General features: G+C 71.6%; 53 protein-coding genes and 1 riboswitch (1 of these 54 only partly in view). Of the genes, 25 read left to right on the plus strand and 28 right to left on the minus strand.

Annotated features, from left to right (window positions below; genetic code table 11):
* Positions 1–63 precede the first annotated feature (63 nt).
* The 3 genes from ABZ470_RS21645 to ABZ470_RS21655 all read right to left on the minus strand — a co-directional run bounded on the left by ABZ470_RS21645 (position 64) and on the right by ABZ470_RS21655 (position 1,543).
* A complete protein-coding gene (locus ABZ470_RS21645) occupies positions 64–420 on the minus strand; it encodes an arsenate reductase family protein (RefSeq protein ID WP_352012449.1) in 357 nt (118 codons plus the stop codon).
* A 115-nt stretch (positions 421–535) separates the two neighbouring features.
* Positions 536–961: a hypothetical protein gene (locus ABZ470_RS21650; protein WP_362913268.1), complete on the minus strand. Its 426-nt coding sequence runs from the start codon at positions 959–961 to the stop codon at positions 536–538.
* Between the two features lie 57 nt (positions 962–1,018).
* On the minus strand, positions 1,019–1,543 hold the full coding sequence (locus tag ABZ470_RS21655) for a DUF2231 domain-containing protein (protein ID WP_362913270.1): 525 nt from the start codon (positions 1,541–1,543) through the stop codon (positions 1,019–1,021).
* Positions 1,544–1,672: 129 nt separating this feature from the next.
* On the opposite strand from ABZ470_RS21655, the gene ABZ470_RS21660 reads away from it, so the two are divergent.
* On the plus strand, positions 1,673–2,404 hold the full coding sequence (locus tag ABZ470_RS21660) for a helix-turn-helix domain-containing protein (protein ID WP_362913272.1): 732 nt from the start codon (positions 1,673–1,675) through the stop codon (positions 2,402–2,404).
* A 19-nt stretch (positions 2,405–2,423) separates the two neighbouring features.
* On the opposite strand, the gene ABZ470_RS21665 is transcribed toward ABZ470_RS21660, so the two are convergent.
* A complete protein-coding gene (locus ABZ470_RS21665; RefSeq protein ID WP_362781502.1) occupies positions 2,424–3,041 on the minus strand; it encodes a TetR/AcrR family transcriptional regulator in 618 nt (205 codons plus the stop codon).
* Positions 3,042–3,156: 115 nt separating this feature from the next.
* Between ABZ470_RS21665 and ABZ470_RS21670 the strand changes: the two genes are divergently transcribed.
* A complete protein-coding gene (locus ABZ470_RS21670) occupies positions 3,157–4,182 on the plus strand; it encodes a hypothetical protein (protein WP_362913274.1) in 1,026 nt (341 codons plus the stop codon).
* 9 nt (positions 4,183–4,191) lie between these two features.
* Here the strand turns inward: ABZ470_RS21670 and ABZ470_RS21675 are convergent, their stop codons facing one another.
* From ABZ470_RS21675 to ABZ470_RS21690, 4 genes are all read right to left on the minus strand, one after another.
* Positions 4,192–5,181, minus strand: coding sequence for an NADPH:quinone reductase (locus tag ABZ470_RS21675; protein WP_362913276.1), 990 nt, complete (start codon positions 5,179–5,181; stop codon positions 4,192–4,194).
* A gap of 109 nt (positions 5,182–5,290) precedes the next feature.
* Entirely contained in the window at positions 5,291–6,142 is an 852-nt protein-coding gene (locus ABZ470_RS21680) for an alpha/beta fold hydrolase (protein ID WP_362913278.1), read from the minus strand.
* The gene (locus ABZ470_RS21685; protein WP_362913280.1) at positions 6,139–6,261 is read right to left on the minus strand and encodes a hypothetical protein; all 123 of its coding nucleotides are present in this window, start codon (positions 6,259–6,261) and stop codon (positions 6,139–6,141) included. Before ABZ470_RS21685 ends, ABZ470_RS21680 begins: the two co-directional genes overlap by 4 nt.
* Positions 6,262–6,451: 190 nt before the next feature.
* Positions 6,452–9,337, minus strand: a complete 2,886-nt coding sequence (locus tag ABZ470_RS21690) for a BTAD domain-containing putative transcriptional regulator (RefSeq protein WP_362913282.1) — start codon at positions 9,335–9,337, stop codon at positions 6,452–6,454.
* A gap of 233 nt (positions 9,338–9,570) precedes the next feature.
* Here ABZ470_RS21690 and ABZ470_RS21695 point away from each other — a divergent pair, with 233 nt between their 5' ends.
* Entirely contained in the window at positions 9,571–9,831 is a 261-nt protein-coding gene (locus ABZ470_RS21695; RefSeq protein WP_352012458.1) for a hypothetical protein, read from the plus strand.
* 53 nt (positions 9,832–9,884) lie between these two features.
* Here the strand turns inward: ABZ470_RS21695 and ABZ470_RS21700 are convergent, their stop codons facing one another.
* The 3 genes from ABZ470_RS21700 to ABZ470_RS21710 all read right to left on the minus strand — a co-directional run bounded on the left by ABZ470_RS21700 (position 9,885) and on the right by ABZ470_RS21710 (position 13,662).
* A complete protein-coding gene (locus tag ABZ470_RS21700) occupies positions 9,885–10,712 on the minus strand; it encodes an alpha/beta hydrolase (protein WP_362913284.1) in 828 nt (275 codons plus the stop codon).
* A gap of 205 nt (positions 10,713–10,917) precedes the next feature.
* Entirely contained in the window at positions 10,918–11,460 is a 543-nt protein-coding gene (locus tag ABZ470_RS21705) for a hypothetical protein (RefSeq protein ID WP_362913286.1), read from the minus strand.
* A gap of 165 nt (positions 11,461–11,625) precedes the next feature.
* On the minus strand, positions 11,626–13,662 hold the full coding sequence (locus tag ABZ470_RS21710) for a catalase (protein ID WP_362913288.1): 2,037 nt from the start codon (positions 13,660–13,662) through the stop codon (positions 11,626–11,628).
* Between the two features lie 382 nt (positions 13,663–14,044).
* On the opposite strand from ABZ470_RS21710, the gene ABZ470_RS21715 reads away from it, so the two are divergent.
* Positions 14,045–16,303, plus strand: a complete 2,259-nt coding sequence (locus ABZ470_RS21715; RefSeq protein ID WP_362913290.1) for a PxKF domain-containing protein — start codon at positions 14,045–14,047, stop codon at positions 16,301–16,303.
* 270 nt (positions 16,304–16,573) lie between these two features.
* On the opposite strand, the gene ABZ470_RS21720 is transcribed toward ABZ470_RS21715, so the two are convergent.
* The gene (locus ABZ470_RS21720; protein WP_362913292.1) at positions 16,574–17,455 is read right to left on the minus strand and encodes a TetR/AcrR family transcriptional regulator; all 882 of its coding nucleotides are present in this window, start codon (positions 17,453–17,455) and stop codon (positions 16,574–16,576) included.
* Between the two features lie 54 nt (positions 17,456–17,509).
* On the opposite strand from ABZ470_RS21720, the gene ABZ470_RS21725 reads away from it, so the two are divergent.
* The 3 genes from ABZ470_RS21725 to ABZ470_RS21735 are packed head-to-tail and all read left to right on the plus strand — an operon-like array spanning position 17,510 to position 20,420.
* On the plus strand, positions 17,510–19,252 hold the full coding sequence (locus tag ABZ470_RS21725) for a right-handed parallel beta-helix repeat-containing protein (RefSeq protein ID WP_362913294.1): 1,743 nt from the start codon (positions 17,510–17,512) through the stop codon (positions 19,250–19,252).
* 43 nt (positions 19,253–19,295) lie between these two features.
* Complete coding sequence (locus tag ABZ470_RS21730) at positions 19,296–19,790, plus strand: nuclear transport factor 2 family protein (protein WP_362781457.1); 495 nt, start codon at positions 19,296–19,298, stop codon at positions 19,788–19,790.
* Between the two features lie 51 nt (positions 19,791–19,841).
* The gene (locus ABZ470_RS21735; protein ID WP_362913296.1) at positions 19,842–20,420 is read left to right on the plus strand and encodes a TetR/AcrR family transcriptional regulator; all 579 of its coding nucleotides are present in this window, start codon (positions 19,842–19,844) and stop codon (positions 20,418–20,420) included.
* Positions 20,421–20,430: 10 nt separating this feature from the next.
* On the opposite strand, the gene ABZ470_RS21740 is transcribed toward ABZ470_RS21735, so the two are convergent.
* A complete protein-coding gene (locus ABZ470_RS21740; protein WP_362913298.1) occupies positions 20,431–21,882 on the minus strand; it encodes an MFS transporter in 1,452 nt (483 codons plus the stop codon).
* Between the two features lie 24 nt (positions 21,883–21,906).
* Here ABZ470_RS21740 and ABZ470_RS21745 point away from each other — a divergent pair, with 24 nt between their 5' ends.
* Complete coding sequence (locus tag ABZ470_RS21745; protein ID WP_352012469.1) at positions 21,907–22,356, plus strand: MerR family transcriptional regulator; 450 nt, start codon at positions 21,907–21,909, stop codon at positions 22,354–22,356.
* 10 nt (positions 22,357–22,366) lie between these two features.
* On the opposite strand, the gene ABZ470_RS21750 is transcribed toward ABZ470_RS21745, so the two are convergent.
* Positions 22,367–22,510, minus strand: coding sequence for a hypothetical protein (locus tag ABZ470_RS21750; RefSeq protein WP_362913300.1), 144 nt, complete (start codon positions 22,508–22,510; stop codon positions 22,367–22,369).
* A 1-nt stretch (position 22,511) separates the two neighbouring features.
* Complete coding sequence (locus ABZ470_RS21755; RefSeq protein WP_362913302.1) at positions 22,512–22,850, minus strand: ATP-binding protein; 339 nt, start codon at positions 22,848–22,850, stop codon at positions 22,512–22,514.
* 378 nt (positions 22,851–23,228) lie between these two features.
* Between ABZ470_RS21755 and ABZ470_RS21760 the strand changes: the two genes are divergently transcribed.
* Complete coding sequence (locus tag ABZ470_RS21760; RefSeq protein WP_352012471.1) at positions 23,229–23,783, plus strand: RICIN domain-containing protein; 555 nt, start codon at positions 23,229–23,231, stop codon at positions 23,781–23,783.
* Positions 23,784–23,875: 92 nt separating this feature from the next.
* Positions 23,876–24,670 (plus strand): peptidylprolyl isomerase, encoded by a 795-nt coding sequence (locus tag ABZ470_RS21765; protein WP_352012472.1) that lies wholly within the window; start codon positions 23,876–23,878, stop codon positions 24,668–24,670.
* Between the two features lie 71 nt (positions 24,671–24,741).
* Here ABZ470_RS21765 and ABZ470_RS21770 read toward each other — a convergent pair whose 3' ends face one another.
* On the minus strand, positions 24,742–24,999 hold the full coding sequence (locus ABZ470_RS21770; protein ID WP_362913304.1) for a hypothetical protein: 258 nt from the start codon (positions 24,997–24,999) through the stop codon (positions 24,742–24,744).
* Between the two features lie 160 nt (positions 25,000–25,159).
* Between ABZ470_RS21770 and ABZ470_RS21775 the strand changes: the two genes are divergently transcribed.
* Positions 25,160–26,491, plus strand: a complete 1,332-nt coding sequence (locus ABZ470_RS21775; protein ID WP_362913306.1) for a serine hydrolase domain-containing protein — start codon at positions 25,160–25,162, stop codon at positions 26,489–26,491.
* A gap of 46 nt (positions 26,492–26,537) precedes the next feature.
* Here ABZ470_RS21775 and metH read toward each other — a convergent pair whose 3' ends face one another.
* The gene (gene metH / locus ABZ470_RS21780; protein ID WP_352012475.1) at positions 26,538–30,176 is read right to left on the minus strand and encodes a methionine synthase; all 3,639 of its coding nucleotides are present in this window, start codon (positions 30,174–30,176) and stop codon (positions 26,538–26,540) included.
* 16 nt (positions 30,177–30,192) lie between these two features.
* Positions 30,193–30,269: riboswitch (S-adenosyl-L-homocysteine riboswitch) on the minus strand.
* A 241-nt stretch (positions 30,270–30,510) separates the two neighbouring features.
* Here metH and ABZ470_RS21785 point away from each other — a divergent pair.
* Positions 30,511–30,783 carry a hypothetical protein gene (locus tag ABZ470_RS21785; protein ID WP_362913308.1) on the plus strand — a complete coding sequence of 91 codons (273 nt, stop codon included), beginning with the start codon at positions 30,511–30,513 and terminating at the stop codon, positions 30,781–30,783.
* A 91-nt stretch (positions 30,784–30,874) separates the two neighbouring features.
* Here ABZ470_RS21785 and ABZ470_RS21790 read toward each other — a convergent pair whose 3' ends face one another.
* Complete coding sequence (locus ABZ470_RS21790; protein WP_362913310.1) at positions 30,875–31,579, minus strand: hypothetical protein; 705 nt, start codon at positions 31,577–31,579, stop codon at positions 30,875–30,877.
* 463 nt (positions 31,580–32,042) lie between these two features.
* On the opposite strand from ABZ470_RS21790, the gene ABZ470_RS21795 reads away from it, so the two are divergent.
* The 3 genes from ABZ470_RS21795 to ABZ470_RS21805 all read left to right on the plus strand — a co-directional run bounded on the left by ABZ470_RS21795 (position 32,043) and on the right by ABZ470_RS21805 (position 34,000).
* Positions 32,043–32,462, plus strand: coding sequence for a metalloregulator ArsR/SmtB family transcription factor (locus tag ABZ470_RS21795; protein WP_362913312.1), 420 nt, complete (start codon positions 32,043–32,045; stop codon positions 32,460–32,462).
* A 105-nt stretch (positions 32,463–32,567) separates the two neighbouring features.
* Positions 32,568–33,215, plus strand: a complete 648-nt coding sequence (locus ABZ470_RS21800; protein ID WP_362913314.1) for an amino acid ABC transporter permease — start codon at positions 32,568–32,570, stop codon at positions 33,213–33,215.
* Positions 33,212–34,000 carry an amino acid ABC transporter ATP-binding protein gene (locus ABZ470_RS21805; protein WP_362913316.1) on the plus strand — a complete coding sequence of 263 codons (789 nt, stop codon included), beginning with the start codon at positions 33,212–33,214 and terminating at the stop codon, positions 33,998–34,000. The genes ABZ470_RS21800 and ABZ470_RS21805 overlap by 4 nt, the downstream gene beginning before the upstream one ends.
* 336 nt (positions 34,001–34,336) lie before the next feature.
* On the opposite strand, the gene ABZ470_RS21810 is transcribed toward ABZ470_RS21805, so the two are convergent.
* From ABZ470_RS21810 to abc-f, 3 genes are all read right to left on the minus strand, one after another.
* Positions 34,337–34,954, minus strand: coding sequence for a hypothetical protein (locus ABZ470_RS21810; RefSeq protein ID WP_362913318.1), 618 nt, complete (start codon positions 34,952–34,954; stop codon positions 34,337–34,339).
* 57 nt (positions 34,955–35,011) lie between these two features.
* Positions 35,012–35,965, minus strand: a complete 954-nt coding sequence (locus tag ABZ470_RS21815; RefSeq protein ID WP_362913320.1) for an aminoglycoside phosphotransferase family protein — start codon at positions 35,963–35,965, stop codon at positions 35,012–35,014.
* A 64-nt stretch (positions 35,966–36,029) separates the two neighbouring features.
* The gene (gene abc-f, locus ABZ470_RS21820) at positions 36,030–37,673 is read right to left on the minus strand and encodes a ribosomal protection-like ABC-F family protein (RefSeq protein WP_362913322.1); all 1,644 of its coding nucleotides are present in this window, start codon (positions 37,671–37,673) and stop codon (positions 36,030–36,032) included.
* A gap of 362 nt (positions 37,674–38,035) precedes the next feature.
* On the opposite strand from abc-f, the gene ABZ470_RS21825 reads away from it, so the two are divergent.
* Complete coding sequence (locus ABZ470_RS21825; RefSeq protein WP_362913324.1) at positions 38,036–39,994, plus strand: translation factor GTPase family protein; 1,959 nt, start codon at positions 38,036–38,038, stop codon at positions 39,992–39,994.
* 11 nt (positions 39,995–40,005) lie between these two features.
* On the opposite strand, the gene ABZ470_RS21830 is transcribed toward ABZ470_RS21825, so the two are convergent.
* Entirely contained in the window at positions 40,006–41,223 is a 1,218-nt protein-coding gene (locus ABZ470_RS21830) for an MFS transporter (RefSeq protein WP_352012485.1), read from the minus strand.
* Positions 41,224–41,288: 65 nt separating this feature from the next.
* On the opposite strand from ABZ470_RS21830, the gene ABZ470_RS21835 reads away from it, so the two are divergent.
* Positions 41,289–41,678: a MerR family transcriptional regulator gene (locus tag ABZ470_RS21835; protein ID WP_352012486.1), complete on the plus strand. Its 390-nt coding sequence runs from the start codon at positions 41,289–41,291 to the stop codon at positions 41,676–41,678.
* Between the two features lie 19 nt (positions 41,679–41,697).
* Here the strand turns inward: ABZ470_RS21835 and ABZ470_RS21840 are convergent, their stop codons facing one another.
* Positions 41,698–42,381 carry a MerR family transcriptional regulator gene (locus ABZ470_RS21840; protein ID WP_362913326.1) on the minus strand — a complete coding sequence of 228 codons (684 nt, stop codon included), beginning with the start codon at positions 42,379–42,381 and terminating at the stop codon, positions 41,698–41,700.
* Positions 42,382–42,471: 90 nt separating this feature from the next.
* Here ABZ470_RS21840 and ABZ470_RS21845 point away from each other — a divergent pair, with 90 nt between their 5' ends.
* Positions 42,472–43,647 carry an erythromycin esterase family protein gene (locus ABZ470_RS21845; protein WP_362913328.1) on the plus strand — a complete coding sequence of 392 codons (1,176 nt, stop codon included), beginning with the start codon at positions 42,472–42,474 and terminating at the stop codon, positions 43,645–43,647.
* 24 nt (positions 43,648–43,671) lie between these two features.
* Here the strand turns inward: ABZ470_RS21845 and ABZ470_RS21850 are convergent, their stop codons facing one another.
* From ABZ470_RS21850 to ABZ470_RS21860, 3 genes are all read right to left on the minus strand, one after another.
* On the minus strand, positions 43,672–44,436 hold the full coding sequence (locus tag ABZ470_RS21850) for an SRPBCC domain-containing protein (protein WP_362913330.1): 765 nt from the start codon (positions 44,434–44,436) through the stop codon (positions 43,672–43,674).
* The gene (locus ABZ470_RS21855) at positions 44,436–45,050 is read right to left on the minus strand and encodes a helix-turn-helix domain-containing protein (protein WP_352012490.1); all 615 of its coding nucleotides are present in this window, start codon (positions 45,048–45,050) and stop codon (positions 44,436–44,438) included. The genes ABZ470_RS21850 and ABZ470_RS21855 overlap by 1 nt, the downstream gene beginning before the upstream one ends.
* Before the next feature lie 63 nt (positions 45,051–45,113).
* Positions 45,114–46,469, minus strand: a complete 1,356-nt coding sequence (locus ABZ470_RS21860) for a serine hydrolase domain-containing protein (protein WP_362913332.1) — start codon at positions 46,467–46,469, stop codon at positions 45,114–45,116.
* Between the two features lie 256 nt (positions 46,470–46,725).
* On the opposite strand from ABZ470_RS21860, the gene ABZ470_RS21865 reads away from it, so the two are divergent.
* From ABZ470_RS21865 to ABZ470_RS21885, 5 genes are all read left to right on the plus strand, one after another.
* Positions 46,726–47,670 carry a DUF5996 family protein gene (locus ABZ470_RS21865; RefSeq protein WP_362781415.1) on the plus strand — a complete coding sequence of 315 codons (945 nt, stop codon included), beginning with the start codon at positions 46,726–46,728 and terminating at the stop codon, positions 47,668–47,670.
* Positions 47,667–48,377, plus strand: coding sequence for a hypothetical protein (locus ABZ470_RS21870; RefSeq protein ID WP_362913334.1), 711 nt, complete (start codon positions 47,667–47,669; stop codon positions 48,375–48,377). The genes ABZ470_RS21865 and ABZ470_RS21870 overlap by 4 nt, the downstream gene beginning before the upstream one ends.
* A gap of 79 nt (positions 48,378–48,456) precedes the next feature.
* Positions 48,457–50,676 (plus strand): ATP-dependent RecD-like DNA helicase, encoded by a 2,220-nt coding sequence (locus ABZ470_RS21875; RefSeq protein WP_362913336.1) that lies wholly within the window; start codon positions 48,457–48,459, stop codon positions 50,674–50,676.
* A gap of 155 nt (positions 50,677–50,831) precedes the next feature.
* Complete coding sequence (locus ABZ470_RS21880; RefSeq protein WP_362913338.1) at positions 50,832–51,809, plus strand: alpha/beta hydrolase; 978 nt, start codon at positions 50,832–50,834, stop codon at positions 51,807–51,809.
* Between the two features lie 196 nt (positions 51,810–52,005).
* Complete coding sequence (locus ABZ470_RS21885) at positions 52,006–53,196, plus strand: Ig-like domain-containing protein (RefSeq protein WP_352012708.1); 1,191 nt, start codon at positions 52,006–52,008, stop codon at positions 53,194–53,196.
* A gap of 45 nt (positions 53,197–53,241) precedes the next feature.
* Here ABZ470_RS21885 and ABZ470_RS21890 read toward each other — a convergent pair whose 3' ends face one another.
* A complete protein-coding gene (locus tag ABZ470_RS21890; RefSeq protein WP_352012496.1) occupies positions 53,242–54,225 on the minus strand; it encodes a radical SAM protein in 984 nt (327 codons plus the stop codon).
* Positions 54,226–54,342: 117 nt separating this feature from the next.
* Between ABZ470_RS21890 and ABZ470_RS21895 the strand changes: the two genes are divergently transcribed.
* Positions 54,343–54,669: a multidrug efflux SMR transporter gene (locus ABZ470_RS21895; protein WP_352012497.1), complete on the plus strand. Its 327-nt coding sequence runs from the start codon at positions 54,343–54,345 to the stop codon at positions 54,667–54,669.
* Positions 54,670–54,700: 31 nt separating this feature from the next.
* Positions 54,701–55,018, plus strand: coding sequence for a DUF952 domain-containing protein (locus ABZ470_RS21900; protein ID WP_352012498.1), 318 nt, complete (start codon positions 54,701–54,703; stop codon positions 55,016–55,018).
* Positions 55,019–55,039: 21 nt separating this feature from the next.
* Here ABZ470_RS21900 and ABZ470_RS21905 read toward each other — a convergent pair whose 3' ends face one another.
* Positions 55,040–55,649 carry the 3' portion of an ABC transporter permease gene (locus tag ABZ470_RS21905; protein ID WP_362913340.1) on the minus strand. Its footprint extends 182 nt past the window's final position, so the window shows 610 of its 792 coding nt (coding positions 183–792); its start codon lies beyond the right edge, outside the window; its stop codon occupies positions 55,040–55,042.

Below are 55,649 nucleotides of genomic sequence, written 5' to 3' on the forward strand. Positions count from 1 at the left end.
GTGGGGCCTTCGCCGACGTCGGCGAAGGCCCCACCCCTGAACGCCGTGGTGCGGGGCCGGCCGTCACGGCAGGAGGGACCGTACGGATTCGGGTGTGCGGCCGACCACCGCCGTTCCGTCGTCCGCGGTGATGATGGGCCGCTGGATCAGGATCGGGTGAGCGGCCAGCGCCGCGATCCACCGGGGGCGGTGGCTTTCGTCGCGTGGCCACGTGGTGAGGCCCAGTTCGGCCGCCGCGGGTTCGGCGAGACGGGCGATGTCCCAGGGCTGCATGCCGAGACGCCGCAGCACGTCTTCGATCTCCTGGGCGGTGGGCGGCTCCTCCAGGTAGCGCCGCACGGTGTAGGCGGCACCCGCCTCGTCGAGCAGTGAAAGAGCGGAGGCGCATTTGCTGCACGCGGGGTTGATCCAGATTTCCACGATGTGATCCTTCCAGCTGCGGGCGTGCCGGTCATCCGGGCAGGCGGTCAGGGCGGGGAACCGGCGACGCGAGCGGGCCTCGGCGCGCGGGGCGCCGAGGAGGGCGAGGTCTCCGTCAGCCGCCGCCGACGCCCAGGGCGGAGAGCAGGACGAGGAGCACGGTCACGACGGCGAACAACCCGTGCGCGGCGACCACGACGACCGGGAAGTGCCGCTCGGCGGGGGCGGTGCGCTCACCCGCCGACGGGACGGTGGTGGTACGTGCCCGGTACACCGGGATCCACCGGGCCAGCATGACGAACCCGAGCAGGGCGACGGGTACCAGCAGGACGAAGGCGATCCAGGCCAGCGCGTTCAGGTCGGCGACGAGGTAGACGACCCAGACGACCAGGCCGACGGCGGCCAGCGCGAAATGGCCGAAGATCACCGGGACCGGCAGGTGGCTACCGCCGCGGGCACCACCGCGTGAGAGCCAGGTGCCGAGCATGTGGAAGCCGCCGAGCGCGGTGACCACCCAGGTGACCAGTGCGGCGATGTTCATGAAAACTCCAGATTGCTCATGGTGGCCGCCCCGGGGACCGTGCGGCGACCGATGCTGTCAGTGGGTACGGCCCGCGGGTGCGAACCCCTCGGCCTGTGTCGCCTCGTCGGCCACCCGGACGCCGTAGCGGTAGGAGAGCCTGCCGCCCAGCCATCCCGCCACCGCCAAGGCCAGGAAGGAGGCGGCGTTGAGGGCCAGCGGCCCGGCGGGGACGCCGCCGGTGACGGCCTCGGAGTACCGCCACAGGAAATTGCCGAGGTAGGCGACGGTCGCCAGCAGGTTCAGCGTCATGTGGATCAGCGCCAGCCGGAACGCGCGGGTGGCCGTGGGGATGGCGAACAGGTCCAGGAATCCGGCCATGGCCGCGCCCAGGGCGCCGACCACCCCGATCGCGATCAGCCACATCGCTCCCTGGGACAGGAAGCGCGGATCCGCCACGAACTGTGAGGCGATGTCGAAGGCCAGGCCGGCCGCCCAGGCACCGATCGGGATCGTGACCAGCATGGGGTGGAACGGGTGTCCGTACGGGCCGGCGAGCGCGGCGCTGACCGGCTGCTTGGCCTGGTGTGGCCGGGTTGTCATGACCACCTCCTTTTCACCAATGGATTTTGGTCTTATTAGGGGTGGCGGTCAAGCGATGCCGATGAGAAAGGCCTCCACCCATCGTCCGACAGCGCATGCTGGCATTATCGTGAAGGAGTGACCTCTGACATGAGCCAGCCGGCCTCTCCGGCGGACGCCGCGCTCGACTCCCTCAGCGTGCTCGGCGAAGGCACCCGGCGGCAGATCTTCGCCTTCATCCGCCGTGCCCGCCGGCCCGTCACACGCGAGGAGACCGCCGCCGACGTCGGCATCTCCCGCAAGCTCGCCGCGTTCCACCTGGACAAGCTGGTCGACGCCGGACTGCTCCGCACCCGGCATGCGTCGCCGACCGGCCTGCGCAAGGTCGGACGGCAGCCCAAGCTCTACGAGCCGACCGACAGCCCCATCCAGGTCAGCATTCCCGACCGCCGCCACGAACTGCTGGCCGCTCTCCTCCTCCGGGCCGTCCTGGCCGAAGGCGAGAACGAGACCGCCGCGAACGCCGCCATACGCACCGCCAGGCAGCACGGCGACGAACTCGGCGGCCAGGACCGCGCGCGCCTGCGGCCTGGCAGGATCGGCGCCGAACGCGGCCTGACCCTGTGCGAGCAGATGCTCAACCAGCACGGCTTCGAGCCCGCCCGCGAGGCCCCCGACCGGCTACGGCTGCGCAACTGCCCCTTCCACCCTCTCGCCGCCCAGGCCCCCGACCTCGTCTGCGGCATGAACCACGCCTTCCTCACCGGATACCTGCAAGGACTGCAGGCCGGAGCCGTTCGGGCGGTTCTCGCTCCGCGCTCCGGCGAATGCTGTGTCCAGCTGCAGCACGCGCAGCCGCAGGACCCGCCCAAGGCCGGCTGACACCCGGGCGTGCGCGAGGTCAGTTCCGGGCCGGGGCGCGCCGCCGTACCAGGGGGAGGTAGACCTCGTCGACGATCTCGACGAGGACGTCGTCGGGAGCGGTGGGGACCCCGCGCACGACGAACTCGTTGCGCAGCAGGACCATGGCCACGGTGGCGACCCGTGGAGTGAGCGCCTCGGGGGCCACCTCGCCGCGCGCGAGCGCGCGTTCCAGGACGGTCAGCCACGGGGCCGCGGCGTCGTCACCGGACCGGTCCTGCAACTGTTCCAGGAGTTCCGAGGCCCCTCCGGCCGCGGCGAACAGCTCGCGCAGGATCGCGCCCTGCGGGGAGCTCCAGTAGCGGTTGGCCTGGCGGAGCAGTGCCAGGACGTCGCCCCGCAGGTCGCCGGTGTCGTCGGGGGAGATCGTCGTGGTCAGCCGCCGGTAGGCGGCGACGCCGAGCGCGAGGCGGTTCGGCCAGCGACGGTAGATGGCGTTCTTGTTGGTCCCGGCTCGCGCGGCGACCCTGTCCATGGTCAGCCCGGCGTATCCGGCCTCGGCCAGTTCGTCGGCCGCGGCGCTCAGGATCGCCTCCTCCAGGGCGGCCCCACGCCTCCTGGTACGTCCCGCCGGACTGCCTGCCGCGTCCTCTGTCATGGCTCTTCCCGTAGTCGATACCGGCCGTGCCCTCCCATCCTTGTTGCCGTCCCTCCCTCGCACAAATAGGGTACTTGGAGTACCTTAAAACTCCCTCCAGAGAAAGGCACAGCACGTGCGCGCCAAGGGCATCAGCTATGACACCGGCTTCGTCGTCAACGGAACGATCGGTCACCGGCGGTTCGCCGCGGAGAACGTCAGGCGTGACATGCGCGCCATCCGCGACGACCTGAACTGCACCGCGGTCCGCGTCATGGGCGGCGACCCCGAACGGATCGAACTCGCCGCGGAGTGCGCCGCCGACCTCGGCCTCGAAGTCTGGTTCTCCCCGTACCCGCTCGAACTGACCCCCGGCGAGATGTTGTCGCTGTTCGCCGACTGCGCCGAACGCGCGGAGCGGCTCCGGCTGAGGGGAGCCGAGGTCGTGTTCGTCACCGGCGCCGAACTCTGCCTGATGAACAAGGGATTCCTGCCCGGTGACAGCATCGACGAGCGAGTCGGGCTGCTGAGCAGGCCGGACCAGGTGCGCGAGCAGATCGGCACGGTCGGCGCACGGGTCAACGACTTCCTCGCCGAAGCGGTGGCGCTCGTCCGCGAACGCTTCGGCGGAAAGGTGACCTACGCCTCCGTGCCGCTCGAACGCGTCAACTGGGAGCCCTTCGACATCATGTCCGTGGACCTCTATCGGTCGGCTGAGATCGCCGACCGGTTCGCCGCCGGTGTCCACGGACTCGTCGCGCAGGGCAAGCCGGTCGCGATCACCGAGTTCGGCGCGGCGAGCTACCGGGGGGCGGGGGACAGGGGAGCCCTCGGCCTGGAGGTCGTCGAGTACGACCCGGCCACCCGCGCGCCCGTCCGGCTGAACGGCGAGTACGAACGTGACGAGGCCGGACAGGCCGCGTACGTGCGTGAACTGCTTGAGGTCTTCGACGCCGGAGGCGTCGACAGCGCCTTCGTGTTCACCTTCGCGCTCTACGACCACCCGTACCGCCCCGGTGGCGACCCCCGCGACGACCTGGACCTGGCCAGCTACGGCGTCGTCAAGGTCCACGAGGACCCGGAGAGGCCGTGGGAACCCAAGGCCGCCTTCCACTCCATCGCCGCCTACTACCGCTCCTCGCCGGAACCCGCGGCCCGGTGACCACCACCCCTACGGGGAGAGCACGAGCCTGCCGTTGACGTCTCCCGTCTCCAGCCTGCGGTGTGCCTGGGCGGCCTGCGACAGTGGGAGCCGCCCGGCGACACGGGGACGCCACCGGGTCTCGCGCAGCAGGAAGGCGACGCCGCCTGCCGCGTCGGCGAGATCGGCGACGGAGGCGTTGCTGATCGCGAACCCCACGACGGAGGCGTCCCGGGTGTAGAGGGAGCCGAGCGGCAGCGCCGGGGTGGCGTGCAGCCCGGCCATCACCACCAGCCGCCCGCCACGGGCGAGAAGACCGACCCCGGCGGCCAGGTCCCCGCGTCCCGAGGTGTCCGCCCACACGCGGTAGCCGCCGGGCGCGGCCGTACGCAGGCCGTCGGCCAGGTCCGGGTCGCGGTAGTCGAGGACCTCGGCGGCGCCCAGCGCGCGGACGGAGGCGAAGTCCTCCGGACGCGCGGTGGCGACCACGCGCGCCCCCGCCGCCACGGCCAGGGCGACCGCGGCGGATCCGACGTTGCCCGCCCCGCCGCCGACGTGGACGTTCTCCCCGGCCCGCAGCCGCCCGTGCCGGAACAGGGCCAGCCACGCGGTCGCCGCCGGGTGGGCGGCCGCGACCAGGTCGGCCTCGTCGACGCCCGGCGGAACCGGGTACAGCCGGTCGGCGGCGACCACGGCGTACTCGGCGAAGGATCCCTGCCTGCCGGCGTGCCCCAGGCTGTTGCACCACACCGGCAGCCCCGGGGAGAAGCCGGTCGCGCCGGGTCCCACGGCGGCCACCTCGCCGACCAGGTCCCGGCCGATCACGAACGGCGACGGCATGGGCGTGGGGTAGGCGCCCGAGCGCACGAAGACGTCCACCGGGTCGGCGGCGACCATGCGCACCCGCACCAGGACGTCGGTGGGGCCGATGTCCGGCACCGGTATCCGGCCGTAGCGGATGGCCTCGGCGGGACCGGGGCCCGTGACGTGGGCGGCGTACATGTGCGCGGGCAGGGACATCGGTGCGCTCCGTCGTGTTCGTGGTCCTCGGGTGCCGTAAACGCTCCCGAGCGGCACGGCCGTACAGAAGGACCGACACGCCCGTCGCCTCGATCTCACCGTGAGGAGCTCACTGCGTGGCGGACGTCCGCCGCAGATGGGCGAGGACGACCTCGCTCTGGCCGACGACGGAGTGCCCGACTCCCGGCAGCAGGCGAACCGTCGCGTGCGGGACGGTCTCGTTCAGGCGCCGGACGGTGTCCTGCGAGTCGAGCATGGCGTCACGGTCACCGACGACGGCCAGCACGGGCATGGTCAGCTTCCGCAGCGTGTCGTCGGAGAAGACCGGCAACCGCTTACGGGGGAGGAACTGCCGGAAGGTGAGGGCCATCCCCTCAAGGAACTCCTCGGAACCCGGCATGTCGAGCCCCGCGACCGTCTCAAGCGTTTTGCGCTGTCCCCACAGACCGAACCGGTTCAGCAGTACGGCCTTCGGCAGCCAGCCCCACTTCTGCCTGCCGATTCCGGCGGGGCACAGCAGCGCCAGGCACTCCACCCGGTCCGGGCGGCGGGTGGCGTAGTCCAGCGCCAGCCAGCCACCGAGCGAGGCGCCGACCACGGACGTCCTCGACACCCCGAGTTCCCGCAGGACGTCGTCCAGCCAGAGGGCGTACGCCTCGGAGTCAAGCGGAGGGCGGGAGGGGGCGCTCAGGCCGGGCTCACCGATCATGTCGACGGCGTGGACGCGGAAGTGTTCGGCCCAGGAGGCCACCTCCGCGACCCACATCGCCGCGTTGGTGCCCGAGCCGTGCAACAGCACCAGCGGCGGCGCGTCCTCGGGGCCGGAGACCACGACGAAGGTCTCTCCCTCGCGGGTCGGGACCCTCCGGTGCTCGTAAGGAACGGGCCAGGTACGCAGGGTCTGGACGTACCGCTCGCGGATGCGCCGGCCGCCGTCCTCGGTCCGGTAGATGGCGGTCATGGCCTGACCACCGCGCCGGTGCGCCTCGGAGTCCGCCCGCCGCCGCCCGCGACGATGACCTTCATGTGACCCTCTCCTTCGTCGATGTGCCGTCCCCGCCCCGCCGGGTGCTCGCGCATCCGGACGAAGAGGGGAATCGCGATTCCCCAAAATCACCTTAACACCCCTCTTTAAGGGAATAATAGGGAATATTAGGGAGTCGAGCAGGCCGGTCGCCGCCCAGGAAGCAGGAGGCAAGAGATGCCGGAAGTCTCGGCGGCCGCCGTCTCAAGACCCCGCGGGACCTCCGGGCCCGAAACGGGACGACCGTCACCGGGTCGCCCCGCTCTCCGAGGAGGTGTGAACCACCCCATGCCTCTCCAGGGCCTCGACCAGGCAGGACGGCCACGGGGAGGCGTCCTCGGTCCTGGCCCCCCGTTCGAGGGCCGCGGCGTAGGAGCGGGCGTCGAGGTTGTCGCGCACCAGCCGTACGGCCTCGATGTGCATCTCGTGGAAGGGGCGCAGGGTGATGAGGCCGACGCCCACGGCCTGGCGCAGATGACGGGCGGCGCCGAGGAGCTCGGCGGCCCGGTGGTACTGCCCGGCGGCGGCGACGGCCCAGGCCAGCGCCTCCGCTCCCCAGACGGGACCCCAGCGGTCGTCGATGTCGCGCTGGCGGACCAGGGAGTCGCGCAGCAGCTCGATGGCCGCGACGGTGTCGCCGAGCCGCAGCCTGGTCAGCCCGAGCGTCCACAGTGCCCATGATTGGGCCCAGGCCGCGCCGTTCGCCTCGGCCTCCTCCAGGTAGGCGTCTCCCGCGGCGCGCGCGACGTCCGGGACGCCGAGGAAGGCGCAGGCCATCGCCCAGAGCATGGTGGCCATGTGGGCGTCTCCCCGGGCACCAGCCCGCCGGAACATGTCCCTGGCCCGTGCCAGCACGGGGATCGCCCCGGCGTCGGAATGGGTGAGCATCGCATGGGCGCCCTCCAGATAGGTGGCGACGGGCGAGGCCGGGGCGCGGTGTTCGGCGAGATACCTCTCGGCGAGCCGGTGGTCGCCCTGCAGGAGGGCCACCCAGCTCAGCATCGCCAGCGCGTCGGTGCGCCGGGGGCCGGGCGCGGACAACGCGCAGGTGCGCTCCAGCCAGTGGCGGCCCTCACCGATGGTGCTGGTGAAGAACCAGGACCGGACACGGGTGAGGTTGACGGCGATCTCCAGGCCGTTGTCCGCCTGCCCCGGCTCGGTGACGCAGAAGTCCAGCGCCGTCCGCAGGTTGGGCAGCTCCCTTCGCAGCCGGGACAGCCACTCGACCTCGCGGACGCCGCACCACTCGGCCGCGGCGGTGGCGACCAGTCTCTGGTAGTGGTCGCGGTGGAGCCGCCGCAGCCGGGCTTCCGCGCCCATGTCGGCCAGTCTCCGCCCGCCGTACTGACGGATGGTCTCCAGAAGGCGGTAGCGCGTACGGAGACCCTGGGTCCGCGCCAGCAGGACCGACTTGTGGCACAGGCTCGCCAGCAGATCCACGACGTCCCGGCGAGCGATGCCCGAGCCGGAGCACACGGCTTCGGCCGCCTCCAGGTCGAAACCGCTGGAGAAGACCGAAAGGCGCGCCCAGAGCAGACGTTCCGGCTCGGTGCACAGCTCGTGGCTCCAGTCGATGACGTCCCACAACGTCCGGTGGTAGCGGGGCATGGCCCGGATGTCGCCGCCCAGCGGACGAAAGCAGTCATCGAGGCGCTCCAGGATCTCCGCGATGGACAGCGTGCCCAGCCGTACGGCGGCCAGTTCGATGGCCAGCGGGATGCCGTCCAGGCGCCTGCACAGCTGGACGACGAGGTCGTGGTTGTCGTGGGTGACACGGAAGTCCGGTGCCGCCGCCGCGGCCCGCGCCACCAGCAACGCCACCGCGTCGTAGCCGGTCAGCGGACGCTCCCGGGACGCGGCGGCCACGGGCGGCAGGGTGAGCGGGGGCACCACCAGCACGTGCTCGTGGCGCAGGCCGAGCCGGTGCCTGCTGGTCGTCAGCATCCGCAGGCCCGGGGCGGCCCTGAGCAGGGTGTCGGCCAGAGCGCCGACCGCGGCGGCCACGTGCTCACAGTTGTCCAGCACCAGCAGCAGCCGCCTGTCACGCAGGAAGTCGGCCAGGACGTCGGCGGGCGGACGCGCGGACTGGTCGCGGATTCTCAGCGCCTGGACCACGAGGTGCTCAAGTGGCCGTCCTTCCGGCAACGCGGTCAGGTCGGCCAGCCACACCCCGTCGGGGAAGTCCCCGGACAGCTCGGCCGCCGCCCGCAGGGCCAGCCGGGTCTTGCCCACCCCGCCCGCGCCGGTCAGGGTGACCAGCCGGTTTCCTCTCACCAGACGCCCGATGTCGGCGAGCTGACGTGCCCGGCCGATGAACGTCGTCACCTCGGCGGGCAGGTTGCCGCGCACCCGCGGTGGGCTGACGTAGGCCAGCGCGGGGCTGGCGGTGAGCAACCGCCGGTGCAGTTCACGCAGCTCGTCGCCGGGATCGACGCCGAGTTGCTCGACCAGCGCGTCCCTGGCGTTGTGATAGCAGCGCAGGCTCTCGCCCCGGCGTCCCGACCGGTACAGCGCGAGCATCCGCTGCCTCCACAGTCGCTCCCTGAGCGGGTGCGCGGTGGTCAGCCCGTGCAGCTCGGCCAGCACGTCCTCGTGCCGTCCCAGCGCCAGGTCCGCCTCGATGCGAAGCTCAAGGGCGTCGAGCCTGCGTTCGTCGAGCACGGGGACGACGTCACGGCGTATGACCTCTGATCCGATGTCCGCGAGCGCCTCTCCGCGCCACAGGCGCAACGCCTCCCGAAGCAGCGTGGCGGCCTGCTCCGTCTCCTCGACGGCGGCCGCCGCCCGCGCGCGGCGCACCAGGGCGTCGAAACGGTGCAGGTCCAGCGTGTCGGCGGGCAGCTCGATCGCATACCCCCTCGGGTGCGTCGTCAGCGGGCACTCCCACCCCGCCCCGTTCAGCAGACGACGCAGCCGCAGCACGTAGTTCTGCAGCGTGTTGCGGGCGCCGTTGGGGGCGTCGTCCCCCCATACGCGTTCGATCAGCGTCTCGACGGTGACCACGCGATTGGCGTCCAGGAGCAGCGCCGCGAGCAGGGTGCGCAGCTTGGCCGCTCGGATGGTCAGGCGGTTGCCGTGGTGCAGGACCTCGACCGGCCCCAGAATCCTGAACTCGAAACCCAACCCTTTCACAGCGAATTGTAATCACATCATTACCCTCAGCTCGCAACGCGTCACGTACGGGCCCGCGACGGAGCGGTGCGCGTGACCGGCGGGTGACCGGCGTGTCGGCGGCCTCCACCACGCTACGAGTGACCGGGGCGCGCGACCCCACGGCACTGGGCGCGGGATCCCGGGTCGCGCCGCCCCGGTCCGCCGGAACGGGCACCGCCGTACGGCGTGCGAAGACAAGCGAAGGAGACGACATGACGACCAGGTTCCGTCCGGTGGCGCTGGCCGCCGCCGTGCTGGGCTCCGCCTGCCTGCTGACCGCGGGCCCGGCACACGCCACCGTCGCGACCGAGGGCACCGCCGTGCAGGCGCTCGGCGACGACGTCTACCGTGACTGGTTCACGAGCCACGCCAGGTGCGTGACCGCGGGCCAGGGCGGGATCGACCGGGGGCACTGGGGGCACTACACCTGCTCCGAGGGCGACGTGTTCTGGCACCTGTGGACCGACCGCTGAGCCGGCCCGCCGTGAGGGTGGTGCCCGTCGTGCGGACGGGCACCACCCGCGGGTCATGAGTTCAGGAATTCCAGCAGGTCGGTGTTGAACTTCTCCTTGTCGCCGGGCACCAGCGCGATGCCGTGTGAGCCGCCCTTGTACACCTTGTAGGTCGAGTTCGGGATGAGCTTCGAGGACTTGTCCGCCGAGGCCGCGATCGGCACGACCTGGTCGTCGTCACCGTGGATGATCAGGGTGGGAATGTCGAACCTCTTCAGGTCCTGGGTGAAGTCGGTGGAGGAGAAGGCGTCCACGCAGACCACCCCGGCCTCGATGTTCTCGGCCATGGCCATCAGCCAGAAGGCGTCCTTGTTGCCCTGCGTCACCTTGTTACCGGGCCGGTTGGCGCCGAAGAAGCCCTCCGCGGAGTCCTTCCAGAACTGCGAGCGTTCGGCGAGGATACCGGCCTTGATCTTGTCGAACACCCCCTGGGGGGTGCCCTCGGGGTTGTCGTCCGTCTTGAGCATCAGCGGCGGGACCGCCGACAGCAGCACGGCCTTACTGATGCGGTCGGTGCCGTGCCGGCCGATGTAACGGGCCAGCTCCCCGCCTCCCATGGAGTGCGCGACCAGCGTGACGTCACGCAGGTCGAGCTTGGTGATGAGGTCGTTGAGATCGTCGGCGAAGGTGTCGAAGTCGTAGCCGTCGTGGGGGTGACTTGAGCGGCCGTGCCCCCGGCGGTCGTGCGCGATGGCCCGGAAGCCGTGGTCCTTGACCAGTTTCAGCTGGTCCTGCCAGGCGTCCGCGTTCAGTGGCCAGCCGTGGATGAAGATGACCGGCGGCCCGCTGCCCCAGTCGTAGAAGAAGATCTCTGTGCCGTCGCGCGTGGTCACGTAAGGCATGCCGTACCCTCCGAAGGTCTCCCGGGACGCGGATTGGCCATGGATGGCCGGTGGCTCCGGCGTCGTCACGGAGGCGATACCGCCGGGGGCGCAGAGGTAAGGCCAAAGCGAGGTCTGCGGATTTTTGCCCGTCTGCCGGAATCGGTCCGCCGGTCCCTGGGCGGACGGATTCCGGCCGGGGACCTCTCGACGTGTCCCGGTGAGGTCAGTTCCCGCGTTCGTGTCCGGCCGCCCTGAGTGCCTCGCCGAGAACGCGAACCGCCTTCGGCCCTACTCCGTGCATCGCCATCAGGTCGGCCTCGGTCAGTTCGGCGACCTGGGCGAGAGTGGTGATGCCGATGCCGGCGAGCGCCCGGGTGGCGGGCCCTCCGATGGCCTTGGGCAGGTCACCGGTCTCACCGGCGACCGCCGTCTCTCCGGCGGCGGCCTGCCGCGCGAGCTGTCGCGGCGCGTGGGAGAACCAGGCGCGGCGCACCCAGTGGTTGAGCTGCTGACCGTCGATGTCCACGAGCGGGACACGTACGCCGGCCGACGTCCCGTCGTGGGACAGCGGCTCCGCGGTCGGGTACGCCGCGAGAACCTTCTCCGCCTCCGTTGCGGGGAGGTGAAGGTGCACGTGGTCGTTGTCTTCCGTCGAGGCGAACAGGCTGCCGTGCACGGTGAACGCGATCACGCCGGGGCGGTCACCCTGCTCGGCGGTCCCGGGGAGGGAGAGCGCGGTCTTGCGAAGCTGGGCGAAAGTCGTCATGGGTCACTTTGGCATGCAGGACCGACAGAAGCTCCGTACGGCACGGATCGGGGGACCTCTCGGCGTCGTCACCGACGCCGAGAGGTCCGCCGTGTTCCCGCGCCGGCGGACGGCTCGGATGTCCTGGCGGTCTCCGGCCCGAAGGCCGGAGGCCGCCTCTCCCGCTCAGGCGGGGAAGGACGCCACGTCGCGGTCGTAGTGCCGGTGCCGGACGACGGCGTCGACGAACCGCTGGACGAAGTCGTCTCCCGCTGAGGCCTCGACGACCCCCTGGCGGCCGGGCAGCGCGGCGGCCCGCAACAGGGCCTCGCCGTCCGGCAGCACACCGATGGCCTTGCCGTGCTTGAAGGCCTCGCGGACGAACTGTACGGCGTAGCCGTCGTCCGCCTGCCCCTCACCGCCGGTGCACAGCACCGCGTCGTACAGTACCGACGAGGCCGCGCTGACCTGCTTGTCGACCGACAGCGGCCCGGCCATGCCCTCGTGCGGGGCGACCACGTCGCAGATCGCCTTCCCGTTCTCCAGCTCCTGGATCACGGGGTAGAGCGCCTCGGCGTCGGTGTGGTCGCTCACCAGGACCGCGATCTTGCGGGTGGCCAGGGACGAGGGCTGGTCGGCCTGGCTGAGCGCGGGGGAGGACCTGCCGTGGTTGACGCCCTTGGCCGTCGGCGCGGGCAGGCCGAGCCCCGCGGCCACGTGCGCGGCCAGCCCGGTGTCGACGTTGGTCAGCCGCTCGACCACCTGCTCCTTGATGTAGCGGCGCTCGACGTGCCCGAGTTCGAACAGGAACGCCTTGACGATGTGGTCCTTCTCCCAGGGGGCTATGCTGTTCCAGAACAGCGTGGCCTGGCTGTAGTGGTCGCCGAAGCTGGGGCTGCGCTTGCGGATCTTCTCGCCCTCGACCCGTTCGGTGTAGTGCCGGAAGACCCCGGTCATGTCACCGCTGAGCACGCCGGTCGCCGGGCAGCCCCCGCTGATGGAGTTCTTGGAGTAGCTCGTCCGGCTGGTGTGGATCATGTGCTGGTGGAAGCCGTCGCGGTTGTCGTTGTGCACCGGCGCGACCGCCCTGTTGATCGGGATCTGCTGGAAGTTCGGGCCGCCGAGGCGGAGCAGCTGGGTGTCGAGGTAGGAGAAGTTGCGGCCCTGCAGCAGCGGGTCGTTGGTGAAGTCGATGCCCGGCACCACGTTGGCGGTGCAGAAGGCGACCTGCTCGGTCTCGGCGAAGAAGTTATCCGGGTTGCGGTTGAGGGTCAGCTTGCCGACCGCCCGCAACGGCACCTCCTCCTCCGGAATGATCTTCGTGGCGTCGAGGAGGTCGAAGTCGAACTTGTGCTCGTCCTCTTCCGGCACGAGCTGGAGGCCCAGCTCCCACTCGGGGTAGTCGCCGTTCTCGATGGCGTCCCACAGGTCACGGCGGTTGAAGTCGGGGTCGTTGCCCTGGATGCGCAGCACCTCGTCCCACACCAGCGAGTGGGTGCCGAGCTTGGGCCGCCAGTGGAACTTGCAGAAGGTGCCCCGCCCCTCGGCGTTGACCAGCCGGAAGGTGTGCACACCGAAGCCCTGCATCATCCGGTAGCTGCGCGGGATCGCCCGGTCCGACATCAGCCACATGATCATGTGCATGGTCTCCGGCTGCAGTTGCACGAAGTCCCACAGGGTGTCGTGCGCCGACTGGGCCTGCGGGATCTCGTTGTGCGGTTCGGGCTTGACCGAGTGCACGAAGTCGGAGAACTTGATCGCGTCCTGGATGAAGAACACCGGGAAGTTGTTGCCGACCAGGTCGTAGTTGCCCTGCCGGGTGAAGAACTTGGTGGCGAACCCGCGCACGTCGCGCACCGTGTCGGCCGATCCGCGCGAGCCCGCGACGGTGGAGAAGCGCACGAAGACCGGGGTGACCAGCGAAGGGTCGCACAGGAAGTCGGCGCAGGTGTACTCGGCCAGGGACTCGTACACCTGGAAGACGCCGTGCGCGCCCGAACCGCGGGCGTGCACCACCCGCTCCGGGATGCGCTCGTGGTCGAAGCGCATCACCTTCTCCCGGAAGTGGAAGTCCTCCAGGATGGTCGGGCCGCGCTCACCGATCGACAGTGAGTTGTCGGTGTCGTCGACACGGACGCCCTGGTCGGTGGTGTACCGGGTGTCCGCCGAGTCCACCCGATACTGGTCGAGCTGCTGCTGTTTCCGGTTGCCGTCGTCTGCCACAGGTCCCCCACGGTCGAGATGAGATCGAAGCCGGGGGGCCAATCGCGCTTATACCCCCATCACCCACCCGGTCACCCCGGTCAGTCGTGAGCACCGTGGGATTCCCGGCGGATCCGGCGCGTCGCCGGACCCCTAGGAGGACTCATCCGCCGTTTCCGCGAGGACGGCCGGCGCTCCGGGCGTCGTCCTCGTCCCAGCCGCGTGGAACGGTCCCGTCCGCGAGGCGCGTCTCCTCCGGGGTGCGAGCGAGGCGACCCTTGACCCTTGGTTTGCCCGCCTGGTACTAATCGCCAACCTTGTCCTCACCCTCCGCACCCCGGAGGGTCCAGAGGGTGGGGACGCCATGCGGACTTTCACGTCCGCCATGACCAGGAGGTTCTCCGTGAGGAGTTCACTCAGACGACCTCGGCGACTTGAGCGACTGACCGTCATCGGTGGCCTGGCGACCGCGTTGTCCCTCGGGACCGTTCCGGCGTCCGCCGGTGGCGTACAGCTTCAGGCGCTGCCAGCCTCCAACCTGACGGCCGCGGCGTCCGCGACGGCGGACGCGCCACTGCCGGACTACGACAAAGAGATCGTCGGCCGGTTCGACTCGGCCAACTCCGTCAACCACATCCGGCACCTCGCCGTGGACATCGGCCCACGCCTGAACGGCACCCCGCAGGAGCGGGAGGGCGCGGAGTACATCGGCGGGATCCTGAAGTCCTACGGCTTCAAGGTGACCCTCCAGCAGTGGGGCCCGGTCTCGACCAAACGCGTCGCGAAGGTCACGTCCTCGGACGCCGACCTGCCCGGCGGGCCGAACTGGCAGATGGCCGCCTCGGCCAGCGGGAAGTTCACCGGCGACACCGGCGTGAAGGGCCAGGTGGTCGACGCCGGGACGGGCCAGTCCGCCACCGAGTTCCCGGCCGACACCGAGGGCAAGATCGTGCTGATGGACTACAGCACCAACGCCACGGTCCGCAACACCGCCGTGGCCAACGCGGTGAGCCGCGGCGCGCTCGCGGTCGTCCTGGCCTACCCGACCGGCAACTCCGCACCGCCGTCGTTCACCCTCACCACTCCCCAGCCGGGGATTCCGGTGGTCGGCGGCGGCAGCGCGCACAGCGCCTGGCTCAGGGGGCTCCTGGCCAAGGGTCCGCTGACGCTGACGATCGCGACGAACGAGTACGCGAACCCGATGGGCACCAACGTCATCGGCATCCGGCCCGCGGTCGGCGACCCGGACGGCACCACCGCGCCCATCGTCATGGTCGGCGCGCACATCGACTCGGTGCTGGGCGCGCCCGGCGCCCACGACGACGCCTCGGGCAACGGCGTCTCCCTGGAGGTCGCCCGGGTCCTCAGCCAGTACCCGCTGGACAAGGAACTGCGGATCGGCGGCTTCGGCGGTGAGGAGGGCGGTCTCCTCGGTGCCCGCGCGTACGTGAACACGCTGACCGCGGCGGAGAAGGCGCGGTTCGTCGGCGAGTGGCAGATGGACATGGTCGGCACGCCGTACGAGCCTGCCCGGCTGTGGGCGCTGACCCCGAACGGTCAGTCGAACTACGTGGTCCAGGAGGCCTACGAGTCGGCCGCCCGCGTCGGGTTCGACGGGCTGCGCAACTGCAGGCTCGGGCAGAGCGACCACCAGGCGTTCTACGACGTGGGCATCCCGTCCTCGCTGTTCATCTGGCTCGACTACCGGCCGCCGGCCCCGCCGGCCGTCTGCGGTCCCACGGGCGGGACGTACGTCACCGAGCCGCAGTACCACAGGCCGACGGACACGATGGACAACATCAGCCCCGAAAGGCTGCAGACCACCCTGGACGTCGTGGGCGGCGCGGTGGCGCACAACGCGCTGAACGCGGTGACGGTGTCCGCGCTCTCGGACGCCGGTCAGCCGCTGGCCGGGGCGCAGGTACGCGCCGACTGCGGCAACGGCCCGCGTGCCCTGGGCACCACCGGAGCCGACGGCAGGCTCAAGGCTGTCTTCCCGCACATCACGTGCGACTTCTCCGTGACCGCCGAGGGCGCGACGGCCACCGAGCGCGGAGTGGCGATCTCCGGTGACCACGCGGTGAAGGTGACCGTCGACCTCACCAAGCCGACGATCTCCCTCACCAGGCCCGCCGACGGCGCGGTCTACACGCTCGGGACGGCCACGACCGCGTCGTACCGGTGCGAGGACAACCTGTCCGGGATCGCCGGCTGCACCGGCACGGTGCCCGACGGCGGCCCGCTCGACACCTCCTCCGTCGGCTTCCACGACTTCACCGTCAAGGCCGTCGACAACGCGGGCAACACCGCGAGCCGGAAGGTGACCTACCAGGTCGTCTACCCCTGGCAGGCCTACTTCCCGGAGACGATGTCGGGCAAGGCGGGCAGCGCCGTACCGATCAAATTCAGCCTCGGCGGTGACCGCGGCACCGACGTCTTCGCCCCCGGCTACCCGGCTTCTCAGCAGGTGGCCTGTGACACCGGGAAACCGATCGGCCCGGCCGAACCGACCCGTAACCCGGGCAACTCGAAGATCAGCTACGGGGGCGGCCAGTACAACTACGTCTGGAAGACCGACAAGAGCTGGTCCGACACCTGCCGTCAGCTCCAGCTGAAGCTCGACGACGGCACCGGCCATTTCGCCGTCATCACGTTGAGGTAGCGGCGTAGCCGCGACACGACCGCCCGGCCGGGAGACGGGATCGGCCCCGTTCCCCGGCCGGGTTTCCATCGGCGCCGGCCCGCTTCCGGCCGATCCGTACCGGCTCGGCTCTTAGCCGGGGACCGGATTCAGGTTGCTGACACAGAATCTGGTGGTCGTGGCGTAGAACGCGGCCCCCGCCCGCCGGCCCGGCCGTCGAGACCTCCGCCGTGGTGTCCGCCCGGGGCCTGGGTCTCTCGCTCAGGGAGGTGACGTGAGTACGGTTCGCCGTCACGTGGCGTCGGACTTGCGTCTGCGGTAGGCCCGCTGGCGGCACGAGGGGGAGCAGTACGCCCTGGGGCGTCCCGAGGCGGGTTGTTCGACCGGCGTGCCGCACACGACACACACCCCCGTTTCGTCACTGGTTTCGTAACGTTTTTTGACCAGCAGCTCGATGCCGTCCAGCAGCCGGGCGAGGCCGAACTCGAAGGGGTCCTCCGGCCGGTCGTAGCCCCCCTCCTCCCACAGGCGAGCGATCACGGGGTAGCCGTTCAGCTGCTCGAACAGCGTGTCACGGCTTCCCCACCACTCCTCCTCACTGAGGCCGCTGTGCCGTTCGGCCTCGGCCGCCTCGACCAGCAGCAGCGCCTCCGAGTCGACGAACCTGCCGACGAGACCGGCCACCGCGATCACCTCGGAGGGGGGCAGGCCGGTCTCGGCGACCACGCCGAGCATCTGCTCGTAATGCGCGATGACGTTGGGGCCGGGCACGTGGCGCCCGCCCCGTATCTCCGACAGCCAGGGATGACGGCGGCGCAGCTCCCACCCCTGCCTGGCGCACGTCTCAAGCCGCGCCCGCCAGCCGTCCCTCCCCGTCGCGTCCGCGTTCACGCCCGCGTCCACGGTGCCCGGGCTCTCGCCCGTCACCGCGTCGCGCATGAGGTCGATGAGCTGCTCGCGGCCGGACACGTGCCGGTAGAGCGACATGGTGGTGAAGCCGAGCCGCTCGGCGACCTTGCGCATGGACAGCCCGGCCAGCCCCTCGGCGTCGGCCAGCTCGATGCCCGCGCGCACGATCCGGCCCAGGCTCAGCCCCCGCCTCGCCTCCGCGCCGTCCCGCCGCCACAGCAGTTCGACCGTGCGCTCAGGATCGTTCACCTTGTCATCCCTCATGTTTATGGTATACACCATGTGCACACCATAAACATGTTTCGAGAGGACACATCCATGATCGAACTGTTCGTCGCCCCCGGCGGGGACGACTCCGCCCCGGGGACGCGGGAACGCCCGTTCGCCACCCTCGGCCGTGCCGGGCTGGCGGCCCGCGCCCTGACCGGCGAGGTCGTCGTGCGGCTCAGGGCGGGCGCGTACGCGCTGACCGAGCCGCTCGAACTCACCGCCGCCCCCGGCCGTGACGGCCGTGACGGCCACGTCACCTACCAGGCCCACGGGTACGGCACCGCCGAACAGGAGGAGGTCGTCGTCAGCGGCGGCCGTACCGTCATCGGCTGGCGGGAACTGGACGGCGTGTGGCTGGCCGACGTCGGCGACCTGGAAACCCGCCAGCTCTACGTGGACGGCCGGCGGGCCGAACGGGCGGGTGTCGAGGCCCTGCCCGGCGAGATCACCCTGACCGAGACCGGCTACACCACCGACAGCACGGCGCCGTCGGCCTGGCGAAATCCGGGCGACGTGGAGTTCGTCCACCGGGGCGTCTACCCGTGGACCGAGGCCCGCATCGGTGTCGCCTCGGTCACGACCGGCGGCGACGGCACGGTGATCACCATGGCGCAGCCCGCGTTCGGACGCGCCCTGGAGCTGTACAACTCCACCTGGCAGGGCCAGACCTCACGGGGACCCGGCCTGCCGACCAGGGTGGAGAACGACGCCTCCTTCCTCACCGAGCCCGGCACGTTCGTCCTGGACCGCTCGCGCCCCGGGCGGCACGTCCTGCGTTACCTGCCCCTGCCCGGTGAGCACCCGGAACGCACCCGGGTGGTCGCGCCGGTCCTGGAGACACTGGTGCGTGTCACCGGCGGGCGCGGTGTGACCTTCCTCGGGGTGACGTTCGCCGAGGCCACCTGGCTGCGGCCGAGCGGGCCTGAGGGCTTCCTGCACTACCACGGCGGCGGCTTCCACGTCGGCGGCCCGATCGACACGGTCCCGATCGACGGCTCCGGCTCCTCGGTCACGGTGCCCCGGGAGCCCGTCACGATCCCGGCCTGCGTGGTGGTCGAGAACGCCTCCGGCGTGCGGTTCGAAGGGTGCCGCTTCACCCGGCTCGGCGCCACCGGGCTCGGTGTCTCCGCGTCGGAGGACGTCACGGTGCGCGGGTGCGACTTCGACACGCTCTCCGCCGGGGGGATCGTGGTCGGCGGCAGTCGTTCGGTCCTCGTCGAGGACAACCGGGTCCACCGCGTCGGCCTGGAGTTCTCCGGCTCGCCCGGCGTCGCGCTGAACGGCACGACCGGATGCACGGTCGCGCACAACCACATCGCCGACGTGCCCCACTGCGGCATCGTCGCCGGGCCCGGCACGGGCACCCGCGTCCTGAACAACCTCACGAGTGGCACGATGCAGGTGCTGGCCGACGGGGGAGGTGTCTATCTCGCCGGTCCGCAGGGCGGCTCCCACGACTCGGGGGCGGTCATCCGGGGCAACGTCATCGAGGACACGCGCACGCCGTACAACTTCGGCCTCTACACCGACTACGGCGCGGCGTGGGTGACGGTCGAGGAGAACCTGGTCGTCAGGGCCGACAGCACGGCCGTCCTGCACGTGTCGCCGCCGCTGGACAACGTCGTCTACCGGGGCAACCTGTGGGACGCCGACCCGGTCGGCGCCGACGCGCCGCCGCCGGGGGTTCTCTACGAGGACAACGTCACCTTCACCGGCGGGCCGGAGCCGGAGGCCGCCGCCGCGATCCGGGCCCGGGCCGGTCTCCTGCGGAAGGCCCCGGCGCCGTCCTGATCCGGGGTCCCGTTGACGCCTTCCCGCCCGCCGTACGGCTCTAATGGAGGGACTGCCGGACAACGCCGAGGAGACCGTCGTGACGACACGACCGCCCCTGCCGCCCTTCACCCTGGAAACCGCGCTGGAGAAGGTCCAGGCCGCCGAGGACGCCTGGAACACCCGTGACCCGGAACGGGTCGCGTCGGCCTACACCGAGGACTCCGTGTGGCGTAACCGCGATCGTTTCGTCACGGGCCGGGCGGAGATCGTGGCGTTCCTGCGGGAGAAGTGGGACCGGGAGCTTGACTACGCACTCCGCAAGGAGCTGTGGGGGTTCCACGGCGACCGGATCGCGGTGCGCTTCCAGTACGAGTGCCGGGACTCCTCCGGTCAGTGGTGGCGCAGCTACGGAAACGAGCTGTGGGAGTTCTCCCCGGAGGGGCTCATGAGCCGGAGGGAGGCCAGCATCAACGACACGCCGATCTTCGAGGACGACCGGCGCATCCACGGTCCCCGTCCGGCCGACCAGCGTGGCGTCCCGCTTCCGATCCGCTGAACAGATCGTTTCGATCGACGCTCGGATGTCTAGCGATGCTAGAATCGGGGGATGTCGGTACGGGAACGCAAGGAGCGCGAGCGGGCGCACCGCCACCAGCTGATCGTCACGACGGCTCGGGAGCTCGCCGAGGAGCAGGGGTGGGAGGCGGTCACCACACGCCGCCTGGCCGAACGCATCGAGTACAGCCAGCCCGTGCTCTACAGCCACTTCCGCGGCAAGCGTGAGATCGTCGGGGCCGTCGCCCTGGAGGGGTTCGCCGAACTGACGGCGGCGATGCGGCGCGCGGTCGCGGACTCCTCCGGGGGGCGGGCCGCGGTGTCCGCGCTCGCGGAGACGTATGTCGGTTTCGCCGAACGCAACCCCGCGCTGTACGACGCGATGTTCCTTCTCGACACCGGCCTGCCCTTCGCCGACGCGGCGACCCCCGCGCCGCTGCGCGAGGGGTTCGGCGCGCTGCTCGACACGCTTCGCGACGTGGCGGGGGACGCCGACCCGGGTCTGTTCGTCGAGGTCTTCTGGGCGGCCATGCACGGCCTGGTCGCGCTCACCCGCTCGGGCCGCCTGCCCGCGGAGGGGTCGGCACAGCGGCTCGACCTCCTGGTCGACAGGTTCGCCGGCAGGCCGTGACGGCACGCCGTCATGGCCTGCCGTCCAGGTCCTCGAACAGCGCGGCCGTCCGGTCCGCGCTCTCCAGGGCCCGGCGCCCGGTGGCGAGCAACCCCAAGGCCACGACGCAGACACCGAGCCCTGCCACCAGCCACCACACCCCCCGCTCGGCCGCGGTGAACGCCGTACCGCCGCGGGTGAGGGCCGGCCCCATGATCATTCCGGCGATCGCGACGCCCAGCGTGGTGCCGCTCTGCCGTCCCGCCGAGGCCAGTGAGGCGGCCACCCCGGCCATCGAACGGGGCATCCCGGAGACCGCCGTGTTGGTGATCGGCGGGTTGACGGCCCCCAGGAAGACGCCGAACAACAGGAACGTCACGAGCACGGCCGGCAACGGGGTCGCGGGGCCGAGCCGGAGCGAGGCCAGAGCACCCAGGGCCAGGGCGCTCCCGGCGACCACCAGCGGCAGCCGGGGGCCGCGCGCGCCGACCAGCCTTCCGGTGAGGGGGGAGAGCACCACGGTCAGCGCCCCGACCGGCAGCAGGCACAGCCCGGCCGCCAGCGCGGACATGCCGCGCACCTCCTGCAGGTACAGGGTGGTCACGAACAGGAAGGCGCCGAACCCGCACAGCGCGAAGAAGGCCATCAGGATCGCCGACCCGAACGGCACACTCCGGAAGAGCCGCAGTTCGAGCAGCGGATCGGTACGGCGTGGCTCGTGGCGCAGAACGCCCAGCACGCCGAGCGCGGCGACCACGAGCAGCCCCAGGATCACCGGTGAGGTCCAGCCGAGCCGCCGGGACTCGATCACCGCGTAGACGACGCAGCCCAGCACCACGACCACCAGGGCCTGACCGGCCGGGTCGAAGCGGCGCGGGCGAGGGGCACGGGACTCGGGAACGAACAGCGCGGCGCACCCGATCGCGGCGGCCACGACCGGCACGTTGACCCAGAAGACGGCGTGCCAGCCGAAACCGTCGACCAGGAGGCCGCCGAGGACCGGGCCGAGCGCCAGCGCCAGGCCGGTCGTCGCGCCGAACACGCCGATGGCCCTGGCCCGGTCCGCGGGCTCGGGGAAGGCGGTGGCGGCGATCGCCATGGCCACCGGGTTGAGCATCGTGCCGCCGACGGCCTGGACGACCCGTGCCGCGACCAGCCAGCCGACACTCGGCGCCAGCCCGCACAGCAGCGAGCCGATCCCGAAGGCCGCCAGGCCGATCTGGAAGACGCGTCTGCGGCCCACCCGGTCGGCGGTCGAGCCCGCCGGCACCAGGAAGGCGGCGAGCACCAGGGTGTAGGCGTCCACCGTCCACTGCAGGCCCGAGGCCGAGGCGTGCAGGTCACGGCGAATCGAGGGAAGCGCGACGTTGACGATGGAGATGTCCATGACCACGACGGCCGCGCTGACGCAGCAGATCGCGAGCACCAGGAGCCGGCGACCGGGCTCGTCGGCCGTGGTCCGGAATCGTGTCGGATGAATCACGACCGCGAGGCTAAGATTTAGAGCGTGCTCGAAGTCAATCCGCAGACGGCCCTCCCCGACGCCCAGGAGGGGCTGAGCATCGCCGAGGCCGCCCGCCGTACCGGGGTCAGCGTGCACACGCTGCGCTACTACGAGCGTGCCGGGCTGGTCGTCACCACCGTCGACCGCACCGTGGGCGGATGGCGGAGATACCGGAAGATCGACCTCGACTGGATCGTCGTCTGCACCAAGCTGAGGGCCACCGGCATGCCCATCAGGACCATCCGGCACTACGCCGAGCTCGTGGCGGCCGGGCCGGGCAACGAACGGGAACGGCTCGCCCTCCTGGAGGCGCACCGCGGCGAGGTGACCGCCAGGCTCGCCGAGGTACGGGAAAGTCTCGACCTCATCAGCCACAAGATCGACGTCTACCGGGGGCGGCTCGCCGCGGGAGACGCCGACCGGCTGTGGGCCCCCGACCCCGGCCACGACTGAGGCGGCCCCCTCACGACAGCGGTTCGTCGAAAAGGGCGAGCTCGTCATCGCCGGGAGCCTGGAAGAGCCTCAGATACTCCTCAAGCAGCTCACGGCCGACCGGAGCCGTCCCAGGCGCCCCCTGTCTGTCGCGGACCTCCAGACGGCGGCACAATTCATCGACCGATGTGGCCAGATAGCGCAGCTCGACAGGAAAACCGAGCGCGCGCCCGCAAACGCTTCTCGTCGCGTTCGGAACGCCCCCAGAAGCCGAACTCCAGGATCACGTTCTGCCCCAGTGCCGGCAACTCCTGAGCATGCTCCCAGAACCGCCGTTCAAGCCGGTCGCGCACGTCCGCGTCGAACAGGTCGACGCCGAGATCGGCCATCCATTCGTCCGGGCACAGCCGCACCGCCGGAATCTCTCCCGCCAGCCGCTTGGCCGGCGTCGTCTTCCCAGAGCCGGGCGGTCCGCACAGCAGGATCAGCCTCGGCTCGGAGCCCGCGTCGCCCATCGGAATCCTCCATCGCTCCGGTACTCCGGCCGCCGCGCCGTCACGGCCACCCTTCCGGTGGACCGTCCGCGTGACCGTACCGGCCGCCTTCGTGCGGCCACGACGGCGGCCGACGTCCTGAGCGGATCCGGCCTCGTGCCCGGCTCGCCCACTGTGGCCGGATGCGTCCACGTGCCGCAACCAGCCGGCCGGTCAAAAGGTGACGCGTCAGCACGTGTGCCGGCCACCAGGAGGACAACCCACGCCGGCCCATGACGAGTCAAACGGTGCCGCCCGTGAGGACTGTGTGACCCGGCGGGACGAAGAAGCCCCTCCCGGGAGAGCGCACGGAAAGTAGCCGAGTGGCTACTTTATGTGGCATCACGGAGGTGATTCCCCATGCCCAGCGCCAGCCAGATCGTGTGCGTGGCGGCCATGCTCGTCGCGGCCGTGCTGATCTGCGCGCCCGCCGCGCACGCCGACCCCCCGCAGACCAACCGGGAGCTCATCAACCGGATGGACGGCGGCCGTCTCGCCGTCCTCGGCGACAGCCTCGCCGACGGCGCCGAGGCGATCGCCCTGCGTCACCCCCGGTGGAGATACCGGACGGTCAAATGGACCTACACCGTCAAGGACGACGGCTACTACGTGATAAAGAACGAGGCGGCCAACAAGTGCCTGCAACCGGTGACGGGCCTTCCCCGGGAGGCCGACAAGGTGGTCGTGCGAACGTGCAACGGCTCGCCCCTGCAGGACTGGTCGCGCCGCCCCGAGCAGGGTGACTCCGACCAGCGCACCGGCTGGGCCGCCTACCGTCCCCGGCTCAACACCACACTCGCGCTGACCCTGGACTCCTACCAGGGGCCCGGCAGCTGGGACACCCTCCACCTCGCCCGCGACCAGAACTCCACCGACCGGCTGTGGCGGTTCCTGCGTGAGGACGAGACCTGGTGACCGCCCGGCCGGCAAGCGGCGGCACCCTTGACGGCGCCGGTCAGATCGATTAGACCTCAGGGGTTCTGTTGATCACCCCCCAGGAGGGCACCATGTCCGACAGCGCGTTGTTACGATTCGCGGCCCGCGCCGCACTGGCCGCCGCGACGGCCGGCTCCCTGGTCGCGCTCAGCTCCCTGCCCGCCTCCGCGGCCACGGACCCGGCCGCGCCCTCGGCCACCGACTCGGCCGCGAACCAGGCCGGGGGCAGGCCGCCGAGGCCGACGAACGGGCCGTGCCACTACACCCCGACGCCGGACGACCCCGCCGTACGGCGTGTGCCGCTGCCGCCGGACCCGCGTCGCACCCCCACCAGGACGGTCACCACGACCCTCAGCACCAACCACGGCCGGATCGGCCTGACCCTCAACGCCGCCAAGGCGCCCTGCACGGTGCAGAGCTTCGTGCACCTGGCCAGGCACGGCTTCTACGACTTCACCGGCTGCCACCGGCTGACCGCCTACGACCGCCTCAAGGTTCTGCAGTGCGGCGACCCCGGCTTCACCGGTGAGGGCGGCCCGGGCTACAAGTACAAGGACGAGCTGCCCACCGACCTGCCGCCGTGGCCCGGTGACACCACCGGCACGCGCAAGACCTACGCCCGCGGGGTGCTGGCCATGGCCAACGCCGGGCCTGACACCAACGGCAGCCAGTTCTTCCTGGTCTACGGAGACTCCGGCCTGCCGCCCAACTACACGGTCTTCGGCACGGTCGACGCGGCGGGCCTGGCCGCCCTCGACCGTGTCGCCGCGGGCGGCATCCAGCCAACGCCGGACGGCCCCACCCCGCCGGTCGACGGTAAGCCCGTCCTTCCGGTGAAGATCCGCCACGCCCAGGTCTGGCGCTAGTCTCCGTTGTCCGCGTGGTCCGCGGGTGCCCCCTCCATGCGGGAGTCACCGGCGGACCCCGGCACACGGTCTCAAACCCTGATGACGTCACTCTGAGACTCCGGGAACAGTGACGAGAGGAGACCGCCGTCGTCCACGGAGACAACGACGCGAATATCCTCGCCATCCCAGAATGCCTTTGAGGCGATCGTCCAGGTCTTCCCCTGTTCGTCCACATACCTTTCGCGGACGCTCCCGTCGAGAAGCCTCTCCCCGACCTCGGACGCGGCCTCACCGACCCGGTATCCGAGCTTTTCCACGGCTATGGCTCTGGCCTTCGATCGATTCACCTGTCTCCTCGCTTCCCAGGCCCGGGAAACCGGCCGAGCGTCTCCGGCGTGCGGACCCCGGAAGATCATGCATCCCGCTCTGGCTGCCGGACGAACCAGGCGCGGGAAATGGTGGAGGCCGACGAAGCCCTCACGATCCGGTCGTCAGCAGGATGGGTGAATGGCTGACCTCACCCACCTGCGGGACCTGCTCGACAGTCAGGCGAAAGCCCTCCAGGTTCCCGGCGCAGCCGTCGGCGTGATCGTCGACGGCACCGAACACGTCCTCACCACCGGCGTCGCCAGCGTCGACGCCCCGGCCCCCGTGACGGGCGACACGCTGTTCCAGATCGGTTCGACCACCAAGACGGTCACCGCGACGGCGATCATGCACCTCGTCGAGCGCGGCCTGCTCGACCTGGACGGACGGGTACGGCGTTACCTGCCCGACCTGCGGCTCGCCGACGAACAGGCCGCCGAGGAGCTGACCGTCAGGCACCTGCTCACCCACACCGGCGGCTTCCTCGGCGACGTCGACGACGGCGACAGCTGGGGCGCCGACGCCCTGGCGGCCTCGATCACCACCTACGACCGGCTGCCCCAGCTCTTCGCACCGGGGCGGCTCGCCTCCTACAGCAACGCCGGGTTCAGGCTGCTCGGCAGGATCGTCGAGGTCGTGTGCGGCAAGCCGTACGAGACGGCGGTCGGCGAGATCGTGCTCACGCCCCTGGGGATGGACTCCAGTTCCTTCTTCCCCTGGGAGGTCGCGACCCGGCCGCACGCCGTCGGCCACGTCGTCCGGCCGGACGGCCCGCACGTCGCGCACACCTGGGGGCTGTTCCGCGAGGGCATGCCCGAAGGGGGACTGGTCTCCTCGGTGCGCGACCAGCTCCGCTACGCCGCCTTCCACCTGGGCACGGGCGCCGTGGACGGCCAAGGGCCGGTCGGAGCCACGACCAGGGAGCTGATGCAGCGGGAGCACGTCCACCTCGGCGCGCCGTGGAGCGGCATCGGCCTGCCGTGGCTGCTTGAGGAACGGCCGGGCCTGCGGCTGGTCACCCACGGCGGCAACATCGGCAACCTGCAGCTGTCGTCGTTCGTACTGGCCCCCGAGCACGGTTTCGCCGTCACCACGCTCACCAACTCGGCGCCGGGCAGGGTTCTGGGCACGCTGGTGACCGACTGGTGCCTGGAGCACCTGCTCGGCGTGCCGTCGCAGGCCGTACTGCTGCCGCTGGGCGAGCCCGGGCCGGAGTACGCGGGCAGCTACGACGCCGGGCAGTGGATCTTCGAGGTGGACGAGAAACTGACGGCGCGGTTCGTGCTGCGGCCCGAGCTGGTGGCCGCGGGGGTCGAGGGCATGCCCGACATGCCGCTCGCGCTGGTCGAGGGCTCCGACGACCTGACGATCGCCGCCGACCCCAAGCAGGTCATCGGCCGTTTCCTGCGGGACGACGCGGGCGAGATCGCCTTCCTGCACCTGGGCGGCAGAGCGGCCAGGCGCGTCCGCTGATCCGTGCCCCGAACGATCGGGGCACGGACCGCGCGAAGCAGGCGGATCAGGACTCGGGCTCGTAGGCGAGGTTCGGGCGCAGCCAGCGCTCGGTCTCCTCCTGGCTCATCCCCGTACGGCGCGCGTAGTCCTCGATCTGGTCGCGGCCGAGCCGTCCGACGGTGAAGTAGCGGGCGTCGGGGTGGGCGAAGAGCAGCCCGCTGACGCTCGCCGCCGGGGTCGTGGCGTACGACTCGGTCAGGACCATGCCGTGCGACTCCGCGCCGAGCAGGTCGAACAGCGTCCGCTTGCGGGTGTGGTCGGGGCAGGCCGGGTATCCCAGCGCGGGCCGGATGCCCCGGTACCGTTCGGCGTGCAGGTCCTCAAGGACGGGCTGGGAGTCCGGCTCGAACCAGGAACGACGCGCCTGCAGGTGGATCTGCTCGGCGAACGCCTCGGCCAGACGGTCGGCGAGCGCCTTGACCATGATCGCCTGGTAGTCGTCGTGGCTCTCCTCGTAACGGGCGGCCAGCTCCTCCGCGCCGTGCACGGCCACCGCGAACCCGCCGATGTGGTCCCCGGAGGGCGCCACGTAGTCGGCGAGGCTGCGGTTGGGCCGCCCCTCGGGCTTGAGCGTCTGCTGACGCAGCATCGGGATCCTGATGCCGTTCTCCAGCACCAGGTCGTCGCCCTCGGAGTGCGCCGGCCAGAAGCCGTAGACGCCCTCCGGCCGCAGCGAGCCGTCGGCGATGATCTGGTCGAGCAGCCGCTGCCCGTCGTCGTACAGGTCACGGGCGGCGGGCTGCTCAAGGATCGCCGGGAAGGTGCCCTTGAGCTCCCACGCCAGGAAGAAGAAGCGCCAGTCGATCATCTCGCGCAGCTCGGTCAGGCTCGGCCTGACGACCTTCAGGCCGGTGAACTCGGGGACGGGCAGCTCGTCGAACACCGGGCGTTCGGCGTTCGCGCGGGCCTCCTCCAGGGTGAGCATCGGCTGGCGCCTGCGGTTCTCGTGCGCCTCGCGCAGCGCCTGCTGCTCCTCACGGTTGGCGGCGTCGAGCGCCTCCGCCCGCTCGGCGTCCAGCAGGTCGGAGACCACCCCGACGACCCGGGAGGCGTCCAGGACGTGCACGACCGTGTTGGTGTAGGCGGGGGCGATCCGTACGGCCGTGTGCTGCCTTGAGGTGGTCGCGCCCCCGATGAGCAGCGGCAGCTTCAGGCCACGCCGCTCCATCTCGGCGGCGACCGAGACCATCTCGTCCAGCGAGGGGGTGATCAGCCCGGACAGGCCCACGGCGTCGGCGCCCTCCGCCACGGCCGTGTCGAGGATCTTCGCGGCGGGCACCATGACGCCCAGGTCCACGACCTCGTAGTTGTTGCAGCCCAGGACCACCCCGACGATGTTCTTGCCGATGTCGTGGACGTCGCCCTTGACCGTGGCCAGCACGACCTTGCCCTGACCCTTGCGGGTCTCCACCTGCCCGGCCAGCCGGGCGCGCTCCTTCTCGGCCTCCATGAACGGTTCGAGGTAGGCCACCGAGCGCTTCATCACCCGGGCGCTCTTGACGACCTGCGGCAGGAACATCTTGCCCGAGCCGAACAGGTCACCGACGATCTTCATGCCGTCCATGAGCGGGCCCTCGATGACCTCAAGGGGACTCGCGGCGATCTTGCGGGCCTCCTCGGTGTCCTCCTCGACGAAGTCGGTGATGCCGTGCACCAGCGCGTGCGCGAGGCGCTCGGCGACGGGCTGCTCCCGCCACGACAGGTCGACCTTGCGCTCGGTGCCGCTCCCGGAGACCGTCCGCGCGAACTCGATGAGCCGGTCGGTGGCGTCCTCCCGGCGGTCGAACAGGACGTCCTCGACGTGTTCGAGCAGGTCGGCGGGGATGTCGGCGTAGACGGCGAGCTGCCCGGCGTTGACGATGCCCATGTCCAGCCCGGCCCGTACGGCGTGCAGCAGGAACGCCGAGTGCATCGCCTCACGCACCACGTCGTTGCCGCGGAAGGAGAACGACAGGTTGGAGATGCCGCCGGAGGTGAGCGCGCCGGGGCAGCGCTCCTTGATGCGCGGCAGCGCCTCGATGAACTCCTTGGCGTAGCCGTTGTGCTCGCTCATGCCGGTGGCGACGGCCAGCACGTTCGGGTCGAAGATGATGTCCTCGGGGGCGAAACCGACCTGCTGCGTCAGCAGGTCGTAGGCGCGCCCGCAGATCTCGACCTTGCGGTCGGCCGTCTCGGCCTGCCCCTGCTCGTCGAAGGCCATGACGACGACGCCCGCGCCGAAGCTCTTGACCCTGCGAGCCTGTTCGAGGAAGGGCTCCTCGCCCTCCTTGAGGCTGATGGAGTTGACCACCCCGTTGCCCTGGACGCACTTGAGCCCGGCCTCCAGCACGCTCCACCGCGAACTGTCGATCATCACCGGGATCTTGGCGATCTCCGGCTCGGTCGCGATGAGGTTGAGGAAGGAGGTCATGACCTGCTCGCTTTCGAGCAGGTCGGCGTCCATGTTGACGTCCAGCAGATTGGCCCCGCCCCGGACCTGCTCCAGCGCCACGTCGGCGGCGGCGTGGAAGTTCCCGGCCTCGATGAGACGGCGGAACCGCGCGGAGCCGGTGACGTTGGTGCGCTCACCGATCATGACGAAGCCGGTGTCCGGGCCGATCTCGAAGGTCTCCAGGCCGGAGAAACGGCTGCGCCTGGGCGGGGTGGCGACCTGGCGCGGCGCCCGCCCGGCGACGATGCCCGCGATCTGCTTGATGTGCGCGGGGGAGGTGCCGCAGCAGCCGCCCACGAGGTTGACCAGTCCCTCGGCCGCGAACTCGCCGAGCAGGTGCGCGGTCTCCTCCGGCGTCTGGTCGTAGCCGCCGAACGCGTTGGGCAGGCCGGCGTTGGGGTGCGAGGCGGTGTAGGTGCCGGAGAGCTTGGCCAGCTCCTCCACGTGCGGGCGCATCTCCACGGCGCCCAGCGAGCAGTTCACACCGACGACCAGCGGCTTGGCGTGCTTGACCGAGTTCCAGAACGCCTCGACCGTCTGACCGGACAGGGTGCGCCCCGACAGGTCGACGATCGTCACCGAGATCCACAGCGGCAGGTCGGGCGCGACCTCCTGGGCGGCGGTGATCGCCGCCTTGGCGTTGAGCGTGTCGAAGATCGTCTCAACGAGGAGCAGGTCGACGCCGCCGTCGGCCAGCGCCGCGATCTGCTCGGCGTAGGACGCCTTGACCTGGTCGAACGTGACGGCCCTGTAGGACGGGTCGTCCACCCGGGGCGACAGCGACAGCGTGACGTTCAGCGGCCCGACCGATCCGGCGACGAACTTCCCGCCCGCCTCGTCGGCGGCCTGACGCGCCAGCCGCGCGCCCTGCAGGTTCATCTCCCGCACGTGCTCCTGCAGGCCGTAGTCGGCCTGGGCGATGCTCGTGGCGGTGAAGGTGTTGGTCGTGGTGATGTCGGCCCCGGCCGCGAGGTACTGCCGGTGCACGTCGAGAATGAGGTCGGGCCGGGTGATGTTCAGCAGGTCGGGGTCGCCGGTGACGTCCATCTCGTGGTCGGTGAACCGGTCGCCCCGGTAGTCCTGCGGGGTGAGCTTCGCGCCCTGGAGCATCGTGCCCCACGCGCCGTCGAGCACCGCGATCCGCTGGTCGAGGATGTCCCTCAGCCGCCGCGTACGCTCCGCACGCGTCTCGACCGGCGCTGTCTTCTCCACTTCGAGGCCTCCCTTCAGCTGGGAGGCGCCCTTGTTCGAATGGTGCGGGCCGAGCGTGGCGGGCGTGAGCCCGTTGCAGCGCCTCTCGACCTGAGAGCCAATCTTACTCACGCCCCAAGACGTTCTGTGATCCGATGGGCCGCGGGACGAATCCCCGGAAAGCGACCGCCGTACGTCTCACCGCAGGTTGATCGCGGCCGAGGGCCGGTGACGTGGCGGTAAGGGAACAATCTTGAACCCTCCGGCGCCCGAGGGAACGGCTCCCGCCCGGACGGCCGGGTGAAGGGTGACGCGGATCACAGGAACCCGGCGGGGGCGGCGGACAGGTACGGGTGTGGAACGAACAATGCGTACCCGGCTCAGAGCCGGTGACCCGGCGGCTTTCAGCGAGCTGTTCGGCGAACACGCGCAGACGATCTACCGCTACGCCGCCCGGGCCGCGCTGTACCGGGCGACGGCGCTCATCCCCGGCGTGCGCCTGGTGGCCAGGTCGGCGGACGCGATGAACCGTCAGGGCATCGCGGTGGCGTTCGACGCCGACGGCGAGCGCACCGAGTGGATCTTCGACGCCGGCTCCTGGCCTTCCTCGGCACACGCGACTACCTGATCGCCGACTCCAGCCGGGGCAGGGCGGGAACCCTCATGAGCTCCAGCGCCGTCATGTCCCAGACGGTCACCGACCAGGCGGGCTGACCCGCTCAGGAGGACGCGGCCGGTACGGCACGCCCTCCCCGGATCAGGGGAAGGCCCGCGCTCAGGCGCTCACGCAGCGCCCCGGAGCGCACACCGATCTCAGCGAAGTCGTCCGGCCCCGGCTCACCGTCCACCAGGACCTCGGGGACCATGAGAGCCGACAGCGGGACCTCGGGGCCGGGGTCTTCGAGGCCGCCCGCTCCCAGGTCCGTGAGATCCATGTAACGGGGGGCGAGCACCCTGCCCCGCAGGGTGCCGGCGACCAGATCGGGACGGAACTCGTTCCAGAGGATCGTCACCGCCGTGCGCAGGTCGCCGTGGACCTTCACGAGCTTGTCGGTCCAGTTGCCCACGAAGGTCTCGACCTCGACGTCGCCCAGCACGACGAGCTTGACGTCCCCCTCCAGCAGGACGTTGGCGGCGCGCAGGTTTCCCAGGACGACCAGCGCGGCGGCCCCGTCGTCGACGTTGACGATGTTGCCCTCGACGGTCAGGTCGCCGTCGATCACGTAGCCCGTCGCCTGGTCCGGGGTGTCGGCGCACCACGGGGAGCCGTCGTGGTCGTCGAGGGAGAGCTCCCCGGTGACCCGGGCGGCGCCGGGGTGCAGGATGTACTCCTCCTCGTAGAGGTCACGGTAGGTCTCCCGGGCAAGGCCGCGCCGCTCGAACAGCTCGACCGCGGCGGCCCAGGACAGGTAACTGCTCGGCATGGACGGTGACCCTAGCGGGGATCACCGACATCCCACCCGCCGTGCGCCGGGCGGCGGATCGGGTACGGCGCGGCGGAGGCCGCCGTGCGCCGGGCGGCACAGCACCGGACCGGCCAAGCCGGAGGGGGAGGTCACGCGGCGCCGCGGCACCGCCTCCGGCCAGGAAGGCGGCCGCCACCCGGCCTCCCGAAAGGATATGCCAGCCTTTTTCATGCGTAAGCCTGAAACAGGGACATCGGCCGGTCGAAGACCAATCAAAAACACAAAAAGGCGTTGGTTTTTGGGATTTTTCGCCACGCGAAACCAATGGGCATCTCGGCAGCTCAAGTGAGAGGTGAGGCCCGTTCGGCCGGGCTCGCAATCGTCAACAAAAGCGATTGTTCACTCACCTGACCACATCGCCAGGAAATTCATCCGGAATGAAATATGGCGGCGGGTGAAAACGATATCTACGCTTCTTCATATGAGCAGAGCTTCATATGTTCCCGCGGGCGAGGGCTGCGCGGTGCGCATGGTCGATCCGGATCGGGTCGGCACGGTCGCCGAGGCGATGCCGGGGGCGGAGTCGATCGAGGAACTCGCCGGGGTCTTCGCGCTGCTGTCCGACCCGGGGCGGTTGCGGGTGATCATCGCACTGCTCAAGGGCGGGGAGATGTGCGTGTGCGACATCGCCGCGGCGTGCGGCCACAGTGAGTCGGCGGTCTCCCACACGCTGCGCCTGCTGCGCGCCTGTCACGTCGTGCGGGTGCGCCGGTCCGGGCGCATGGCCTACCACCGCCTCGACGACGCCCACGTCCGGATGCTGCTGGGCCTGGGCCTGTCCCATGTCAGCCACGCCCCGGACACGGCCCGCGGATACCGGCCTCCGGAGCAGGCCTCATGACCTCGCGCCACGACGACCACCGCGCCGATCCGCACGGCCCCCACCCGAACTCCGCGGGACACCGGCCGAACGGACCGGCCGAAGGCCCAGAAGGGAACGCGCTCGATGGACCTGCTCTCCCTGCCGATGCCCGGCCTGCTCTCCGGCGTGGCCGTCACGCTGTTACTCGGTGTGGTGTCGTTCGTGTTCGGCCTCGTGCTGGGCGGCCTCGTCATGCTGGCCAGGCTCTCCCGGCGCCGGCCACTCAGGGTGGCCGCGATCGTCTACGTCTCGGTGTTTCGCGGCACACCGCCGCTCGTCCAGCTCATGCTCGTGTACTTCGGGCTTCCCCGGCTCGGCGTGCGGCTGCCGCCCGTCCCGTCGGCGATCCTGACCTTCAGTCTCTACGCGGGCGCCTACCTGAGCGAGAACCTGCGCGGCGGCGTCCTGGCCGTCGACGGCGGCCAGTGGGACGCGGCGGGTTCGATGGGGATGTCCCACGGCCTGGCCCTGCGCCGGGTCGTCCTGCCGCAGGCGCTGCGGGTGGCCACCCCCGCCATCGGCGGCCGGTTCATCTCGCTGGTGAAGGACACCTCCCTCGCCTCGGTGATCACGGTGGTCGAGCTGACGCGCGTCGCCGAGACCGCGGGCAGCTCCTCCTTCCGCTACGTCGAGGCGTTCACGGTCGCGGGCGCCGTCTACTGGCTGATCAACACCGTTCTCTTCGCCGGGCAGGGAGCGCTGGAACGACGGCTGGGGAGGGCCTACGCATGAGCGGGAACGTCGCCGTCGACGTGCGGGGGCTGCACAAGCGCTTCGGTGACCTGGAGGTGCTCAGGAGTGTGGACCTGACCGTGTACAGCGGTGAGGTCGTGGTGATCATGGGGCCGTCCGGGTCGGGCAAGACGACTCTCATCCGCTGCCTGAACCTGCTCGACGAGCCCGACGCGGGCAGCGTCACCGTGCACGGCACGACGCTGAGCTATCCGGCGCGGGGGCAGGGCCGTTCGAGGAGGCGCCTGGTCCGTGACATCCGCGCCCGGACGGCCATGGTGTTCCAGCACCTCAACCTCTTCCCGCACATGACCGTCCTGCAGAACGTCATCGAGGGCCCGATCTCGGTACGGCGTCTGCCCCGCTCCTACGCCGTCGAGATGGGCGAGCGTCTGCTGGCCCACGTCGGCCTGGACGACAAGCGTGACGAGTACCCCGCGCGGCTGTCCGGGGGGCAGCGGCAGCGGGTCGCCATCGCCAGGGCGCTGGCCATGGAGCCGGAGGTCATCCTCCTCGACGAGCCGACCTCCGCCCTGGACCCGGAGCTGGGCGCGGAGGTGCTGCAGACCATCCGGAGCCTGGCGGCCTGCGGCACGACCATGGTGGTCATCACCCACGAGATCCCCTTCGCCAGGGAGGTCGCCGACCGGGTGGCGTTCATGGACGCCGGCCACATCCTTGAGGAGCAGCATCCGAACGTCTTCTTCGGCGCCCCCGCGACCGCCCGCGCGAGATCGTTCCTGCGTCTCGTGCCCAAGGGCGGCGGGCCCCCGTCCCGGCCTTGAGAAAACAACACGCATCGGAGACGGGCCACGGAGCAGACGCCCGAGGGGCCCCTTCCACGACCACGACCGGTGATCCCCGGGGGCCCCGCGAAACCCTGAAAGCCTCGGTGAGGCACGGCATGAGCGAAGGACGCAGGGAACCCGGGGAACACGAGCATCCGCGCGGCGGGACGCGGCCGAGAACGGGGTGCCCCTGTCGACGGTGGGGATCGCGGTGGCGTTCGGTTTCCCGGTCGCGTCACCTCCTTCACCAGGCGGAGGTGCGCCTGCCCGTCGGAGTCCGGCGGCCTGCACGCCCCGGGCCCCGCACCGGTCCTGACGGGCCCGCAGGGAAGGTCAGAAGAACGAGGCGCCGATGCCGGGGCCGTTCCTGCTGTCGTGGACGGCGACGGTCCCGGGCCCGTCCGCCGCGTCGCAGTACGGCCCATGAACGGTGAGGCCGCCCAGGTCGGCTGGGAACGCGGTGCCGGGCGGAAGGCTCCGCGCGTCGAGGGTGAAGGTGACCCGGGTACCGCTTCCAGGGGGCGGCTCGAACCGCCACACCGCGGTACGAGGCCGGAGACCGGCGAGTTCCTGGCCGAAGCCCCGGCCGTCGCACCACATTTCGGCGGTCGTCGTTCCGCAGAGCGCCGCGATGGCCGCCAGGGACCACCGCTCGGGGCCGATCAGGGAGCCGTGGTATCCGAGGGGCGGTGAGTCCGGCCAGGTGTGCCGCTGGTTGATCGTCACCGCGAAGCGAAGATCGCCAAGGATTTCGATCACAGAGGTCAGCGAATGGTCCTCCGCGACGTGTGCCGCCGGGTGCAGCGCGTGCTGAGCCGCAACGGACAGGAGCGTGACCGGCAGCCCCGGATCGTCCAGTCCGACGCCGAAGTACATACCGGGCCGTTTGAGAACCACTTCGTCGAACTCGAGCACGGTGATTTCGGCCGCGTCGTACTCGTGCTGCGCCACGGATCACAGGCTGGCCGCTGGCAGCCGGCCGGTGCGTTTCCAGCGGCCGGGCCGGTGTCAGACGTTCACGCCGCCGGCGAAGGGTGTCGCCCGCCAACGGTCGACGGCGGGTTCGAGGTAGCCCATCAGCTCGGGCAGCTGCGGGACCAGCGTGAGGGCGGCGATGATCCGCAGCATGCCCAGGGCGTTGACGAAGGCGAGGACCTCCTCGTTGAGCGGTCTCATGCCGTTGCGCCGGGCGCCACGGTTGTAGGCGGCCTCGTGCTCGGGCCCGAGAGCGGCCAGGTCCCACTCGACGGGCCCCAGCGTGACCAGTTCGAAGTCGGCGTAAAGATCGCCGTCGACCGCGTTGACGATGTTCACGGGCGGGCAGTCGCCGTGGACAGGCTGGAGGCCGACGCCGGGGAAGCGGGCCTCGAAGGCGCCGCGTGAGCGTACGAGGGGTTCGAGGAGGCGCCATTCGCGGCGGGCCCGGTCGAGCTCGGCCGCTCCGATCAGGCTGGGACGCCGGTCGAGCAGGGCGAGGCCGTCGGCGATGAACCGCGGGTCGGCCGCGGACAGGAACTCCAGGCGGCGGCCCGGGTAGGCGCGCAGCGCCGCGTGCAGGCCGGCGACGCTCTCGGCGTTCGCCACGTAGTCGGGTTCCCTGTCCCGCGCCTGTTCGACGAACGTCCAGAACGTCATCGAGAACCCGTCGCGTCGCACGGGTTCGCGCGGCACGAGCGGGCTGGGCGCGATCACGGGGACCCCCTGGTCGGCCAGCCACCGCGTGACGTCCAGCTCGTCCCGCTGGCGGCGAGCGAGGGCGGCCAGGTCGCCGGGGCGGGGCAGGACGGTGGGAACCCGGGCCACGACCGGCGAGGGCGCCAGGTGGACGACGACCGAGAAGACGTCGTGGAGCACCGTGGGGCCGGTGACGGTCAGGCCGAGCTCACGCCCGGCCGTGACGGCCGCCTCGACGGCGGCGGCGGTGCGGTCGGCGCGCTGCTGTGGTGTCAGGAAAGTGGTCATAATCCCTTGTTTCGGTGCGTTGACGGATGTCAGGCGATTCAGGACGGAAGCAGGCCGGGCCGGGTCAGCGTCTGCGGCCGGCGTGCAGTTCCAGCCGCTCGGCTTCGAAGCGCGCACGGAAGCCCCGGTCGTGCGAGACCGCGACCACCGCCCCCGGGTACGCCGCGAGCGCGGCCTGAAGGTCCTCGACCAGGTCGAGTGCGATGTGGTTGGTCGGTTCGTCGAGGACGAGAAGGTCCGCGGGCCGGGTCACCAGGGTTGCGATCTGCAACCGCCGCCGCTGCCCCGCCGACAGGGCGGCGACCGGGACGTGCAGGTCCTCCTCACGGAACAGGCCCAGGGACAGGAGCCGTTCGGCGTGCTCGTCCGGCGGCCCGGGCCGTCCCGCGGCGAACGCGGCGAGCAGCGTCAGCCGTGTGGTGTGCGCGGGCGGTTCCTGGGCGAGGTAGGCGATCCGGGCGGGCCGGTGTACCGTGCCCGCGTCCGGCGTCAGGTCGCCCGCCAGGACCCGCAGCAGCGTCGTCTTGCCCGCGCCGTTGTCTCCCGTGACCAGCAGCCGCTGTCCGGGCGTGATCGTCAGGAGCCCGTCCAGGCGCAGGCGTTCCCCGACCCGCACGCCGTCGAGCTCGGCGAGGGGACCCTGAGCCGGGCCGCCGTCCACCGTCGGCGGCGCCGTCGTGAAACGGAGCGGTGCCGGCGGCCTGGCCACCGGGTCGCGCCGCAGCCGGTCCAGGCGTTCCCGCACCGAGCGCACCTGCCCGCCGAGCTTCGCCTCGCTGGAGCGGCGGTACTTGCCGAAGCCCTGCTTCGGGTCGCGGCCGGTGACGGCCAGCCTCCTGCCCGCGGCCCTGAGCAGTTCCTCCGCGCGGGCCACCTCCTGCGCCCAGTCGGTGTACCGCTGCTGCGCGCCACGCCGGGCGGCGGCCTTCGCGGCGCGGTAGCCGGCCCAGCCGTCGCCGTAGCGGTGCACGGCGCGCTCGTCCCGGTCGACCTCAAGGATCGTGGTGGCGATGCGCTCCAGGAAGCCACGGTCGTGGGTGACCGCGACGACGGTGCCGCGGTGGGCGCGCAGGTGCTCCTCCAGCCAGTGCACGGCCGCCGCGTCGAGGTGGTTCGTCGGTTCGTCCAGGAGCAGCAGTTCGGGGGCGGCGGCCAGGACGCAGGCGAGCGCGAGCCGGGACCGCTCACCGCCGGACAGCGAGCCGAGCGGGCGCCGCCGGGTGATCCGGGCGAGACCGAGCCCGTGCATCGCGGCGTCCACCCGGGCGTCCGCCGCGTATCCGCCGCGTCGCTCGTACGCGACGAGCAGCTCGCCGTACGCGGCGAGTTCCTCCTCCGAGGCGCCGGCGAGCGACTCCTCCGCGGCGCGGAGCCTTCGCTCCATGTCGCGCAGTTCGGCCAGGGCGAGGTCGACGGCGTCCTGCACGGTGCGTGCCGCGTCGAGGCCGAGGGTCTGGGCGAGGTGTCCGACGCCTCCGGGGAAGGCGACGGTGACCTGCCCGGCGTCCGGCGGCTCCGCCGCGGCGAGCAGCCGCAGCAGGGTGGACTTGCCGGAGCCGTTCTCACCGACGACGGCGGCCTTCTCACCCGGCCGGACGGTGAAGGAGACCTGGTCGAGGACGGTCCGGGTGCCGTAGCACTTGGTGACGTTCCTGACGGACAGCTGCGCCACGGCAGCGGGCAGGACGGTATGGGCGCGGTCGCGCATATGACTTTCCCTGATCGTACGAAGGGTCCACGGGCGGCAGAGACGGCGGCGTCGGCCGTGCCCGGACTCAGACGAAGAAGAGGAAAGCCATGTCCTCACCATAACAAGGCGAATCACCTCGCCTCAATTCATATGTGCCGTGACGTGCTCCGCGCCCGGCCGGTGACGCGCGCCAGAGCCCCTGCCCGCCGCGGACGCGCGGCACCGGTCTGCCGGAGGCCGGAAATCCGGTTGCGCGTCCCGGACGCCCGGGTGGCATCATGAGGCGGTCCGGCACACCGATCGGGGAGAAGCAATGCGGCGAGTCTTCGGAACATCTCAGCCCCTTTTCCGGACGAGAGTTTTCGAGGACTTCTCCCAGCATGCCCACCGTGAACATCGGTCTTCTCGCCCATGTGGACGCCGGTAAGACCAGCCTGACCGAACGTCTCCTCTTCGACACCGGGGCCATCGGGCGCCTGGGCAGCGTCGATGAGGGAAGCACCCAGACCGACAGCGGCGACATCGAGCGCAGCCGAGGCATCACCATCCGTTCCGCGGTCGCCCCCTTCCGGGTCGGCGACCTGCAGGTCAACCTGATCGACACGCCGGGACACGCGGACTTCGTCGCCGAGGTCGAGCGCGCGCTCGGCGTGCTCGACGGCGCGGTGCTGCTGCTGTCGGCCGTCGAGGGGGTGCAGGCGCACACCCGGGTCCTGATGCGCGTCCTGCGCGGGCTGCGGCTGCCCACCCTGATCTTCGTCAACAAGGTCGACCGCCCCGGCGCCCGCCCGCAGGAGCTGTTCGAGCGGATGCGCCGCACGCTGTGGCCGTACCTGCTGCCCATGGCGTCGGTCGAGGGCGCCGGTACGGCGGGCGTGCGGGTGAGGCCTGCGCCGCCGCACGACGCGCGGGCGGCGGAGATCCTCGCCGAGCACGACGAGGAACTGCTCGAAGACCTCGTCGCGGGCCGCACCCCCGGGGCGGCGCGGCTTGAGGCGGCGGTGGCCCGGCAGAGCGCGGCGGCCGTGCTGTACCCGGTGTTCTTCGGGTCGGCGCTGGGCGGCCAGGGCGTCGGCGGCCTCGTCGAGGGAATCCGCCGCTACCTGCCGGTGCCGCCCCCGGCGGGCGGCCAGGTGCGGGGGACGGTCTTCGCGATCGAGCCGGGGCCCTGCGGGGAGCGGGTCGCCTACCTGCGGCTGCGCTCGGGCGAGCTGCGCGTCCGCGAGCGCGTCACCTACCGGCGCCGCGAGCCGGGCGGCGGTACGGCCGAGCGCACCGAGCAGATCACCGCCCTGCGGGTCGTCGCGCCCGGCGCGGCCTCCTCCGGCGGCGACCCGGCCAGGGCGGGCGACATCGCCAGGGTGCGCGGACTGTCGGGGGTCCGTGTCGGCGACCTGATCGGCCCGCTGCCGCCCGGCTCCGCCGACGCCTGCTTCCCGCCGCCGAGCCTGGAGACGCTCGTACGGCCGCCGCGACGGAACCAGGCGGCCCGGCTGCGCGCCGCGCTGGTGCGCCTGGCGGATGAAGACCCGCTGATCCAGGCGCGCCTCACACCGGACGGGGCGACCTCGCTGCTGCTGTACGGGGAGGTGCAGAAGGAGGTCATCGCGGCCAGGCTGGAGCGCGAGTTCGGGGCCGGGGCCGTCTTCGAGCCCTCGACGCCGGTGTACACCGAGCGGCCCGCGGGGACCGGGGCGCTCTTGGAGGAGATGAACCACCGGCGCGGGGTGCCCGACTTCTGGGCGACGGTCGGGCTGCGGGTCGAGCCGGGCGCGCCGGGCTCCGGGGTGAGGTTCCGGCGCGAGGTCGAGCTGGGCGCGCTTCCGGCCGCCTTCGACCGGGCGATCGAGGAGAGCGTGCACGAGACCCTGGGGCAGGGCCTGTACGGCTGGCCGGTCACCGACTGCGCCGTCACGCTGACCCACAGCGGCTTCGGCGGGCCGGTCAGCACGGCGGCCGACTTCCGCGGCCTGACCCCGCTGGTCCTCATGGGCGCGCTGCGCCTGGCCGGAACCCGGGTCTACGAGCCGTGTCACTCCTTCGAGCTGGAGATCCCCGCCGAGGCACTCGGCCCGGTCACCGCCCGGCTGGCCGCGCTGGGGGCGCGGCTGCACGGGTCGGCGGCCCGGGAGGCGGCCTGGTCGGTGGAGGGGGAGATCCCGGCCGGGGCCGTCCACGTGTTCCAGCGTGAACTGCCCGGGCTCTCGCACGGTGAGGGGGTGTGGTGGTCGGCCCCCGGCGGGGACCGGCCGGTGAGCGGGCGCCCGCCCGCGCGTCCGCGCGCCGGCGGCGACCCGCTCGACCGGGAGGCCTATCTGCGTCATCTGGCGGGCAGGTGAGCCGGGCGCCCTCAGCGGGGGGCGCCCCGCCTCGCGGCGGGGAAGCCGCCGGTGCGGGCGCCGATCACGACGGCCAGCACCGGGACCAGCAGGGCCAGGACGCTCCACGGGAAGGAGCCGGGGCCCAGCAGTCCGAGCAGGACCGCCCCGGCGACCCCGCCCGCCGCCATGGCCGCGTTCCACAGGGTGACGAGCATGGCCTGCGCGGTGTCGGCCGCCTGGCCCGCCGCCACGGCCACGGCGGTCTGCAGCAGGGTCGGGGCGCCGCCGAAGCCGAGCCCCCACAGCGTCACCGCCGGGTAGACCAGCGCGGGGTCGGCGCCCCGCACGGCCAGGACGGCCGCCGCCACGGAGAACAGGACGCTGGCCGCGACGATGAGGAGCCGTGGCCTGCGGTCGATGTGGGCGCCGACGATCCAGATGCTCACCATGGAGGCGGCGCCGAAGACCAGCAGCACGAGGTCGACGGAGCCGCCCATGCCGGACCGCCGCAGGAAGGTGGCGATGTAGGTGTAGAGGATGGTGTGGGCCAGCACCATGACCAGCGTCACGAACAGGATCGGCACCACGCCGGCGATCCTGAGGGTCGGCAGGATCGGGTGCCGGTCCCGGTGCCGCCGTCCCGGCCGGTCGGGGACCGCCACGGCGATCCACGCCAGCAGGACGGCGGCGATCACGGTGATCGCGGAGAAGGCGGCCCGCCAGCCGAGGAAGCCGCCCAGGAAGGTTCCCGCGGGCACGCCCAGGGACAGGGCGAGCGGGATGCCGGTCATGACGACCGCGATGGCCTTGCCCCGCAGGTGGGCGGGGGCGAGGTGGCCGGCGTAGCCCGCCAGCAGCGCCCACACCAGGCCCGCGGCCACTCCGGCGACGAACCGGCCCGCCAGGCTCAGCGCGAAGTACGGCGAGGCGGCGGTGACCGTGTTGGCGACGGCGAAGCCCGCGACCCCGGTCAGCAGCAGGCGTTTGCGCCGCCATCCGGCCGTGGCCGCGGTGAGGGGGATCGCCGCGACCGCCGTACCGATCGCGTAGATCGTCACCGCCTGTCCCATCGCGGACTCGCCGACCCCGAGGTCGGCGCCCATCGCGGGCAGCACACCCGCGGGCAGGGCCTCGGTCAGGACGGTGACGAAGGCGGCCGTGGCCAACGCGGCCAGAGCGGGCAGGGGTAGTCTCTGATCGCCGGCTCCCGCGACGGGCCCGGCTGATCGTGTGGTGTGGTTTCGCACGTTGCGTATGTTCAAACCATCACATTGATGTGAAGGTCAACGTGACAGGGTGTGAGGTAGGGCACATGCGGATCGGAGAGCTGGCCGAGCGTACCGGCACGCCCCGCAGGCTGCTGCGTTACTACGAGGAGCAGGGGCTGATCCTGCCCGAGCGCTGCGCCAACGGCTACCGCGCCTACGACGAGCGCCTGGTGGACCGGGTCATGCAGATCAGGGGCCTGCTGGACGCGGGGCTGCCGACCCGGATCATCAAGCAGATCCTGCCCTGCCTGGACAGGCCCAGGATCATCCACTTCTCCGATGCGACCCCGGAGATGATCGCCACATTGGAGCACGAGCGCGACCGGATGACCGAGCGCATCCAGTCCCTGACCCGTAACCGGGACGCCATCGCCGACTACCTCGACACGGTGCGCCTCACCCAGGACGACCCGGGCGTCGCCACGCGGAGCTGAACCGGGGCGCGAAGGCGCCTCAGGGTTCGAGGTCGCGGAGGTAGGCGTCCAGGGCCGCGGCGCCCGCGAGCATGGCGCGGCCCCGGGCCGCCAGCCGCGCCCGCCACTCACCCAGGGCCGACTCCAGCGGGACGACACCCCCGGCGGCACGGACCTGGGCGATCAGCGGGGCGATCCGCTCCAGCGGGTAGCCGCCCCTCCTGAGCTGGTGGGCCAGCCGCACGTCCCGCACCTCGGCCGCGCCGTACACCCGGTACCCCGTCTTCGGGTCGCGGCGCGGCCGCACCAGCCCGGCCTTCTCCCACTTGCGCAGCGTGGCCGGGCGCACGCCGAGCCTGCCGGCCAGAGGACCGATGAAGACGTCGCCGCGCTCCTGCGGCACCGGCGCCAGGTCACCGAGCGCGACCTCGACCGCCTGGAGGGTGCGGCGGTCCTCAAGCGACTGGGCGTGACTGTCGTCGAGCAGCCGCAACGCCTCCTCGAGCGCGCCCCGGTTGACCGCCCGCATCACCGACGTCGCCGTCCGGTGGCCGTGCCCGGGCACCAGGGCCAGGAAGGCACGCAGCGCCCGCGCGTGCAACGGCGTGTAGACGCGGTAGCCGTGAACGGTGCGCCCGGCGGCCGGCAACACCCCGTCCTGCTCGTAGTTCCTGACCGCCTGGGCGGACAGGCCGTGCTCACGCGCCAGGTCGACCGGCCTCATGAACGCACCACCGTTTGAAGGTCCACCAAGACGGACACCGGATTTTCCGCGGAAAGTTTACACCGGATGTTCAACGATACCGTTGAGGGAATGGACATCAAGGAAACCGCCTGGCCGCTCGACGGCGCGGGCGTGTCGGCCCTGCTGCGCTCGCTTCCCGCCCGCCCCCTGCTGCTCGGCCTGGGCGAGGCCAGGCATCTGGTGGAGGACCTGGGCAGCGCACGCAACGAGATCTTCCGGCACCTGGCCGAACATGAGGGCTACCGCTGCTTCGCCATCGAGAGCGACTGCCTCATGGGCCTGCTGGTCGACGACTACGTCACGGGGGGAGAGGGCACCCTCGACGACGTCATGCGGCGCGGCTTCAGCCACGGCTTCGGCGCCCTGGAGGCCAACCGCGAACTCGTGCGCTGGATGCGCTCCCACAACGACAAGCACGACGACAAGCTTCGCTTCTTCGGCTTCGACGGCCCCCTGGAGTACTGGGCGGCGAGCCCGCGCCAGGCGCTCACCGCCCTGTACGACCTGCTGGAGGACCCGCCCGCCCGTACGGTCGTGACCCGCCAGACCCTTGAGGAACTGCTGGGCCCGGACGAGCGGTGGTCCGACGAGGCCACGGCCACGGACCCCTCCCGGTCGATCGGCCGCTCCGCCGAGGCCCTGCGGCTGCGCGTGATCGCCGACGACCTGGTGGCGCTGCTGGAGACGCAGGTCCCGCGGCTGAACCCCCGCGACAGGTGGCGGGCGGAGCTGTACGGGCGCACCGCCGTCGGCCTGCTGCGCTACCACCACGGGATGGCCGAGGACTCCCCGCACCGCTGGGGCCGCCTGTCGGCGCTGCGGGACGCGATGATGGCCGCCAACCTGAGCGCCGTCGCCGAACACGGCCCGGCCCTGGTCTACGCCAGCAACCTCCACCTGCAGCGCGGCGAAAGCCTGATGCCGTTCGGCGAGCGGACGCTGCGGTGGTGGGGCGCGGGGGCGATCACCGCGGCACGCCTGGGCGACCGGTACGCCTTCCTGGCCTCGGCCTTCGGCACGGTCGGCGACGACGTCCCGCCCCCGGACACCGTCGAGGGCGCCCTGTCCGCGCTCCCGTGGGAACGCTGCCTCCTGGACGCCCGCCGCCTGGCCGAAACCGTCACCGCCGCCGGCTCCGGGCCGCGCCGCTCCCGCGACTTCGCCTACTTCCCGCTCGACCCGGCCCGCCTCAGCGGAATCGACGGCGTCGTCTTCCTCAGGCGGGTCACCCCCACTCCCTTCTGACCTCTTTCGCGGCCCTCCCGCGTCTCAGGGCCGGGGCGGAAACAGCCGCTCCAGCCAGGCCTGCCAGGCCCGCCCCAGCTCCTGCTCACCTGCGCCGCCGGAGTAGACGTGGTGGGCCAGGAACACCGCGTCGCCCCTGCGTTCCCCCGAGTGGAGGAACCGGTACAGCGCGTCGCCGGTGCGCACCCCCAGGCAGGAGAACGGGTCGGCGTAGTCGAGCACGCCCTCGATCGGCGCGAGCCCCTCGGGGGCGACGCTCACCGGCTCACCCACGGCGGCCGTCGCGGGCAGCCCGAGCGCGCCGGTCAGGGCGGCCCACGCCCGCTCGGGACCCGCGGCCCCCACCTTGAGCGCCGAGACCGGTGTGCCCCTGAGGCCGGGAAAGTGCCTCAGGTAGGCGGCCAGGGTGTGCAGGTACATGTCCCAGCCGGACTGCATGGCCTCGTACTCGCTCTCCCAGTCGCCCTCCAGGAAGCCCTCGTGCACCAGCCTGAGCACGGTGGAGCCCCTGTCGCGGCCCTCGACGAGCCACTCGAACGCCATGAACGTCCCGTCCTCGCCCCGGCCGGTGCGGTAGGCGAACCGGCCGGGCGGCTCCCAGGAGGTGATGGTCGCCTCCTCGACGGCGCCGCCGACGGTCAGCCGCGTCGAACCGCCCTGCCGGGGTTCGATCCGGCTGCGCCCCATGAACCAGGAGTCGACCCCGGGCCCGGTGGCGATGGCCTGCCAGACCTCCTCGGGGTCGGCCGCCAGCTCGACCTGCCTGCGCACCTCGAACTCGTGGCCCATCACGGCTCCTTACGGCCCGGCGCCCCCGGGGCCCGGGAGTCGGGACTGGGGTGGACGGCGACGATGAGCCGGTGCTCACGCCCGCCGGGGGCGTCCTCGTCGTGGTACTTGCCGACGAGGGCGCCGACGGCGGCGGCGAGTTCCTCGGCGAAGGCGGCGCGCTGGGCCGCCGAGGCGAAACGGACGTGGCCGTCGATGGTCAGGGTCGCCAGCCGTTTACGGGCCTGGGCCGCGCCGCCGATGAGCTCGCCGACCTCACGGACCAGCCGGGCGGCGACCGCCAGCAGCCAGCGGGCCGACAACGCGTCGGGGGAGCGGTCCGGGTCGGGCTGTACCGCGGCCAGCGCCAGCGGGGAGATGACGTAGGAGGCCGCCGTCGCCCGCATCACCCGCTCGGTCATGTTGCCCTTGCGGCGCTCCTCGACCAGCTCGATCAGCCCGTGCCGCTCCAGGGCCCGCAGGTGGTAGTTGACCTTCTGCCGGGGCAGGCCCAGCCGGGCGGCCAGCATCGTGGCCGACGCCGGCTGCGACAGCTCCGCCAGCAGCCGCCCCCGCACCGGGTCAAGGGAGGCCTCGGCCGCCGCCGGGTCCTCGATCACCGCCACTTCCAGCATGCCCCAACCCTCTCACCGACAATATTTGCCGTCAAAGCGCCGGCGGCCGTACGGCGGGGCCCGTCAGCCCCGCCAGCCTCCCTCGTCGACCCCGCCGGGCACCTCGGCCGCCGGGTCGTAGGGGGTGCGGGTGAACACGAAGGTGTTGAGGTCGAGGTGGCTGACCGACCCGTCGGCGCCGCGCACCACGCTGAGCCGCTCCCCGGCGTAGTAGCCGTCCAGGCCGAGCCAGGTCCCGTCGTCCTGGGCGACGAAGCGCGAGGCCCGCCCCGCGGCGCCGATCGGGGCCAGCGACAGGCCCCGATCGGGCAGCAGCCGCAGCGCGTAGGCGCTCGGCCCCCAGTACCACGGCCCGGTCAGCTCCAGCAGGCCCGCCTCGGCCGCCGAGGGCCGCCACTCGGCGGGCATGCGCGGCTCGTGCTCGTCCAGGACGGCCAGCATCTCGCCCAGGAACGTACGGCTCATCCCCGAGGTGGAGTTGGTCAGGAACAGCACCCCGGTGCGGTCGCCCGGGTCGGCCCACACGGTGGCCAAAAAGCCCGGCATGGAGCCGGTGTGCCCGGCCAGGCGCCGCCCGCCTGCGCGGGCCAGCTGCAGGCCCAGCCCGAACCCGCCGGTCCAGGCGTCGCCGTCGTCGACGGTCGCGGGCTCGCGCATCTCGGCGACCGTCGCCGGGTCCAGCACACCGCCGGTGTCCCCGGCGACGAACGCCGCCCACCGGGCCAGGTCGGCGGCGGTGGACCAGAACTGCCCCGCCGGGGCCATGGCGAGCGCGTCGTGCTCGGGCTCGGGCAGCAGGACGTCGGCCCACGGGTGGACGGCGTAGCCGTGGGCGTGCGGGGCGCTCGGCCGGGTGGTGGTGCGGTCCATGCCCAGCGGCTGCAGCACCTCCGCGCGCACGGCCCGCGCCCAGTCCGTCCCGCGCTGCCTGGCGACGAGCTCGCCCAGCAGGGCGAAACCGAGGTTGGAGTAGTGGAAACGGCGGCCGGGCCGGTGGCGGGAGGTCTGCGGGCCGAGACGGGCGATGAGCTCCTCGACCGGCACGCCCGGGGTGCGCTCCCACCACTGCCCCGGCGGCTCGGCGGTCAGCCCGCCGGTGTGCGAGAGCAGCTGCGCGACGGTCACCTCCCCGACGGGCGTGCCCGGCACGTGCTTGCCGATCGGGTCGAGCAGGTCGACGCGGCCCTCGTCGCGCAGCCGCATGACCACGACGGCCACCATGCTCTTGGTGATCGAGCCGATCCGGTACTGGGTGTCGCGGGAGGGGGCCTCCTCGCCCACCAGGCCGCGCGAGCCGAACCAGGCCAGGCTCCCGTCGCGCACCACGGCCGCCGCCAGGGACGGCAGCCGCGACTCGGCCTGCTCGACCGCGACCCTGCGCAGCAGCGCCCGAGCCGTACTCTCCAGAAGCGGCGACATCAGACTGATACCTCCCCGACACGACGTGTGTGCTCAGGCTAGTGCCCGGGAGCCCCGGCGGCACCCGCGAGAACGAGCCCGCGGCGCTCGTCCGGGGCCGCCCCGCGGGCCGCCCCCCGGATCATCCGCCGGCCGCCGCGGTGCGGCCGGGGACCCCTCCCCATCCCGTGATCACTATAAGTCATGATATGACTACTTTTAGTGTGATGGCTGAGAGGGATGCGGGACCGGCCGGCCCCGCGCCGAGGGGGCAGCGATGGACACGACCGAGTGGTTTCCCGCCATGCCACTGCAGGAGTGGGAGAGCACCAAGGAGACCCTGCACCGGTTCACCCAGATCGTCGGCAAGGTACGGCTCGCCGAGAGCACCCGCCACAACCACTGGTGGAACGTGCCCTTCCACCTGACCGGGCGGGGCATCACCACCCGCCCCTCCGGAGGGTTCGGCGGCGCTCCGGTCTTCACGATCGACTTCGACTTCGTCGCCCACACCCTGGCCGTCAACCGCCTGGACGGACGCGGCGTGACGTTCAGCCTCGTCGGCCACTCGGTCGCCTCCTTCTACCGGACCCTGTTCGAGGTGCTGGAGGACCTGGGCGTCACCACCCGCATCGAGGCCGAACCGTTCGGCCTCACCGACGCCACCCCCTTCGCCCAGGACGCCAAGCACGCCGACTACGACCCGGCGCTGGTCAACCGCTACTGGCGCGTCCTGACCCAGGTCGGCCTGGTGCTGGACCGCTTCGCGGCGGGCTTCTGCGGCAAGGTCAGCCCGGTCCACCACTTCTGGCACACCTTCGACATCGCCGTGACCCGCTTCTCCGGCCGCCCGGCGGGCCCCCAGCCCCAGGCCGACCCCGTCACCCGGGAGGCCTACTCCCGCGAGGTGATCAGCAGCGGCTTCTGGTTCGGCGACGAGGCGATGCCCTGGCCCGCCTTCTACTCCTACACCGCCCCCGAACCCGAGGGCCTGGCCGGGGAACCGCTGCGGCCCGAGCAGGCGGCCTGGCTGCCGCAGCGGGGCAGCCACCTGGCGGTGCTGCGCTACGACGACGCGCGCGCCCACGACGACCCGGTGGCCACCGTGCTCGACTTCCTCGACAGCGCCTACCAGGCGGGCGCCCGCCGCGCCGGCTGGAACGGGGCGCTGCTCATCAGCCCGCCCGGCGTCACCGACGCCCTCCTGGAGGAGGAGCCGTGACCCGGCCGTCCGCCCGGGTGGCCCTCTGGGCCTCCGCCGGGGCCGTGGCCTGCGGCGCGCTCGCCGCGACCCCGGCACCCCCCACCACCCCGGCCACGGCGACACCCCCGGTGACGCCCACGGCGACATCCACGACGGCGCGGCCCGCCGTACCGCCCGGCACCGCGCCGCAGGGCTTCACACGCATCGGCGGCCCCGCCAACGGGCTCACCGTCGCCGTCCCGCAGGACTGGGTCGCCCTCGACCTGTCCAGGGACGACCTCGACAAGAGCCTCACCTCCATCGGCCTGTCCGGCGAGGCCCTGGAACAGGCCAGGCGAAGCCTGCGCCCGCTGGTGGCCAACAAGGCGGTCTGGGCCTCCGACCGCACCTCCGCCGCGACCTCCCCCAACCGCTTCGCCACCAACCTCAACGCCTTCTGCCAGGAGAGCCCGGACGTGCCCGCCGACCAGATCGTCGCCGACGTCAAACGGCAACTGGGCCAGCTCGGCGCCACGGTCTCCCAGGCGGGCGAGGTCCCGATCGACGACGGCACCGCCGTGCGGGTGGTCTACCGGCTGCCCTCCCGCGGCATCGACATCAGAGGCACCCAGTACTACACCCGCTCCTCCTCCTCGGGCAGGACCTGCATCCTGACCCTCAGCACCGACAAGGACGGCCTGCAACCCCTGTTCGACCGGATCGGCAGGACCCTCACCCCCCGGTGAGGCACCACCCGGAACCGAAATTGCCGATCAACCGCGTTCACTCCTACGCTGGGGGCGACATTCGGCAGGGAGGTCACCGGTGGCACGCGAGGACGGTTCCGCACCCCCCGGCACCAGCATCTCCGGAGTCCTCGAACGGATCACCTACGCCAACGAGGAGACCGGCTACACCATCGCCAGGGTCGCCACCGAACGGTCGGGAGACGACCTGCTGACCGTCGTCGGGCCGCTGCTGGGCGCCCAGCCCGGGGAGTCGCTGCGCCTGACCGGCCGCTGGAGCACCCACCCCCGCTACGGCAGGCAGTTCGAGGTGTGGTCCTACGCCACCGTGCTGCCCGCCACCGTGCAGGGCATCCAGCGCTACCTGGGCTCCGGCCTGATCAAGGGCATCGGGCCGAAGATGGCCGAGCGGATCGTCGCCCACTTCGGGACCGACACCCTCGACATCATCGAGACCGTCCCCGAACGACTGGTCGAGGTCCCCGGCCTCGGCCCCAAACGAACCAAGATGATCGCCGCCGCCTGGGAGGAACAGAAGATCATCAAAGAGGTGATGATCTTCCTGCAGGGCGTCGGGGTGACCACCTCCATCGCCGTGCGGATCTTCAAGCAGTACGGCGAGGCCTCCATCACCGTCGTCAGGAGCCAGCCGTACCGGCTGGCCGACGACGTGTGGGGGATCGGCTTCAAGACCGCCGACACCATCGCCCAGGCCGTCGGCATCCCGCACGACAGTCCCGAACGCGTCAAGGCCGGGCTGCGCTACACCCTGTCCCAGGCCGCCGACGACGGCCACTGCTACCTGCCCGCCCCCAACCTCGTCGCCGACGCCGTCAAGATCCTCCAGGTCCCCGCGGAGCTGACCGTCCAGTGCCTGGAGGAGCTCGTCGCCGAGGAGGGCGTGGTCCGCGAGGAGATCCCGGCCGGTGACACCGTCGTCCCCGCCGTCTACCTCGTCCCCTTCCACCGCGCCGAACTGTCCCTGGCCGGCGCGCTGCGCGCCCTGCTGAACTCCGGCCACGACCGGCTGGAGGCCTTCAAGACCGTCGAGTGGGACACCGCCCTGACCTGGCTGCGCAAGCAGACCGGCGCCGACCTGGCCGAAGAGCAGGCCCAGGCCGTACGGCTGGCGCTGAGCGAGAAGGTCGCGGTGCTGACCGGCGGCCCCGGCTGCGGCAAGAGCTTCACCGTCCGCTCCATCGTCACCCTGGCCCGCGCCAAGAAGGCCAAGGTCATCCTGGCCGCCCCCACCGGCAGGGCCGCCAAACGCCTGTCGGAGCTGACCGGCCACGAGGCGACCACCGTGCACCGGCTGCTGCAGCTGCGCCCCGGCGGCGAGGCCACCTTCGACCGCGACAACCCCCTGGACGCCGACCTCGTCGTGGTCGACGAGTCCTCCATGCTGGACCTGCTGCTGGCCAACAAACTGGTCAAGGCCGTCGCCCCCGGCACCCACCTGCTGTTCGTCGGCGACGTCGACCAGCTTCCCTCCGTCGGCGCCGGCGAGGTCCTGCGCGACCTGCTGGCCGCCCAGGAGCAGATCCCCCGCGTACGGCTGACGCACATCTTCCGCCAGGCCCAGGAGTCGGGCGTGGTCACCAACGCCCACCGCGTCAACACCGGCCTGCCCCCGGTCCTGGAGGGCATGAAGGACTTCTTCCTGTTCCCCTGCGAGGAACCCGAGGAGATCGCGGCGCTGACGGTCGACGTGGTGGCCAGCCGCATCCCCCGCAGGTTCGGCCTCAACCCGCGCCGCGACGTGCAGGTCCTGGCGCCGATGCACCGGGGCGCCGCCGGGGCGGGCAACCTCAACACCGTGCTGCAGGAGGCCCTGACCCCCTCCAGGGAGGGCATGCCGGAACGCCGCTACGGCGGGCGCGTCTTCCGGGTCGGCGACAAGGTCACCCAGCTGCGCAACAACTACGACAAGGGCGCCGCCGGGGTGTTCAACGGCACCGTCGGCACCGTGGTCGACATCAGGCCCGACGACCACAGGCTGACCGTGCTGACCGACGAGGAGGAGAACGTCGAGTACGCCTTCGACGAACTCGACGAGCTCGCCCACGCCTACGCGGTCTCCATCCACCGCTCCCAGGGCAGCGAATACCCCGCGGTGGTCATCCCGCTGGCCACCAGCGCCTGGATGATGCTGCAGCGCAACCTGCTCTACACCGCGATCACCCGCGCCAAGAGACTCGTCGTCATCGTCGGCTCCCGCCGCGCCCTGGCCCAGGCGGTGCGCACCCGCGGCGCCGGGCGCCGCCACACCAGCCTCACCCACCGCCTGCGCTCACCCTGACCCCCGGGCGGGCCTCCCGCGGGGCCCGGCGGGCGGTGACTTGGACGTCACGCATCCGTTCATGCGCGTGCGTGTCCAAGTCACCGCCCGCGCCCGGCCCGGCCGCGCCGGCGCCGGGCATCATGGGGCCGACCCGATCTGAGGAGAGCCCCCTGATGCCCTACGGATTCGACCCCGAGCTCGCTCCGTTCACCGCCGACCTGCTGCCCGAGCACGACCTTCGTGACACGGTGACCTCCCGGCAGGTCCTCAAGGAGTTCTTCAGCTCGATGCCCGGCGGCTTCCCCGACACCGTGACGGTCGAGGACCGCCACATCCCCGGCCCCGGCGGGCCGGTACGGGTGCGCCTGTACGCCCCGCGCGAGCGCTCGGCCGAACCGGCCCCGGCGATGGTCTTCATCCACGGCGGCGGCTTCATCGTGGGCCAGATCGAGATGGGCGACGCGCTGCTGGCCTCCCTGGCCGAGACCATGGGCGTGGTGTCGGTCTCCGTCGACTACCGCCTCGCCCCGCAGGACCCCTACCCCGCCGGCGTCGAGGACTGCTACGCCGCACTGGTGTGGACCGCCGAGAACGCCGGGGAGCTCGGCGTCGACCCGGCGCGGATCGCCGTGGGCGGGGAGAGCGCGGGCGGCGGCCTGTCGGCCGCGGTCGCGCTGCTGGCCAGGGACCGCGGCGGCCCCGCGCTGTGCCTGCAGTACCTCGGCATCCCCGAACTCGACGACCGCCTGGACACCCCCTCCATGCGCGCCTTCGTCGACACCCCCGGCTGGAGCCGCGACAAGGCCGAGATCAGCTGGGACTACTACCTCGGCCGGGCCCACCGGCCCGGCGGCGACGACGTCCCGATCTACGCCGCCCCGGCCAGGGCCGAGGACCTGTCGGGGCTTCCCCCGGCGTACGTGGTGGTGTGCGAGTTCGACCCGCTGCGCGACGAGGGCCTGGCCTACGCCGCCAGACTCGTGCAGGCCGGGGTCCCGGTCGGCCTGCACATGTACCCGGGGACCTTCCACGGCTGCTCCTGGGTCCCCGACGCCCAGGTCTCCCGCCGGATGCAGGACGACCTGATGTACGCCCTGCGCCGCGCCTTCCACCCGGTCAAGGCCCCCGCCGCGCCCGGAACGGCGCTGTGAGCCTTCTCACGAACATCCGGTGAACACCCGTGCCTCACCCGCCCGGGTGAGGCACGAACCGGCCGGAACGGCCGCCTCCGTCACCGAAAGTAACCTAAATGTGATTCAACTCTCACGAACCGTGCATAGTGCTCCAGCGTCACCTATTAGAGTTTTTAGACGCACTTTGCGGTTGGGGGAGAGAGCTGTGCTGAACATGGAACGCCGTGACCTGAGGAAACCGCTGGCCGCACTGGGCCTGGCCGCCGCCCTGCTGGCCACCTCCTGCTCCGGCGGCACCCCGGCGGCACCCGGCGCCGCAGGCACCCCCGGCGGCGAGACGGCCACCCCCACACCCGCCGCCCCCACCATCAGGATCAGCCCCGCCCAGGGCGGCGCCGCCGTACGGCCCGACCGCAAGGTCGTCGTCACCGCCGACGGCGGCGCCCTGGAGGAGGTCACCGTGCAAAGCGGCAGCCACAAACTCGAAGGCGACTTCGACGCCCAGCGCACCAAGTGGACCTCCACCGTGCCCATGGAACCCTCCAGCACCTACGACGTCTCCGTCCGCACCGTGGACGGCACCACCGCCACCAGCACCTTCACCACACTCAAACCGAAGGTGGAACTGGCCGTCGCCGACGTCACCCCGGCCATCAAGGGCGAGAAGGTCGGCGTGGGGGCGCCGATCATCGTCACCTTCAACCAGCAGGTCGCCAACAAGGCCGCCGTGGAGAAGGCCCTGGAGGTCAAGGCGGAGAAACCCGTCCCCGGCGCCTGGCGGTGGATCAACGACACCACCGTGATCTACCGCACCGCCAAGTACTGGCCCGCCCACCAGAAGGTCACCTTCACCGCCCGCATCAAGGGCGTGCGCGGCGGCAAGGACATGTACGGCGTCAAGAACCTCACCAAGGTCATCCGCATCGGCGCCGCCCAGATCTCCGTCGTCGACACCCGCAAGCACAAGATGATCGTCAGACGCGACGGCAAGGTCGTGCAGACCATGCTCATCAGCGCGGGCAAGGGCGACACCCGCGAGTACACCACCACCAGCGGCGTCCACCTCACCATGGGCAAGGCCAACCCCGAACGGATGATCTCCCCGGGCCGCAAGAAGGGCGACCCCGGCTACTACGACCTGATGATCAACCACGCGGTGCGCTTCTCCAACAGCGGCGAATACGTCCACGCCCTCAACAACGTCTGGGCCCAGGGCCGCCAGAACGTCAGCCACGGCTGCGTCAACGCCCGCCCCGACCAGGCCAAATGGTTCTACGACCAGGTCCAGCGCGGCGACGTGATCACCATCACCGGCACCACCCGGCAACTGGAGTGGAACAACGGCTGGGGCTTTTGGCAGATGCCGTTCAAGGAGTGGCGCAAGGGCAGCGCCCTCAAGGCCTGACCACCCGCCCCTCCGGCGAGGCCGCGCCGCCACGGCGCGGCCACCTCACAACAGGCTGATCTGCGTCGGCGCCGGAAGCGCCAGCGGCAACGGCTGCTCCGGCCGCGTCGGGCTCAGACCGTAACGGGCGGCCACCTGCAGCACCTGCCCCACCACCGCCCGCACGTACACCGGATCGGCCTCCGCCCCCGCGGCGTACAACTCCCCGTACCGGGCCACCAGCCCCGGATGATGCTCACCCACCCACGCCATGTACCACTCCCGCGCCCCCGGCGGCAGCCGCAGCACCCGCGGCGTCAGGCTGACCGCCCCCGCCGCCGCCACCCGCCGCACCGTCGCGGAGATCTGGTCGGGGGAGTCGGTCAGCAACGGCAGGATCGGCGCCATCTCCACCCCGCTGGGCACCCCCCGCCCGTTCAGCTCCTCCACCAGCTCCAGCCGCCGCTGCGCGTCCGGCACCCCCGGCTCCACCCCACGCCGCACCCGGTCGTCGACGAACGCGATCGAGACCACCACCCCCGCCCCCGGCGCCCCCGCCAGCAGATCGGCGTCCCGCAGGATCAGCGTCCCCTTGGTGTGCACCGTGAACGGCGCCCCCGCCTCACGCAACGCCGCCACCACCCCCGGCATCAGCCGGTAGACCTCCTCGACCCCCTGATAACAGTCACCCGCCATCCCCACGGCGACATGCTCACCGTCCCACCGGGAGACCAGCTCCGCACGCAACCGCCGCACGATGTTGGTGCGCACCACGATCCGCGAGTCGAACCCGGCACCGCCGTCCAGCCCGAGCCGGCGATGACCGTGCCGCGCCGAACAGTAACGGCACCCCCCGGCACACCCCTGATAGGGACTCACCGTCCACCCCTGCCCCGTCCGCTCAAGCGCCGTACGGGCCTGCACCTCGTAACAGGTCACCGCGCCGTGCACCCGGGTCACCGCCGAACGCGCGATCCGCGGCCCACCCCTGGCGGGCTCGGGCAACAGGGCGGGAGCCTCCCAACGCATGCCGCTCAGTGGAACACGCATTCGACACCCCTCGCAAGTGAAACCGCCGCACCGGGTTTCCGGCCCCCAACCCCGCCAGAAATGGTACGGTCATGCCGGTTTCGGAGGGGATGTAAGCAGAATTCGGGAGAGTGACCCATGGCGTGGCTGCTCCTGGCGGGAGCCATCATCGCCGAGATCACGGCGACCACCGCCCTGAAGTTCAGCGACGGCTTCACCCACAAAGGATGGGCACTGCTCGTCGTCGCCGGATACGCCACCGCGTTCGCCCTGCTCGGCCAGGCCCTCAAACGCCAGCTGGAGATCGGCACCGCCTACGCCGTCTGGTCCGGCGCCGGCACCGCCGCCATCGCCGTCATCGGCATGCTCTTCCTCGGCGAAAGCCTCACCCTCGTCAAAGCCGGCGGCATCGCCCTCATCATCGGGGGAGTGGTCCTGATCAATCTCGCCGGCAGCGCCCCCTGACGACCCGCCCCCTCAAGGAAAGGCCCGCCCCATGACCATCCTGCACCTGGCCCTGGCCGCCGACTGGGACGCCGCCCAGCCCCAGGGGGAGTACCGCGTCTCCACCCTGGGCCGCACCCTCGAACAGGAGGGCTTCATCCACGCCTGCTGCGACCGCACCCAGCTCGACGGCGTCGCCGGCCGCTTCTACCGCGACGTCACCCAGCCCCTGCTCGTCCTGACCATCGACCCGGCCGGCCTCGACGTCCGCCTGGAGACCCCCGCAGGCTCAGCCGAGACCTTCCCCCACATCTACGGCCCGCTGCCCCTCACCGCCGTCGTCTCCGCCACCCCCTACACCCCCGCCTGACCACCCCCGATCACACCCCGGTCACCGGCACAGCACCCGCTCCAGCCGCCGCGCCGCCACCCACAACCCCACCGCCGCCATCACCAGCAGATACGCCGCGTGCCCCGCCAGCCCCCAGCCGGGCAACCCCGCCGCCAGCCCCCGCACCAACTCCACCGCGTGGAACAACGGCGCCGCCTCGACCACCGCCCGCAACACCGGGGGATAGTCCCCGACCGGCGAGAACGTCCCGGAGAACAGGAACAACGCGAACTGGCCCGTACTCACCAGATCGAAGTCCTGCCAGCCCCGCATCACCGTGCTGACGGCCATCCCCACCGCACCGAACGCCAGCCCCACCAGCAACGCCGCCGGAAAGGCCGCCAGCGCCCACCCGGCCCGCGTCAGCCCCATCGCCGTCATCACCACCAGGAACGCCCCCGTGTAGAGCGCACTGCGCGCCAGCGCCCACGCCAGCTCACCCAGCGCCACCTCCAACGGCCGCACCGGCGTCGCCAGAATCGCCTCGAACGTCTTGGCGTACCTCATCTTGAAGAAGAAGTTGAACGTCGTCTCCGACAATGCCCCCGACATCGCCGAGACCGCCAGCATCGCCGGCGCCACGAACACCGCGTAACCCACCGTCCGCCCG

It is taken from the genome of Streptosporangium sp. NPDC020072, from assembly GCF_040631445.1.
Lineage (GTDB): Bacteria > Actinomycetota > Actinomycetes > Streptosporangiales > Streptosporangiaceae > Streptosporangium.

What these genes read in the sequence shown, in the direction of transcription:
- ABZ470_RS21650 (WP_362913268.1), bottom strand. Translation starts at nt 961, where the DNA reads ATGAACATCGCCGCACTGGTCACCTGGGTGGTCACCGCGCTCGGCGGC.
- ABZ470_RS21655 (WP_362913270.1), bottom strand. Translation starts at nt 1,543, where the DNA reads ATGACAACCCGGCCACACCAGGCCAAGCAGCCGGTCAGCGCCGCGCTC.
- ABZ470_RS21660 (WP_362913272.1), top strand. Translation starts at nt 1,673, where the DNA reads ATGAGCCAGCCGGCCTCTCCGGCGGACGCCGCGCTCGACTCCCTCAGC.
- ABZ470_RS21665 (WP_362781502.1), bottom strand. Translation starts at nt 3,041, where the DNA reads ATGACAGAGGACGCGGCAGGCAGTCCGGCGGGACGTACCAGGAGGCGT.
- ABZ470_RS21675 (WP_362913276.1), bottom strand. Translation starts at nt 5,181, where the DNA reads ATGTCCCTGCCCGCGCACATGTACGCCGCCCACGTCACGGGCCCCGGT.
- ABZ470_RS21680 (WP_362913278.1), bottom strand. Translation starts at nt 6,142, where the DNA reads ATGACCGCCATCTACCGGACCGAGGACGGCGGCCGGCGCATCCGCGAG.
- ABZ470_RS21685 (WP_362913280.1), bottom strand. Translation starts at nt 6,261, where the DNA reads ATGCGCGAGCACCCGGCGGGGCGGGGACGGCACATCGACGAAGGAGAG.
- ABZ470_RS21695 (WP_352012458.1), top strand. Translation starts at nt 9,571, where the DNA reads ATGACGACCAGGTTCCGTCCGGTGGCGCTGGCCGCCGCCGTGCTGGGC.
- ABZ470_RS21700 (WP_362913284.1), bottom strand. Translation starts at nt 10,712, where the DNA reads ATGCCTTACGTGACCACGCGCGACGGCACAGAGATCTTCTTCTACGAC.
- ABZ470_RS21705 (WP_362913286.1), bottom strand. Translation starts at nt 11,460, where the DNA reads ATGACGACTTTCGCCCAGCTTCGCAAGACCGCGCTCTCCCTCCCCGGG.
- ABZ470_RS21720 (WP_362913292.1), bottom strand. Translation starts at nt 17,455, where the DNA reads ATGAGGGATGACAAGGTGAACGATCCTGAGCGCACGGTCGAACTGCTG.
- ABZ470_RS21725 (WP_362913294.1), top strand. Translation starts at nt 17,510, where the DNA reads ATGATCGAACTGTTCGTCGCCCCCGGCGGGGACGACTCCGCCCCGGGG.
- ABZ470_RS21730 (WP_362781457.1), top strand. Translation starts at nt 19,296, where the DNA reads ATGGAGGGACTGCCGGACAACGCCGAGGAGACCGTCGTGACGACACGA.
- ABZ470_RS21735 (WP_362913296.1), top strand. Translation starts at nt 19,842, where the DNA reads ATGTCGGTACGGGAACGCAAGGAGCGCGAGCGGGCGCACCGCCACCAG.
- ABZ470_RS21755 (WP_362913302.1), bottom strand. Translation starts at nt 22,850, where the DNA reads ATGGGCGACGCGGGCTCCGAGCCGAGGCTGATCCTGCTGTGCGGACCG.
- ABZ470_RS21760 (WP_352012471.1), top strand. Translation starts at nt 23,229, where the DNA reads ATGCCCAGCGCCAGCCAGATCGTGTGCGTGGCGGCCATGCTCGTCGCG.
- ABZ470_RS21765 (WP_352012472.1), top strand. Translation starts at nt 23,876, where the DNA reads ATGTCCGACAGCGCGTTGTTACGATTCGCGGCCCGCGCCGCACTGGCC.
- ABZ470_RS21775 (WP_362913306.1), top strand. Translation starts at nt 25,160, where the DNA reads ATGGCTGACCTCACCCACCTGCGGGACCTGCTCGACAGTCAGGCGAAA.
- ABZ470_RS21790 (WP_362913310.1), bottom strand. Translation starts at nt 31,579, where the DNA reads ATGCCGAGCAGTTACCTGTCCTGGGCCGCCGCGGTCGAGCTGTTCGAG.
- ABZ470_RS21795 (WP_362913312.1), top strand. Translation starts at nt 32,043, where the DNA reads ATGAGCAGAGCTTCATATGTTCCCGCGGGCGAGGGCTGCGCGGTGCGC.
- ABZ470_RS21800 (WP_362913314.1), top strand. Translation starts at nt 32,568, where the DNA reads ATGGACCTGCTCTCCCTGCCGATGCCCGGCCTGCTCTCCGGCGTGGCC.
- ABZ470_RS21805 (WP_362913316.1), top strand. Translation starts at nt 33,212, where the DNA reads ATGAGCGGGAACGTCGCCGTCGACGTGCGGGGGCTGCACAAGCGCTTC.
- ABZ470_RS21815 (WP_362913320.1), bottom strand. Translation starts at nt 35,965, where the DNA reads ATGACCACTTTCCTGACACCACAGCAGCGCGCCGACCGCACCGCCGCC.
- abc-f (WP_362913322.1), bottom strand. Translation starts at nt 37,673, where the DNA reads ATGCGCGACCGCGCCCATACCGTCCTGCCCGCTGCCGTGGCGCAGCTG.
- ABZ470_RS21825 (WP_362913324.1), top strand. Translation starts at nt 38,036, where the DNA reads ATGCCCACCGTGAACATCGGTCTTCTCGCCCATGTGGACGCCGGTAAG.
- ABZ470_RS21835 (WP_352012486.1), top strand. Translation starts at nt 41,289, where the DNA reads ATGCGGATCGGAGAGCTGGCCGAGCGTACCGGCACGCCCCGCAGGCTG.
- ABZ470_RS21840 (WP_362913326.1), bottom strand. Translation starts at nt 42,381, where the DNA reads ATGAGGCCGGTCGACCTGGCGCGTGAGCACGGCCTGTCCGCCCAGGCG.
- ABZ470_RS21845 (WP_362913328.1), top strand. Translation starts at nt 42,472, where the DNA reads ATGGACATCAAGGAAACCGCCTGGCCGCTCGACGGCGCGGGCGTGTCG.
- ABZ470_RS21850 (WP_362913330.1), bottom strand. Translation starts at nt 44,436, where the DNA reads ATGGGCCACGAGTTCGAGGTGCGCAGGCAGGTCGAGCTGGCGGCCGAC.
- ABZ470_RS21855 (WP_352012490.1), bottom strand. Translation starts at nt 45,050, where the DNA reads ATGCTGGAAGTGGCGGTGATCGAGGACCCGGCGGCGGCCGAGGCCTCC.
- ABZ470_RS21860 (WP_362913332.1), bottom strand. Translation starts at nt 46,469, where the DNA reads ATGTCGCCGCTTCTGGAGAGTACGGCTCGGGCGCTGCTGCGCAGGGTC.
- ABZ470_RS21865 (WP_362781415.1), top strand. Translation starts at nt 46,726, where the DNA reads ATGGACACGACCGAGTGGTTTCCCGCCATGCCACTGCAGGAGTGGGAG.
- ABZ470_RS21880 (WP_362913338.1), top strand. Translation starts at nt 50,832, where the DNA reads ATGCCCTACGGATTCGACCCCGAGCTCGCTCCGTTCACCGCCGACCTG.
- ABZ470_RS21885 (WP_352012708.1), top strand. Translation starts at nt 52,006, where the DNA reads ATGGAACGCCGTGACCTGAGGAAACCGCTGGCCGCACTGGGCCTGGCC.
- ABZ470_RS21890 (WP_352012496.1), bottom strand. Translation starts at nt 54,225, where the DNA reads ATGCGTGTTCCACTGAGCGGCATGCGTTGGGAGGCTCCCGCCCTGTTG.
- ABZ470_RS21895 (WP_352012497.1), top strand. Translation starts at nt 54,343, where the DNA reads ATGGCGTGGCTGCTCCTGGCGGGAGCCATCATCGCCGAGATCACGGCG.
- ABZ470_RS21900 (WP_352012498.1), top strand. Translation starts at nt 54,701, where the DNA reads ATGACCATCCTGCACCTGGCCCTGGCCGCCGACTGGGACGCCGCCCAG.